We start from the raw sequence: 56227 nt of genomic DNA, 5'->3' as shown, positions 1-56227 counted from the left end.
TAGACGGCCAGCTTGCGGCGGATGAAACCGGAGGCCTGGTCGACCACGATGATCAGGATCAGCACGATGATGATGTGGGTCAGCATGGTGTCGAACTGGAAGGACTTGATGGCCTGGTTGATCAGCAGGCCGATGCCGCCGGCGCCGACGAGGCCCAGGACCAGCGAGGAGCGGACGTTGACGTCAAAGCGGTAGAGCAGCAGGCCGACGAACTGCGGGATGACCAGCGGCAGCGAGCCGTGGGTGATCTGCTGCAGGCGCGAGGCGCCCGCGGTGGCCAGCGCGTCCTGCGGGCCCTGGTCGGTTTCCTCCATGGACTCCGCCCAGAGCTTGCCCATCACGCCGGTGTTGTGGCAGATCAGCGCCAGCACGCCGGCGAACGGGCCCAGGCCCACGGCGGTCACGAAGATCAGCGCGAACACGATGTCCGGCACCGCGCGGAAGAAGGAGAGGATGGCGCGGGAGATCTGGTAGGCCACCGGGTGCGGGGAGGTGGTGCGCGAAGCCAGCACCGCCAGCAGCAGCGCGCTCGGGATGGACAGCGTGGTGCCCAGCAGGCCGATCCACAGGGTCACCAGCGTGGCGTCCAGGCCGGGCTTGATGACTTCTTCCCAGTCGAGGTTCGGCGGGAAGGCGTCGGAGACGAAGCGGGCCATGCCCTGCCAGCCGTCGACCAGCAGCGTCGGGTCGAAGTCGGTGCCGGCCACCGCGAGCAGGTGCAGCACCACGATCACGGCGGTGGCCGTGCCCCACAGCATGGCCTTGCGCCCGCGGTGCGGGTCGGCGGGAACTGGCAGCTTGGCCGGGGCCGGCGTGCGGACGGAAGCGGACTCCAAGGCGGTGTCCAGCGGGCGGGGAGGAGTCTGGATGCTCATGCCGCGTTCCTTTCGGGGGAGTAGAGGGTGTCGAGCACATTCTGGTTCAGGGAGGCGACCGGGCCGTCGAAGGTGATGCGCCCGTGCATCAGGCCGATCGCGCGGTCAGCGTGGCGCAGCGCCAAATCCGGCTGGTGCAGCACCGCGGCCACCGCCAGGTTCTCGTTGTGGGCCAGCTCGGCGAGCAGCTCCATGACGTGCTCGGCGGCGTTCGGATCCAGCGCGGAGACCGGCTCGTCGGCCAGCAGCACGCTGGCGCGCTGGCACAGGGCCCGGGCCACTGCAACGCGCTGCTGCTGTCCGCCGGAGAGGCGTCCCACGCGGTCCAGCGCACGGTCTGCCATGCCTACGCGTTCCAGGCAGCCCATGGCTTCCTCACGCAGTTCGCGGGAGAAGAACAGCGGGGAGACCGAGGCCAGCGAGTTGACGCGCGCCAGCGCTCCGGCGCAGACGTTGTCCAGCGCGGTGCGGCGCGGGACCAGATGGATCTTCTGGAAGACCATGGCGGCCTTGCTGCGGGCCAGCTGCAGCTGGCGTCCGCTGAACTCGGAGAGCTGGGCGCCCTCCAGCTCTATGCGCCCGGCATCCGGTTCGGCCAGCCCTGCCACGCATTTGAGCGTGGTTGACTTGCCCGAGCCGTTGGCGCCGAGGAAGGCAACCAGCTCGCCGCGCTTGACCTCGAAGTCCACGTCGTCCAGGACGCGGCGCCCGTTGTAGGACTTGGCCAGCGAGCTGACCTTCAGTGCTGCCTGTTCCATTTAGATGTCCTTCTCGGTCAGGCCCATTTCGGAGGCCAGGTCGAACAACGGCTTGTAGGTTTCCCTGGTGACTTCCAGCAGCGGTCCGGCCGGGTCCACGTCCAGGAACTCGCCGACCTGCTCGATGTCTTCCTTCGGTAGGTTCAGCAGGGCGTCCTTGACTGCCTTCTTCAGTTCCGGATCGGCGTCCGGGCGCACGGTGATCGGGTCGTTCGGGATCGGCTCGGAGGTCCAGACCTGGCGGAAGTCCTCCGGGTTGAAAGTGCCCTCGGCCTTGGCGGTGGCCAGCGTCTGGGTGTTGATCTGGGCCGCATCCATGGTCCCGTTGACCAGGGCCAGCAGCGCCTCGGGGTGGCCGCCGGCGTAGTTGATGTTCAGCTCGTCTTCCGGAATGCCCGCGGTCTTCAGCGCGTAGCGCGGTAGCACGTCGCCGGAGGTGGAACCGACCCCGCCCAGGGCCAGGTCCTTGCCGCGCAGGTCGTCCACGGTCTTAATGTCGGAGTCCTTCGGGACCCAGATGCCCGCGGTGTAGGTGCTCAGCTTGCCGTCGGCGGTGCCGAAGGAGACCATCGGCTCGGCGCCTGCCTGCTCGCTGGCGAACACGTAGCCGACCGGGCCGAACTGGCCCAGGTCCACCTTGCCGTTGCGCATGGCCAGGACTTCTGCGGAGTAGTCCTCCACAACCTGGACCTCGACCTCGCAGCCGAGTTCGCGTTCCATGGCGTCGGCCAGCACGCCGTAGGCCGGTTCCAGCTTGGCCGGATCCTCGAACGGCTCGATGCCGAACTTGATCGGGCCGTCGGCGCAGTAGGCCGGGGCGCCGGAGGCCTCGGTATTGGTGCTGCCGTTGGCCTCGGAGGCGCCGCAGGCGGTGGTGGCCAGCAGGCCGACGGCGACAACTGCCAGGGGAAGTGCGCGGGAAAGCTTCATGGGGATGCTCCTGTATAAGAAAAGTCTGTTGCGAGTGGGGTGGTGCTTAGCGGGCCGCGGCAGCCAGCGGCTGTCGGGCGGTGAGACGGTCGGTGACATTGCGGTCCGCCAGGCCGAAGGACAGGGTCATGCCCACGCCTGCGGTCACCGAGACCACGGTGACGCCGGGGACGACGTCCGCGATCAGCAGCGGGCCGACTTCGCTGGAGGCGTAGACGCCCTGCCAGCGCTCTTCGATTTCCAGTGGGGTGTTCAGGATCTTCTCGATGCTCTGCAGCAGTGAGGTCGAAGTGGTCTCCTTCAGGAACGGGGGTTGGGTCAGGTCGTAGGTGTGCGAGTCGCCCAGCAGCAGCGAGCCGTCCGGCCGCTGGGTGAACATGACGTTGGCTTCCACCTCCAGCAGGTGGGGCTGGTTCTCGCGGACTTCCGCGCGCAGCTTGGCGGCGGAGGGGACCTCGGTGAACGCCTCGTAGCGCAGCATCGAGGTGGCGGTCAGCACCGACGGGCCGAGGTCCAGCGGCTGGTCCGGGGTCGAACGTGCCATTTGCAGGGCGCAGCGGCGGACCTTGTGGTCTTCGGCCAGCTGCGGGAAGAGGTAGTCGACGTCATGGCCGACGCAGACGAACACCTGGTCCGCCTCGATGGGGCCGCGGCTGGTCTCGATGCGGGCGCGGCGGGCGGAGCCGGCGCCGAAGCCCAGTGCCGCGGTGTTCCACAGCACCGATCCGCGCTCCTGAGCATCCAGCCAGGCGGCCAGCTTCGCCACGGTGGTGCGCGGGTCGACGCGCAGGTCGTCGCGCAGCCGGGCGCCGCCGGCGATTCCCTCGGTGGTGTCTCGGCCGAGCACGCCGGCGACCTCGTCGGCGGAGAGCAGGGTGATCTGCCCGGACTCGCGCACCGCGGCCAGCTCGCTGAGCACCTGCAGCTCGGTGTAGGTCGCGGCCACCACGACGGCCCCGGCCTCGGCGGCCCAGAAGCCTGCGCGCCGGGAGTAGTCGAGCCACAGCGGACGGCCCGCCTGCGCGATGTCGTAGAGGTCGCCGGACTGCGCGGTGATGCAGGCGTGCCCGAAGTTGCGCACCGAAGCGCCGACGGAGCGGTGGTCGCGGTCGATGACGGTGACGGTGTAGCCGGCGTCCAGTGCGCGGGCTGCGTGGGCCAGGCCGATGATGCCTGCGCCGACCACCAGGACGTCGGTCTGGATCGGCTGGGAAGCGGTGGGGAGGGAAGTGTTTTCGTTCATCACGGAATTGATCATCCGTGGCCTGGCCGGGCGATTTCAAGCCAGATTGGCACTTGTTCAGACAAGTTTCCCGAGTGTTCAACTTGGTTAATTTACGTTAACCTAAGCTTCACCCCGAAGCCGGAAAAACCACTGATTTCACGCCGGATCCACTTGTATGATCAAGTGGTGATCCAGAAAAAGAACCAACCCAAGCACCAGGTGCTGGCCGCGGATCTGCGTGAGCGGATCGCCTGCGGGCAATGGCTGGAAGGGGACCCGATTCCCAGCGAGACGGAGCTGTGCGCCCTGGCGAACGCTTCACGGGGCACCGTGCGCCACGCCCTGGCTACGCTGCGTTCCGAAGGCTTGATCGCAGGCGGCCAGGGCAAGCCCCCGGTCGTTGCCCATGCGGTGCGCTCGCAGTCCTTCAGCACCTTCATGTCCTTCACCGAATGGGCGCATTCGGTGGGACGCGTTCCCGGCCAGCGCACGCTGGAACTGGCGCGCCGCCCCGCCGGGGACGAAGCGGCCGGGCAGCTGGGGCTCGCCCCGGGCACGATGATCGTCCAGGTGCTGCGCCTGCGCCTGCTGGACGGCACCCCGGCAATGATCGAACGCACCAGCTTCGCCCCCGACGCCGGACGGCTGCTTTTCGACTTCGACACGGATTCCGGGTCGATCTTCAACTACCTGCGCGGGCAGGGTGTGGACCTGAGCCGCGGCAAGCACATCATCGATGCGGTGGCCGCGGACGGCGAGGACAGCAGGCTGTTGGAAGTGCCTGCCGGTACGCCGCTGCTGCGCGAACGGCGCATCACCTCATCCGGGTCAGGCGAGGTCAAGGAATATTCCGATGACCGCTACCTGCCCCACCTTGCAAATTTCACCATAGAAAACACCAGCGAGGAACGCGCGGCATTCACCCGCGCGCCAAGCATGGCTTTCCAGAGCTTCTAACCCAACCCAAGGAGAAACACCGTGATTGAACTGATCGTTTGCGACATGGCCGGAACCACCATCGATGAGCACGCCGATGTCTACCGTGCGCTGGAGAACAGCGTGCGCGAAACCGGGGCGGAGGTCACTGCGCAGAACCTGCAGACCTGGATGGGCGCCGAGAAGCGCGAAGCCATCACCGCGTTGATCACCCTGGGCGGCGGCGTGCCCGAGAAGCAGCTGGTCGACGCCACCTTCGAGCGTTTCCGCGAGCTGCTGTTCTCCTACTACGAGCAGAATCCGCCGGTCGCGCTGCCGGGTGTTGTCGAAGCCTTCCGGAAGCTCTCCGCCCAGGGCGTCAAGATCGCCTTGACTACCGGGTTCTCCCGCGACGTCGCATCGGTGATCCTGCCGCAGCTGGGCTGGGACGCAGGCGAGGGCGAACTGCTGGACGCAGTGGTCACCGCGGACGAAGTGGCCGCCGGCCGTCCGGCACCGTACATGATCCACCGCGTGATGGAACTGACTGGAATCCGCGACGTGCGCAAGGTAATCGCCGCCGGCGACACCGTCAACGACCTGCAGGCAGCCAAGAACGCCGGCGTCATCGCCGTGGGCGTGCTGACCGGCGAGCTGGGGCGCGAGGACCTCGAGGTCCACGAGCACGATGTGATCCTGGACGGCGTGGCCCAGCTTCCGCAGTTCATCGCCCAGCTGGAGGTCAAGGCCTAGACTTCGCCAGCCGGAGCGCGGCGGCCGGGGAACCATCTGCGGTTCCCCGGCCGCCGCTCCGCTAAGCTCGACCGATCACCGAGACCCAGACGGCGCTGGTGGCCCGCTGGCCCAGGCGCAGCGGGGCCCCGGTCTTGGGGGAGGCCACCTCGACGGTGTCGGAGAAGGCGTCTCCCGGCTGGATGGACAGCCGTGCGCCAACGGTGATCCCGTGGTCGGAGAAGTACTGCAGCAGCTGGGAATCGTCATCCGAGATCCGCTCGACCTGCACCTGCGAACCATCGGTGATTTCCGTGAGCGAGACCGCCTTCGGGATGCTGATCTGCCCTTCCGCGGTGGGGATGGGATCCCCGTGGGGGTCGCGGGATGGATGGCCGAGCAGCTCGTCGATCCGCGCGATCATGAAGTCGGAGACCGCGTGCTCCAGCTGTTCTGCCTCGTCGTGGACCTGGTCCCAGCGGTAGCCGAGCATCTGCACCAGGAAGGTCTCGATCAGGCGGTGCCTGCGCACCATGGTCACCGCGTAGTCGCGCCCCAGATCGGTGAGGTTCACCGCGCCGTAGGGGGCGTGGTCCAGCAGCCCCTGCTGGCGCAGCTTGGACAGGGCCCCGGAGACCGTCGAGAGCTTCATGCCCGCCTTGCCGGCGATGACGCTGGCGGTCACCGGCTCCTGGGACCACTCGGCCAGGCCGTAGATGATTTTGAGATAGTTCTGCGCGCTGTCCGAAAGCTGATTTACCGACACGCTTCCCATGATAGTCAACGCTCGGCCGTCACGGCCAAGATCCTAGGGCAGCCATTCGCGCGGTCCGGTTCGACACCGCCGCGGACCGGTCATAGGCTTGAGTGTCACATGCTGCATCCTGGCGGCGAATTTTTCTGGTGGCGGGGCCCACGACGGCCCCCGGGAACGGCTGAAAGAGCAAGGCAACCATGCAACATCCACAGGTCACGATCGTCGGTTCAAGCAATGTGGACATCACCGCGCTGATGGCTCGACTGCCCGGGCCGGGGGAAACGGTACTGGCGGATTCCTACCAGCTCACCCCCGGCGGCAAGGGAGCCAACCAGGCGCTCGCCGCCCGGCTGGCCGGCGCGACCACGGAATTCATCGGTGCCGTCGGCCGTGATGCCCATGCCGAGGTGGCGCTGAGCCAACTGGCAGAGGCCGGTGTGCTGCTGGACCGCGTGGCCCGCACGACCCACCCGACCGGGGTGGCCATCATCCAGGTCGACGCTGCCGCGGAGAACTCCATCGCTGTGGTGCCAGGGGCCAATGCCCAGGTCACCGGCGATGCCGTATCCTCCCTCGGCGAGCTGCGCGGAATCCTCGTGCTCCAGGGTGAAATCCCTGCCAGCGGCATCACCGCGGCCATGGATGCCGCCAGCGACCGCGTGGTGCTGAACCTTGCACCGGTCATCGAGCTGCCGCGCGAGTACCTGCTGGCCGCGGACCCGCTGGTAGTCAACGAGCACGAGGCGGCGCTGGTGCTGGCACTGCTTGACGGCACCAGCGAAGTAAGCACCGAGAGCGAACCGGTGATTGCCCGGAAACTGATCGACCACGGGGTCTCCTCCGTGGTGGTGACCCTCGGCGCCCAGGGGTGCCTGGTTGCGCAGGGACAAGGGATTGAGCAGCTTGCCGCAGTCAAGGCGGATGCGGTCGACACCACCGGAGCCGGAGATGCCTTCACCGGTGCGCTCGCCGCCAGGATTTCCCAAGGCGACGACCTGGTGAAAGCGGCCGAATTCGCTGGCAAGTTCGCCGCGCTGACGGTGCAAGCCCATGGCGCGCAGTCCTCATACCCGCGCAGCCTGGAGAACCTCTAGGCTTGGCACCGACGTGAAGCGGAGGGTGTTATCAGGACGCTGACAGGTGAGCCCCGTAGGCTCGAAGGGTGAATCCCCAACCCGAGCCGCAGCCGCTTCCTCGCGACCAGCTGGCCAAGGCCGCCCCCGAATCCGCGCTGCTGCTGGGCGCCGGCCGGGCGATCCTGCTGCAGCTGGCGCATCCGCAGATCGGCCGGGCCATCGCGGAGCATTCGGACTTCGCCTCCAACCCGCTCTCCCGGCTGCTGCACACCCTGGGCTACATCTACGCGCTGAGCAACGGTACCGCCGAGCAGCAGCGCACCATCATCGACTATGTGGATGAGGCGCACCGTCCCGTGCACGGGACGCGGGACAAAACCACCGGCGCGCCCGCCTACTCGGCGCTGGATCCGCGGCTGCAGCTGTGGGTTGCCGCCACGCTGTTCGACTCGGCTCGGGTGATCGGCGCGCAGGTCCTTCCCGCGTGGGATAAGAACGCGAGCGCGGAGTTGTACCTGCAGTACGCCCGGCTGGGTGATGCGCTGCAGATGCCCACCGACTTCTGGCCGCGCAGCGAAGCCCGGTTCAACGACTATTTCGCCGGGATCACGGCGGACCTCCAGGTGACGGAGCAGATCCGCACGCTGGCCGATGAGCTGTTTGCCGGTTCCCGCGCACCGTGGTGGATCAGGGTGGCGCTGCCGCTGATGCGCGACGTGACCATCGCGCAGCTGCCGCCCCCGGTGCGCGAGCAGTTCGGATACGAGCTGACCCGCAAGGTCGAGCTGCGCAACCGGATGATGGTGCGAGCCGCCTGGGCGGCCTCCCGCGTCCTCCCCAAGGCCATTCGGCACCTGCCCATGAAGCTCATGCTGCGCCATGTGGACCGCATGGCGGCCAGCATGAAGACTCGGTCTCAGCCCTCGTCGTAGGATTCCGGCATGCTGCCGCGGGGAGTGAGCAGCCGTGGCAGCAGTACCAGCAGGAACAATGTTGCGAGCATCAGGCCGCCCCCGACATACACCGAGACCGGCCATCCGACCAGCACCTGGATAACGAACCAGACGCTGCCCGCCACGAGCAGTCCGGCACTGATACCCACGACCTTGACCACGCGGTGGCCCAGCAGCACGGTCGTCGCTTTCAGGCGCTGGCCGAAGAGGTAGCGGTGGACCAGCACCGGCACCAGCATCAGCACGATCAGCAAGGCTGAGAACACGAGCAGTATGACGTAGAGGATTTCCTCCACATCGGTGAGCATGGTGAATCGCGCCTGGAACGGCAGGATCACCAGGAACGCGGCCAGAATCTGGACCCCGGTCTGCATGACGCGGGTTTCTTGGAGGATTTCGTTCCATTGGCGATGCGGAGCCTCGGGGGAGTCATCCGGATGGACGTTATTGGACATTGCTTCTCCTTCTCTCGCACCCGAGCATTTTGAGATCGGCCACCTAGCGTTTGATTCTACTCAGCGACTGTTGGCCGCGGCGGGATCCGCACCGCAGGCTTCGGAATTAAGATCGTTGCCTGCGGCAGGAAGTTCCAAAGAATAGAACATATGTACTAATAAATAGAGTACAGTCTAGATATGTTCGAATTGCTTCGCGGAGTGCTGGGGAAGGGATTCGGCGCGGACGGGCTGGCGGAAAGCCCGGCAGGCTGCGGAATCCACCGGGCCTGGATCTGAGCAGAGCCGAAGGGAGCTGGGAGCCTCATGAGCGCAGCAGGCAATGAGACCGGATTCAACGATGTGGGCGGCGGCCCGCCCGGAGATTCCTCGTGGGTGTGGGCCATGCCGGCCACCGGCATGAGCTGGTGCGAGTGCGGCGAGGGGCACGAGCTGAACCGGGAAATCATCTGGAGCATCTCGCGCCAGCTGGGCTTGGAGCGCCGCCGCGAGCTGAGCTACGCGGAGCTCTTCGAGCTGGCCATGGAAGTCTGGCGCTACGACGAGGTGTGCAGCTTCTTCAGGATGGCCGTCGATGATGCCATCGACCGCGTGTACGGCCGGCATGCCAGGAGGTATCCGATGGTCAGCGCCCTGGACATCATCGGCTACTTCTCCAAGCGCTGGCAGGGTTGCCCCGAATTCGACTGCGACGGTTCGTAGGCTCCCTGAATGCGCAGCAGGCCGCCGGCTGATGCCGGCGGCCTGCTTGGTGCCTGAAGCGATCCCCGGGGGTCAGCGCCCGGTGACCAGCGCGAACGGCGGAGTCTGGACGTCATCGCCCAAGGCCACCGCCGGGTCGTCGCCCAGGTGGATGATCTTGTTGTCCGCGTCGACGTGCACCACGCTAGGTACGTAGCTGCGGGCTTCTGCGTCTTCCATCTGCGCGTAGCTGATCAAGATGACCAGATCGCCCGGGTGGACTAGATGCGCCGCCGCGCCGTTGATGCCGATGACGCCGCTGCCCGGCTCGCCGGCAATGGTGTAGGTTTCCAGCCGAGCGCCGTTGGTGATGTCCACGATGCTGACCAGTTCGCCCGGGAGGATGTCCGAGGCCGCAAGCAGCTCGGAATCAACCGTGACCGACCCGACATAGTGCAGGTCCGCCTGGGTGACCGTGGCCCGGTGGATCTTGGATTTGAACATGGTCCGTTGCATACGATGTTTCTTTCGTGGTTTGGATGCCGTTTCCCGACAATCAAGTTTACGCTCGATCCGGGCCGTTCGGGCGGAAATGTCGGGAAACCAACAGCTTCGGCTATCCTCGCGAAAGATAAGGCTGCAGCGCCTCGTGCACGGCACCGGATTCCAGCAGCTCGCACGCGGCCTCCAATTCAGCCGACAGGAAGCGGTCTTCGCCGGGGCCGGCGACCTTGGTGCGCAGCAGTTCCAAGACGGCACCGGTGGCCGGGCCAGGCTGCAGCGGCGCGCGCAGATCCAGCGCGCGGCCGGCGATGAGCATCTCCACGGCCAGGATGCGGCGCAGGTTCGCGACCGCGGTGCGCAGCTTGCGTGCCGCGTGCCACCCCAGGGACACGTGGTCTTCCTGCATGGCCGAGGAAGGAATCGAGTCTACGCTGGCCGGCACGGCCAGCCGCTTGTTCTCGGCAACCAACCCGGCCTGCGTGTACTGGGCGATCATCATGCCCGAATCCACTCCCGGGTCATCGGCCAGGAACGCCGGCAGCTCCCGCGAGCGGGCTGGATCCAGCATCCGGTCGGTGCGGCGCTCGGCAATCGAGCCCAAGTCAGCGACTGCGATGGCCAGGAAGTCCAGCACGTAGGCCACCGGGGCGCCGTGGAAGTTGCCGTTGGAGGTCACCTCGCCGCTGGGCAGCACCACCGGGTTGTCGATGGCCGCGGCCAGTTCTCGGGTTGCGACCATGCGGGCATGCGCGATCGTGTCGCGCACCGCGCCGGTGACCTGAGGGGAGCAGCGCAGCGAGTAGGCATCCTGCACCCGCCCGTCGCCTTCCTTGTGCGAGGCGACCACGGGGGAGTCGGAGAGGAAAGCGAACATGTTTGCAGCGCTGCGGGCCTGTCCCGGATGCGGGCGCAGCGGCTCGTGCAGCTCGGGGCGGAAGACCTGGTCGGTGCCCATCTGGGCCTCGACGCTCATGGCCGCGGTGGCATCGGCGATGTCCGCCAGCTCGGCCAGGTCCGCCAGCGCCATGAGCAGCTGACCGAGCATGCCATCGGTGCCGTTGACCAGCGCCAGGCCTTCCTTCTCAGCCAGCTGGACCGGGGGGATGCCGGCTTCGGCGAGCAACTCGGGGACCGGGCGCAGGTTGCCCTGGGCATCGGTGGCCTCGCCCTCGCCCATGAGCACCAGGGCGCAGTGGGACAGCGGAGCGAGGTCGCCCGAGCAGCCCAGCGAGCCGTATTCGCGCACGAGAGGGGTGATGCCGGCGTTGAGCAGGTCGATCATGGTCTGCAGCACGACCGGGCGCACGCCGGTGCGTCCCGAAGCCAGGGTCTTGGCGCGCAGGAACATCAGTGCGCGCACGACCTCGCGCTCCACCGGAGCGCCCATTCCGGCGGCGTGCGAGCGGATCAGCGAACGCTGCAGCTTGGCGCGGTCCTCGGGCGCGATATGGCGGGTGGCCAGGGCGCCGAAGCCGGTGGAAATTCCGTAGACGGGGGTATCCGAAGAAGCCAGGGCATCAATGTGGGCGCGGACGTTGGCCAGCTCGTCGAGGACCTCGGGGGAGATCTCGATGCGGGCGTCGTGGCGGGCCACGGCGATGACATCGGCGGCGGTGGCGCCGAAGCGCTGCAGGGTGACAGTGGTCGAAAGGTTCACGGTCATGGGAATCCAATCGGTGGGAGGAGTGTTCTTGTTTCCCATTGTTCGCCAGTTTCAGCGGCGCAAGGCCGCGAATCCACCCGTACTGTCTGAAATGCCGGACAAGCCGTCTAGAAGGCCAGCTCCACGCCGTCCAGCGCGTTGCGGCCCAGCGAGTTGCTCTGGCCGCTGTCGGTGACGTGGGTGTCGCCGCTGCGCCATGCCACCACGTTGCCGACGCCGCTGACCTCCACCTGGCGCAGGCTCTTGATCGCAACAATGTTCCCCGCCCCGCTGATGGCAACGGAACGGGCGTTGTTGGCCACGATCATATTGCCAGTGCCGGTGATCGCAACATCCTTGCAGTCTCCGACGAGCAGCAGAATCTGGCCGTCCTCGGAAATATCGGTATCCTGCGAGCATTTCTTCTTCTGCGCGTGTTCCAGGATCTTGTCGAATCCCGCTTGGAAGCTGTCGCCGGCGGTTTCCTTGGGCACGGTGCCCAGGCTGCCTTCGGTGCTGGTGGGATCCTTGGGCAGCGGGGTCGCGGTGCCCTGGATGGAGGCTGTCGCGGTGGGAACGGCCGAGGCGGTCGGCGCGGGGCTTTCCTCCTGCGGCTGGATGCTCACACAGCCGGCCAGCGGGATCGCCAGCATGAGCGCGGCGAGGGTCGAAACGGTGCGTTTGGTACGTGGCGCTGGCATGCTGTTCCTTGTTCGGTTGAATGGTCGTTTCTTCCATCTTGGCCGATTCGCTGGCTCATGTCCTGTTCCACTGCACGGAAGCTTCCAGCCCGTGGCTTGGGGCAGCGGTCTTGCCTACGGGAACCGATAGGATCAATGGCTCCTGTTTCCTAGGTGAGGCCCCGGGGTTTACGGTGCATCCGGGACAATTCGGAGGCAAGGGACTATGCTGTTTGCACCATGGGGAAGCCCGTGACCGAACGCAGCAATGCAGGGGAGGACATTTGGACAGGTACCCAATCACCGCTCACTGAATCTGCCCACGTACGGCGGGCAGCACCAACGAAGGAGAAGCCATGCCGCACAAGAAGCACTTGGGAATCGGGCTGGTCGTCGGCGGAGCGCTGGTGGCAGCACTATTCCTCTCGTTTATCTATGTGGTGCCCCACGGATCTTCCGCGGATGTTGCACCCCTTTGGCTCGGAGCGATCTGGGCAATGCTGACCATGCTCTGGGGAATCTTCCGGCTGGCCGCCGGACCCAGCAAGCTGGACCATCTTCACGGCGGAACCGATGCCGGCTCCTAGACGCGGAGCACGAAGCGCGGCGCGTCCGACCCGGACGCCCCATACAACTGAATGAAGGGTGGCGGAGTTTTCCGTCACCCTTTCTTCATGAATCCTGAATGTCTCCCGTGTGCTTCCAGGCCGGGCTTCAGTGCTGAAGGCAATGAGGGTAGCGTGCGGAATGTAAGCTGGGGAAACCCGGCAGGATTGACCCTTGAGTCTGCAAAGGAGATCATGTATGTCGAGCAAGAAGAGTACGCCTGCAAGCAAGACTTCGCTGGAGAATGCGGAACATGGATTTGTGGCAACGGAGGTGCTGCGTGATTCGCTGCAGCTTGTTCTGGTGAACATGCTGGACCTGCAGTTGGTCGGCAAGCAGATCCACTGGAACGTCGTGGGACCGAATTTCCGCGACCTGCACCTGAACATCGATGAAGTGGTGGCCATTGCCCGCCGAGGTTCGGACGAAATCGCCGAACGTATGCGCGCCTTGCACGCCACTCCCGACGGCCTCGCGTCCACCATTGCCAAGTACACGCGCATCGAGCAGCCGGTCAACACCGAGGTGCTGACCACTGACGGCGTGGACATCATGGTCAAGGCTGTCCAAGCCACCGTGGATGTCATGCGCGAAGTCCATGACCCGGTGGATGAGGATGACCCGACCACCGCAGACATCCTGCACCAGTACATCGCAGAGCTGGAGCAGCAGGCGTGGTTCCTGAGTGCTGAAACGCGCCGCCCCTAGCGCGCAGCGACCCGGAGGAATATGCCGGGAAACCAGGCCAGCGGGCCGGTCGAATCGTGTGGTATTCGGCCGGCCCGCTGCTGTCTACGGGGGAGCATGGACCGGACCGCTACTGCTTGCGGTGCCCATGCAGCCGGGCAGTCAGCTGGGCCGCGGTGGCGCGGATGGGCTCTAGCAGTTTTTCCCACTGGTCTTCCGGTATCCGGTCGCCCAGGAACGTCACCGCGACGGCAGCCACCGGCCATCCGCTCGCGTCGCGGATCTCCACCGCGAGCGAATTGAAATCGGCGGTGAGGTCCCCGCGTTCAATCGCGTAACCGCGTTGCGCGCTCTGGTCCAATTCGCGCCTCAGCTGTGCATAGCTTGAAATCGTGCTCTGCGTCTCGCGGCCTGAGAAACTCGCAGGGGTCGGATACAACGCCCGCACCTGGGACTTGGGCAGGGCGGCTAGGATGGCGCGTCCGGAGGCGACCAGGTGCGAGGGCAAGCGCACGCCGACATCGGTCACCAGCGAGGGCCGGCCCTTGGCTCGTTCCTCCACGATATACAGCACGTCCGAGCCGTGCAGCACCGCCAGATGGGCACTTTCGCCGACCTTGTCCACCAGCTGGGCCACCAGTGGCGCGCCCAGCCGGGCCAGCGGCTCTTGCCGTGTGTAGGCGCTGGAGAGCTCGAAAGCCGCAACCCCCAGTCCGTAGGACTTGTCCTCCGGATAGTGCGCGATGAAGCCGTGTTCGTGCATGACCGTCAGCAGCTGGTAGACGCTGGAACGCGGCAAGTCCAACAACCTGGCGATCATCGCCGCGGGCGTCGGGGCCTTGCGGGACGCCAGCAAACCCAGGATCCTCAAGGTGTTGTCCGCTGCCGGGACCTTGCTGCCCACTACTGCCTCCATGGTCGAATGATGCGAAATGCCTGCATCCGAACTCTAGCAACCTATGCCGGGCTCAACCCACCGGGCGAAGGCGCAATGCCTGCATTCCGCCGTCAACCGCCAGGGCAACGCCATTGGTCGAGGAGGACAGCGGGCTGCACAGGTAGGCCACCGAGGCGGCGGCTTTCTTCGCGGAGACCAGTCGTCCGTGCGGCTGCCGGGCGTTGAGCGCCTGGCGTTCGGCCTGGGATTTGGCCGCCGAATCCAGCAGCCGGCCCACCCGGGGGGGTGTCGACGGTACCCGGGTTGACCGCATTGACGCGGATGCCTTCGCGGATGTGGTCCGCGGCCATATCCGCTGGGCGTGTGGAGCATCAACCGGTCGTTAGAACTCGACCGACGACAGGCAGCTCTCGAGCTCGACGAGAGTCGGGGGATTGGCTCCGATTTTCTGGACCGTCAGCGCCGCGGACAGCGAAGCGGTGCGCAGCGCTGACTCCAATGCGTCTTCGTCCAGATTCTCGTTGGACACCAGCGCCTGCAGTAGCGGGCCGTTGCCGATTGCATGGAGCAGCCCGGACATGAAGGCGTCTCCGGCGCCCACGGTGTCTGAGACGCTGACCTGCAAAGACGGCATGGAGACTTCAAGCTGGTCGGTGCGTGCTTCGCAGCCGCGCACCCCGAAGGTCATGACCGCGAGCTTGGCGCCGCGCGCCAGCAGGTGCCCGAGCACCCGTGCGGTATCCCAACCTGGGTAGAGCCACAGGGCATCTTCGTCGCTGAGCTTGACCACATGGCTCAAGGCGCACAGCTTCTCGATGCGGGAAATCACGGCACGGCGCTTGTCCACCAAGGCGGGACGGAGATTGGGGTCATAGCTGCGCAGCTGATGCGCCGGAGAGGCCGCGAAGACTTCATGGATCCGCGAGCAGCCCGGCTCGGCAAAGGCGGCGATGGAACCGGTGTGGAGGATCTGCGCATCGGTGGGGACCACAGATTCTAAGTTCCAATCGAGCTGGAAGTCGTAGGTGGCCTGGCCGGTGGAATCCAGGGACACGGTGGCGGTGCTGGTGGCCGATTCCGTGACCGAATCAGGGCCGAGCAGGACATCCGACGCATTTAGGTGCTCGATGATGGCGCGGCCGTGCTCATCGCCGCCGATTCCGGTCTGGAGTGTCACTTCATGCCCCAGACGTCCCAGTCCCACGGCCACGTTCAGTGGGGATCCGCCTGGATATGCGAGCCCATTGACGATGTCGACCAATGCCTCGCCTGCAACCTGTATTGATGCCATGCCAATGATCCTACGTACGGATGCTTCGAAAGTCCTCTTAACTCCGCCTTGGCGTGGGAGAAGGTTGTCCAGAGCACATATAAACCGTGTTCGTCCGGCTTGCCGGGGCCGGATGCTACAGTCGGTGGCGGCACGACAGCCGCCGCGGGACGGATAATTCGCAGACTAGAGGCAGGGAACCCATGGACTTTCTCTTCGATGACAGCGCGCTGCCGCGCGAGCCGAGGCTACTGCGTCCCGGCGCCTGGCATGTGCCCGGCTGGCTTTCGCCTGAAATGCAGTCCTGGATCATCAACCGGTTCTTCGAATGGGGAAACGGGCCGGTTCCGCCGCATCAGACATTGGTCAACGGGCACCCGATGAGCGTGCAGAGCCTGTGTCTGGGCTGGCATTGGAGCCCCCACAGCTATTCGCGCACGGCCGACGACATCAATGGGGAGCCGGTGGCGCCCATGGAACCTTGGCTGGTGGAGCTCGGGCGCCGTGCGGTCAACGACGCGACGGGGGACCAGGCCAAGGCGCAGTCTTATCTACCGGACGCGGCCATCGTGAACTACTACAACGTCAATGCCACGATGGGTATGCACCAGGATGCCGAAGAACGGATCAATGCGCCGGTGGTCTCGCTGTCCCTGGGCGATTCCGCGACCTTTCGACTGGGTAACACGGAGCATCGCAACAAGCCTTGGCAGGAGGTGCGCCTCGCCTCGGGAGACCTGTTCGTCTTCGACGGGCCGGCGCGCTTCGCCTATCACGCGGTAACGAAGATCCATCCGGGGACGGCACCGCAAGAATGCGAGCTGGGCGGCGGACGCATCAATATCACCCTGCGCCAGACCGGCCTGTCCTAGCCGCCGGCCAGGTCCACGGACGCCCGCAGGGCGTAGTGGTCGGAATCGCCGGCAGGAATGCGGTCGAGAGAGGTGCCGGTGACGCCGCGGACCATGACGTGGTCGATGCCGAGCATGGCGAATGGCGTGCGCGGCCAGGTCATCGCCAGACCCCAGGCGCTATAGTGCACATCGTCCAGCTGGTCAGCGACCGGGGCGAAGTGGCGGTCCGTCGAGGTGGCGTTGAAGTCGCCGGCGGCAATGACCTTGGACGAAGGATCCTTGGCCACGTAGTCCGCCAGGGACGCGAGCATGGTGTCGCGCTCATCATGGCCCGTCGGGCGCGCCGAAGCGGCGTGGACCGCGTACACGCGGACCGGCCCGGATTCGGTGTCGACGTCGGCGCGCAGTGCGCGGTCCCAGCCCAGACCCAAGTCCAGCGGTTCGGGGTTGGACAGCGGGTAGCTGCTCCATAGGCCCACGGTGCTCACTGAGTAGTAGTACGGATGGCTCCGCTTCAGGGCGTCCGTCACCAGATCAATCTGGCCCTCGCCCAGTTCCTGGAGCGTGATGACTTCGGCTCCCGATTCGGCCAGGGAGCGGGCCGAGGTCACCGCATCCTGGTGGACGTTCTGCGAAGCGACTACCAAGGGATCCTGGCTATCGACGGGCGCGGAGGGCAAGGCCGCAGACCCGAAAAGAACACCCCAGACAACAGTTGGCACCAGCAGCGCAACGTAGGTTGCGCGGCCGCCGAGGACGATGGTCAAGAGCAGCAGCAGTGGTATGCCCAGGCCGAGCCAAGGGGTTAAATTGTCAAGTATGAGCCCCAGTCCCGCGACGTCGGGAATCTGCTGGTGGAAAGCCATGAGCACGGCAAGGCCAAGGCACAAGAGGATGACCGTGATTCGTGCCAGGATTCGTGATGCCGACAACCGGCGAGGTGATGCTTTGGACATTGGACTTCCACAGTGCCACAGAAAACTGTGGGAATCGTAATTTTCCTCAGCCGTGCCTGCAACTACGATGGAAGTCAGGCGTCGATGAAGCCGTGCCATCTCCAAACTCCCGAGGATCCAAACGTGACTACTTCTGCGCCCAGCAAATACTTGTCCGGCGGCCGGCTGCTGTTGGCGATTCTCGCCCTGTCCATGGGCGGATTCGGCATCGGTGTCACCGAATTCACCCTGATGGGGCTGCTCCAGGAGGGCGCCGCCGACCTTTCGGTGAGCAATTCCCAGATGGGCCTGATGATCAGCGCCTATGCCATCGGCGTCGTGGTTGGCGCCCCGGTGCTGACCGCACTTGCCGCCAAGATTCCGCGCAAGCGCGCGGTCTTGCTGCTGATGCTGTTCTTCACTGTCGCAAACTTGTCATCGGCCTTTGCCCCGGATTACGGAACAATGCTGGCTACCCGATTCCTCGCCGGCCTGCCGCATGGCGCCTACTTCGGCTTGGCCGGAGTCCTGGCTGGTTCGCTGGTGCCCGGAAGCATGCGCGGGCGCGCCATCGCATGGGTGATGCTCGGGCTCTCGGTGGCCAACGTCGCCGGTGTTCCGCTGGTCACCCGTTTGGGGCAGCTGACTGGATGGCGAGCGATGTTCGTTGTTGTCGCTGTGGTTGGCCTGATCACGATGCTGATGATCAGCTTGTTCGTTCCGTGGCACAAGGCTGAACCCGGAGCGAGCATGCGCCGCGAACTCTCGGCGCTGAAGAATATCCAGGTCTGGATGGCCATGGGGACGGGCATCGTGGGGTTTGGCGGCTTCTTCGCCGTGTACTCGTACATTTCACCGACCTTGACCGAAGAAGCAGGGCTCGACATCAATCTTGTTCCCTGGGCTCTGGCGCTCTATGGCTTGGGCATGGTCGTCGGTTCGCTGGCCGGCGGACGCTTGGCCGACTGGTCGATTTTCGGTTCCATCAAGCTGACCAACCTGATCATGGTGGCGGCCATGCTGATTTTCGCCGCCGTGACCAGCTGGATTATCCCCACGCTCGTCATGGTCTTCGTGCTGGGCGCGGTGGGCTCGCTATTGATCCCGAGCTTGCAAACCTTGCTGATGGATTCGGCACCCCATGCCCAGTCGCTGGCCGCCTCCTTGAACCATTCCGCGCTCAACGTGGCCAACGCGTTGGGGGCCGCCCTGGGTGCTGCGGTGATTTCCGCGGGCTTCGGCTACCGTGCGCCGTCCATCGTCGGAGCGGGGCTCGCGGTACTCGGCTTCCTGCTGGCTTGGGCAACCCAAATCCGGGCAAAGAAGATCGGCCTGCTCGTGGGCAGCGAAGCGGTCGCTTCCCGCGAACAGGCCGAGCTGAAATAGCTACGAGCGCACCGCAGAGATATTGAACATCCAGGTGACGCCGAACTTATCGGTGAGCTGACCGAAAGAGTCTCCCCAAGGAGCTGTTGCCAACGGAACATCGATGCGCGCGCCTGCAGATAGTCCATCCCACCACTTCTGCAGCGGCACCGAGTCCGAATCGTCCGTGCCGTCGCTGCTGAAGGACACGGTGCCATTGGGCATGAGATTCATTTCGGGCGGGGTGTCCGAGGCCATCAGGTGCACGCCGCGACTCACGAACAGCGATGAATGCATGATTTGGTCGGTGGTTGCCGGGCGATCGTCATTCATTCCTTCTTTGAAGGTCATCATCGACAGTTCTCCGCCAAATACGGAGTTGTAGAACTCCATGGCCGCGCGGGCATCGCCGGCGAAACGCAGGTACGGGGTCAGTCCAATGCTCATGGGAGTGCGCCTTTCGACTATGTTCTCGGGACCGATCGATCCACGTGGAAGATTCTTCCACCCGCAACCGACAAAGTGAATAGCACCCTGTGACCAGCGTCTCCGAACGCCGATTTGGTGTTTTCTAAACACCTCCGGTAGAGTTTTATCTCGGTTCAGAGGTCGAAAAAACCGAAGAAACCGCATCCTTTTGGGGGTATGGCGCAGTTGGTAGCGCGTCTGCATGGCATGCAGAAGGTCAGGGGTTCGAATCCCCTTACCTCCACAAGATAAATGATCTCGGGTGACTTATGTCGCCCGAGATTTTTTCTTTCCGGTTGCACTTCTGACGCCAACCCACGACTGAACGTGCAAAACATCCAGGATGTTCTCTGACCCGCGCCGTTGTAAACGACGCCAGCCCCAAAAATTCTTGATCCTTAGAAGGTTCTTGCGGTATCAAGCACGCGTGGAGCCGTGATGCCGCCTCTGCCGCATTGAGTCCAGGAATACGCCACCTGGACGGCCGGCGTCAGCGTTAATCGCGCCGTGAAGGCATTCGTGCGCTACCTGCTCGGAGTAGACTCTGCGCTTTCTATGCAGGTGCCTCAGCTTTCCGATGGGGCTTTAGCGGAACAGCAGGTCGAGATTCCGGATCTCGACCCGCTGTTCCGCGTGGTTATCAGTCGTGAGGCTGCTTACGCGGTTTGCTCCGGCAACTAGGTGTATTACAACTAGGCCGGGCTGGCGGAGCTGTCCTTGCCGCGGACCATACGCTCCAGCTCGTCCTCTTCTGGCTGGGACAGGTAGCGCTCCAATGAATCATCCAGCTCGCGAAGCCACGGGGTGTGGTGCTCGCAGGCCATGGTGCCGGTCATGACCGAACGATAGACCTGGTCGCGGTAGTTCAAGATGTTGTGCTGTTTGTCGTTCTTCCACGCCAAGAAGATGCGGGTTACCTCGTCCAGATCGAACATCGGGTAGTCGGTCTGCTCTATGAGGTCTCGAATGTAGTCGGCCTGGAAACGGACTTCATCTGCTGCGCTGCCCAGAGTCTCCAAGCGCAGTGTCCATTGCGCCATGTCAAGTTTCTGCTCGGCCTCGGAAGGAAGCTTCGCATCGCCGAGGATGACATCGCGGACGTACCAGGCCTGGGCATCGAACATGTTGAAGGTGAACCACTGGTCCTGGGCGCCCAGGTAGAACAAGTTGTTGTTCGCTTCGCTGACAACGCCGCGGTACAGGGACTTGGGGTACAAGTTGTTAGGAGAGGACAGCGCCAAATCCGATGGCAGGAACGGGTAGTGGTGCAGGTATCCGGTGCACAGGATGACTGCGTCGAACTGTCGCTCGGTTCCGTCCGCGAAGTGGGCTGTGCTCCCTTCGAACCGCTCGACCAGCGGGCGTTCCTGGATGCCCTCGGGCCAGTCGTAGCCCATCGGGGCAGTACGGTAGCTCATGGTCACCGAGCTGGCGCCCATCTTGAATGCCTGGATGCCGATGTCCTCGGCGGAGTAGCTGGCGCCGATCAACAGGACGTTGCGGCCGGCCAGCCGTTCCGCACCGCGGAAATCGTGGGCGTGGATCAGCGTTCCCGGGAAGGTTTCGATTCCGGCGAAGTCCGGAACATTCGGGAAGCTGAAGTGGCCGGACCCGACGACGACCTTATCGAATTCGCTACTTTCCGTTTGACCGGTTTTCAGGTTTTCAATCGTGACGGTGAACTTCTGGGTACCTTCATCGAACTGGACCCAGCGCACGACGGTCGAGAATTGGACGTACTTCTTGACATTCGACTTCTCGGCGCGGCCGTTGATGTAGTCCCACAGCACCGCACGAGGTGGATATGAGGAAATCGGACGGCCGAAGTGCTCATCAAAAGTGTATTCGGCGAACTCCAAGGCCTCCTTGGGACCATTGGACCATAAATTGCGGTACATGCTCGAATGGACTGTCTCGCCATACTTGTCGATGCCCGTGCGCCAGCTGAAATTCCATTGGCCACCTCAGTCATCCTGTTTTTCGTAGCAGACGATTTCCGGGACCGAACGACCGGCTGTGCGCGCCGACTCGAAGGCTCGCAGTTGAGCCATTCCGCTGGGTCCTGCTCCGATGATTGCAACGCGTTGTGACAAGCGTACCTCTCCGGCATTTCAGCCTAATAAGTTACTCCTTGCGCGGCGAAAAAATGTTCAAAATCGACTGGGCTGCGCCACGCTGAACCCCAAATAAGCACCAGCCGAAACCCGGCGGGTCACGCTGAAAAAGCTCCCACGCGCCGGGTGTAAATCTCGTCAGGAATCGAGTGCGATGGATCAAGTATAGCAGATCGTCGATGCACTGGATCGTAAAGTCCCAAATCAACGAGTATTTTGCTGCGAATAAACCTTATGGAGTGAATTAAGATGACAAGCTCAGGGTGGCATCCGCTGTCCAACTGGCACCCTTGTGCACCGGGTCGAATTGCGGTCTATTCAAGCCTGAAAAGCCCCTTGTTTTGTGGATCAATTCGCATTTTTCCCGACGTGATATTCCGTTGAAATACAACTGGATTCACCTCGCGCGCGGAGGGGCGCGCGCCTTGCTGGTTGCACCTTTCGTGCACCGTTGCTTCTGGAGGGTTGCCCCCGGGCGGGTGCAATGTCGCACAGATGGCGAGATCGGATCTTTAAAAACATATTTATTATCGCGTTTAGCTTGTTAAGTCTGTTATATTGGGCGTGGCGACGAGGCCCTCTGTGACGTAGCTGCTTGCTGGTCGGCGGGAGCGTCCGCCGACGACATCTGACAAGTGATGGCAGCATGCTGCCGTCAGAAGAGGGAAGCTGGCAAGCATGAGCAATCTATTCGACCTCACGGGCAAACTGGCCTTGGTCACCGGATCATCACGGGGCATCGGCAGGGAACTGGCTCGGGGCTTGGCAGACGCGGGTGCCGACATCGTCCTGCATGGCCGCGACGCCGACCGGCTGGCAACCACGGTCGCCGAATTCACCGAGCTCTATGGGCGAGAGCGTATCCACTCCGCTTGCTTCGACGTGACGGATGACGAGTCGGTCAGTGCCAATATCGAGGACATTGAGAAAGGCATCGGCACCCCGGACATCCTGGTGAACAACGCCGGAATCCAGCACCGCGTCCCCTTGCTTGAGCTCGAGGTCGCGGACTGGCAACGAGTCATCGACACCAACCTCACCAGCGCCTTCCTGGTCGGCCGGGCCGTTGCCCGCGGCATGGTGCAGCGAGGCGCCGGGAAAATCATCAATATCTGCTCCGTCCAGACCGATTTGGCGCGACCGACGATTGCCGCCTACACCGCGGCCAAGGGCGGACTGCGCAACCTCACCCGCGCTATGACCGCTGAATGGGCCGGCTCCGGGCTGCAGATCAACGGCATCGCCCCGGGCTACATCCATACCGAAATGACGCAGAACCTGGTGGACGACGAGCAATTCAACTCCTGGATCCTGGGCCGCACCCCCGCCGGGCGCTGGGGCACGGTCGCTGACTTGGCCGGGCCGGCGGTCTGGTTGGCGTCCGAGGGATCCAACTACGTCAACGGGCAAACTATTTTCATCGATGGAGGTATGAGCGTTGTCGTCTAACCTGAACGAACAGACCTTAGCAGTAGTGGCCCACGCCGCCGGCGACCTCCGGGTTGAGCAGATCCACCTGCCCGCTCCCACCCCGGACGAGGCGCGCGTCGCCATTGCCTACGGCGGCATCTGCGGCTCGGACCTGCACTACTGGAGCCACGGCGCCGCCGGCGAATCCATCCTGAAGGCGCCCATGGTGCTCGGGCACGAAATCGTCGGCACCGTGGTGCAGGCCGCCGCCCACGGCACCGGCCCGCAGGCCGGTGCCCAGGTAGCAGTCCATCCAGCGACCCCTGCGGGCACCGGGGAACCCTATCCGGAGGGCCGCCCTAACCTGTCCCCGGGGTGCACCTACCTGGGTTCGGCCGCCCGCTTCCCGCACACCGAGGGAGCCTTCGCCGCCGAAGTGAACCTGCCCGCGCGCATGCTGCGCGAACTTCCCGCCGGGCTGTCCCTGCGCGACGCTGCACTGGCCGAGCCGGCCGCTGTAGCCTGGCATGCCGTCTCCCGGGCGGGGGAAGTGGCCGGCAAACGCGTCCTGGTGATCGGGGCAGGTCCCATCGGCGCGCTGGCCGTAGCCGTGCTCAGGCGCGCCGGCGCAGGGGAAATTATCGCGGTGGACATGTTCGACGCGCCGCTGCAGGTTGCCTCCGAGCTGGGCGCGACCCGCACCCTGCGTGCCCCGGAGACCGGGGACATCGCCGGCATCCACGCGGACGTGGTCATCGAAGCCACCGGGAATTACCGCGGGCTGGCCTCGGCCGTGCGCGGCGCGGTCCGCGGCGGGCGAGTGGTCATGGTGGGGCTGCTGCCTTCCGGCGAGCAGCCGGCGCTCATTTCGCTGGCCATCACCCGGGAACTGGAATTGGTCGGATCCTTCCGTTTCAACGATGAAATCGACGAGGTGCTGCAGGCGCTGGCCGATGGATCGCTGCAGATCGGCGCCGCGGTCACCCATGAGTTCCCCGCGTCCGAGGCCTTGGCCGCCTTCGAAACTGCCAAGGATGCTTCCGTCTCCGGCAAGGTGCTGCTGGACTTCCGGTAGACATCGCAACGCAACGGTCCGCGACATGATCCTGCCGCGGGCCATCGCGTATCCCAGTCAGCCTGCCAGCGCCAGCGGTTGCTTCGCCGCCGGCCCTGCCCCGTGCCTAGAGCGCCTTGTACTGCTGTTCGGAATCAACCGATTGCACGCAGTCGAGGCCCTTGAGCTCCTTGACCCGTTCATCCGGCGCCTGGCCGATCACCTGCCCCAACATGCCCAGCACCTGCTGGACTTGCAGCCCATGGGACTCCAGCTGGGTCACCGCGGCGGACATGTCGCTGGTGTAGGTTTCGGAAATCGTCACGATAAACGTGCGCTGGGAAGCCATGACGCTACGCCTGCTCCTGCACTGGCTCCGGCGACCTGGTCAGGCCCGCTCCGACGTCAACGGAGAACTGCTCCAAACGCCGGGCCTGCTGCACCAGCTCGGCCCACAGCTCGCGGGCGCGGTACCCGGTCGCCTCGGCCAGCAGCGCGGCCACGCCGGCCACGTGCGGGGTGGCCATGGACGTGCCGCTGATCGTGTTGTAGCGCTGCGCGCCCGGCCACGAGGAATAGACCTTGACGCCGGGACCGGAAATGTCCACCTGTCCGCCGCGGCCCGGAAGTGTCCTCGCGGAGAACGGCGCGATCTGCAGGCCGGAGTCCAGCGCGCCGACCGCCATGATGTACGGGCTGTTCGCCGGCGCACCCACGAATCCGGGATCGTTGGAAGCGCGTTTCGCGTTGTTGCCCGCCGCGGCGATGATCAGGGTTCCCTGTTCCAGCGCGCGGCGCCCGGCGGTGACATAAGGCGGATGCACCTCGCGCACGTCCGCGCCGAGGGACATGGAAATGACGTGGCATTCATTCTGCAACGCCCAGTCGATGCCGGCCAGGATCATCGAGTCGGTGCCGGACCCATTGGAACCCAGCACCTTGCCAGCGAAGATTTCCGCGCCGGAGGCGACCCCGTAGCCGCGGCCGCCTTCGACTGCGCGCGGCCCGCAAGCGGTGCCGATGCAGTGGGTACCATGGCCGTGGCCGTCCGCGGCGTCCTCGCCGGCCGCGAAGGACTTGGTGGTGACGCTGCGCCCGGCGAAATCGGGGTGCTGGGTGTCGAAGCCGGTATCCAGCACCGCAACCTTGATGCCGGCGCCGGTGTACTGCGAATTCGCGGCCTGGACCGCTTGCAGCCCCCAGGTGAACTCGTCGTTGTCCGCATAACTCGTGGGTTCGTCATCGGCTTCAGCGAGGATCCGGTAGATCCGCTCCGGGACCACGCGGGCAGGCATGTGCTCGCCTGCCACTCGGGCTGAAAAATCATCCAATTGCTCCGGGGGAGAATCCACCACGGCGATGCCCAGGCGCGGGAAATACTCGGTAGTCCCATAGCCGGCGGCCGACAGCAGATTGGGAACCTTGTCTTCAAGGGCGGCAACGCCAAGGGTGGAAGGATGGGCGGACGTCGGTGAATCGAAAATCAGGACGTAGCGGCCGGGAACTTCTGCGGTGGTTTGGCTTTCCGGGGTAATCATGACGCACTCCTCGCTCGGGTACTTAGCACTGTAGCCCCAGTGCACCGACAGATAAAGGGGTTGGCCCACGCTCGCTGGTCCAGCCGATCAAGGCCATCGGATAACCATCGGCATGGTCTGGCGCGGAAACAACGAAAGCTCCAGAACCGGGAATACTTGATCCCATGACCGCCGCAGAAAACCTGAGCTTCCAGACGCTCGCACGCCGAGGCCACCACGGTTACCGCCAGTACCGCATTCCAGCTTTGGCGGTCACGACCGCCGGCACCGTATTGGCCGCCTATGACGGCCGCCCCAACCTGGACGACCTGCCCAACACCATCGACCTGCTGCTGCGACGCAGCACCGATCACGGACAAACCTGGGAAAACCAGCAGGTGATCCGCACCGGTTCCGGCCTTGAAGGCTTCGGTGATCCCAGCCTGCTGGTTGACGCCGACACCTCGCGGATTTTCTGCTTCCACGCCGCCGGCACCCGCGCGGGATTCTTCGAATCCGCCGAAGGGGCGCAGCCCGTGGACGAGGTGCAGCACGTGGACCTCTCCTACTCGGACGACGACGGGAGGACCTGGTCGCATCGCCGACTGACCGCGCAGCTGAAGCGGCCGGGCATCACCGGCATCTTCGCCGCCGCCGGCGCGGGGATCCAGCTGCGCACCGGCCGGCACGCCGGACGCCTGCTGCAACAGATGGTGGTGCTGTACCACGGGCGGATCCGCGCCGCCTCGGCCTACTCCGACGACCACGGCGAGAGCTGGCGGCTCGGCGAGCTTACAAGCGCCGAAGCGAACGAGAACAAAGCGGTCCAGCTGCCCGACGGGCGGGTGCTGATGAATTCCCGGGCTCCGGACCAGCGGCTCCAAGCGGTGTCCACCGACGGCGGGCACCGCTACGGCGAGCTTGCGCCCGTGACTGACCTGCCGGATCCCGGGGACAACGGAAGCATCTGCGCCCTTCCCTCCGACGGAGGGCAGCTGCTGCTGCTGACGAACAACCGCGACGCGGCCCTGCGCCGTAACACGGTGTTGAGTGTGTCCTTCGACAACGGAGACCACTGGAGCCCGGTCCAGTCGATCTGCCCCGGCAGCAGCGCCTACTCCACCGCCGCGCTGCTGGCCGACGGCTCGCTGGGGGTGCTGTTCGAACGCGACGGCTACCAGGACATCGTCTTCACCAAGCTCGGACCCGGGAGTCTTGCCCCGACCGCGCTCGCCGAGGCCGCCGCGCGGTACCGGGAGGATCCGGGCAGCGAGTTCACCATGGTGCTGCGCTCCATCACCCCGGCACGGCCCGAGCGCTGGACCAGCATCGGCGAGGAGCACGTCATCAGCGCCACGGCGGGGGACTGGGCAGGGCACATCTGGAAGGAAATCGGCCAGGGGTACCAGGACGGAGTGCAGGTCCTGGGATCCCGCGAAGCGCAACTGGCCAACTATGGCCCGGTGCTGCCGGGGTTGCGCGCCGGGGACATGCTGGCATTCACCGGGCGGTTCGTCAATTCCTCCGAGCGGGCTCTGGAGGTGGAACTGCTCGGGAACTACGACCGTGCCCCCGGCACAGGATTCGGGCCCGCCAGCGTACCGGCCGGCGGCCAGCGGCTGTTCTTCACCCCCACTTACACCGTGACCGCCGAGGACCTGCGCGCCGGCCGCGCCAGAGTGGGCTTCGAGGTCCGCGGCGGCTCAGGAAGCTGGAGCCAGGAGTTCGAGGTGGACACCGCCGCCGGCACCATCCGGTCGCTTCCGGCGCGCTGAGCACCGGAGCTTCGCTGGGAGCCGGCCGCAGTGATTGCCAGCGGTGCGCCGACATGTGAGGATCGAAGGACACCTACGCGTGAAAGGCGATCGATGAATCCGGAAACGATTGTTGTCATTGGCGCGGGGCTGGCCGCGGCCACCCTGGTCTCCGAGCTGCGCTCCCGCGGGTACGACGGGGTGCTGCGGCTGATCGGGGACGAAGCCTCGCTGCCCTACGAACGCCCGCCGCTGTCCAAGGGCTACCTGCAGGGCAGTGACACGGTGGAGGACTTCACCGTGAATACCGCCGCCTGGTACGCGGAAAACCATGTGGATCTGCGCCTTGACACGCACGCCATCAGCATCGACCGCAAGCACCAGCACGTGGTGCTGGCTGACGGCACCACCATGGACTACGACGCGCTGGTGCTGGCCACCGGCGCGCGCTCGCGGCTGGGCGGGGAGGAGCCAATGGCCGGGCACGACCTGCCCGGGGTGCATACGCTGCGCAGCCTGGCGGACGCGGACGCGCTGAAAACCGAGATCACCCAGGGCAAGCAGGTCGCGGTGGTCGGCTCGGGCTGGATCGGTATGGAAGTCGCCGCCAGCGCCCGCTCGCTCGGGGCGCGGGTGACCGTCTACTCCCCGGACGAGGTGCCGCTGGCCAAGGTCTTCGGCGAACGCTTCGGCCACCACCTGCTGGAGCTGCACCAGGGCCACGGCGTGGATGTGCGCACCGGCACCCGGGTGCAAGGCATCGAGCTGGCCGACGGGCACCTGCAGGTCATCTCCGACATCGGCAGCAGCCGCGCCGACGTGGTGCTGCTGGCCATCGGCGCGGTGCCCAACGTGGAGCTGGCCGAAACCGCGGGGCTGGACGTCGACCGCGGCGTGGTGGTGGACGCCTCGCTGCGCAGCAGCGACTCAAAGATCCTGGCCATCGGGGACGTCGCCCAGGCGTTCAATACCCGGCTGCGCCGCCAGCTGCAGGTGGAGCACTGGGACAACGCGATCCGCCAAGGCAAGCTCGCGGCCGCCACGCTCACCGGGGCCGACCAGGCCTACGACTGGCTGCCCTACTTCTTCACCGACCAGTACGACCTGGGCATGGAGTACGTCGGGGACGCCGCGCCGGGGGACGAGACCGTGCTGCGCGGCTCCGAGAACGAGTTCATCATCTTCTGGCTGCGCGAAGGCCGGATCACCGCCGCCGCGAACGTGAACATCTGGGACGTGAACGACACGCTGCGCGGGCTGGTGGGCCGGCAGATCGATTCGGCGCGGCTGGAAGACACGGCCATCGAGCTGGGGGACCTGTAGGCGTGCCGGCCCCAGGCGAACTGGAGGTCACCGTCCCCGGGGTGTCGATCGGGCACTGGAGCACCGAGGGCACCGGGTGCACGGTCGTGTTGTTCGACCAGGGCACCGTCGCCTCCGTGGAGGTGCGCGGCGGGGCCCCTGCCTCCCGCGAGCTGGATGTGCTGGGCCCGCTGATGACCGTGCAGCAGGTCGACGCGGCGCTGCTCACCGGCGGGTCGGCCTTCGGGCTGGCCAGCGCGGACGGGGTCATGCGCTTCCTGCAGGAACAGGGGCGCGGGGTGCAGACCCCCGCCGGGCGGGTGCCCATTGTGCCCACCTTGGGCCTGTTCGACCTGGCCGAGGGCACCGCGCGGCCGGATGCCGAGTCCGGGTACCTGGCCGCCGCGGCCGCCGCCGCGCCCGAATCCGCCGGGAGGGTCGCCGTCGGGGCGCTGGGCGCCGGCACCGGGGCCCGCGCCGGACGCTGGCGCCGGGAGGATTCCTACCCGGGCGGGCTGGTCTACGCGGAGCAGCGCCTCGGCGAGCTGGTCGTCGGCGCGCTGTGCGCGGTCAACGCCTTCGGCGACGTGCTGGCTCCGGGCGAGGAGCCGTCCCTGGACTCCGTAGCGGTGTTCGAGGCGCTGGCCGCGGCGGCCCGCAGCGGCGGGACGCAGCCCCCGCGCACCAACACCACCATCGGGGTGGTGTTCACCAATGCGAAGCTGGACAAAACCGGCTGCCACCTGATCGCCCAGGGCGCCCATGACGGCCTGGCCCGCGCCCTGCAACCGCCGCACACCAGGCTGGACGGGGACGCGTTCATCGCCGCCGCCACCGGACGGGTGGACGCGGACGTGGACACGGTGCGCTTGCTGGCCCTTTCTGCCACCGCCCGCGCCATCGCCTGCGCGGCGCGCAAAGATGCCTGATGGCGGGGAACAGGGTAATTTGGTAGTCAGAACGAAGGAGCGCCAATGAGCACTGTTGTAGTCGGCATCGAACCCGGCCAAGCCCCATCCGTCCTGGCCACCGCCGCGTCGATCGCCGCGGACCTGAGGGCCAAGGTCCAGGTGATCTACGCGGATTCCGGCCGGTACGTCACCGAACGCCTTCCGGAAAGCAACGTGCTGGGCACCGCAGAAGCCGACTTCCCGGCCGAGCTGGCCGAACTGGTCGCCGAGCACCTGGCCGGCGTGGACTACGAGCTGCACAACGTGCCAGGCGATCCCGCCAAGGTGCTGATGGCAGTGGCCGAGGAGGTCGACGCACGCATGATCGTGATCGGCACCCGCCGCCCGGGCATCCGCAACAAGCTGGCCCAGTTCATCGACGGCTCGATCGCGGTGGCGCTGGCGCAGAAGCAGACCCGCCCGGTGCTGGTCGTCCCGCAGCAGATCATCAACCTGCCGGAGGCCTAGGCCGTGGATTTGGCGATCGTGGGCTCCGGCTCGGGCAACTCGTTGCTCACCCCCTTCTGGGACGGCAAGCAGGTCGCGATCGCCGAATCCGGCGTCTTCGGCGGCACCTGCCTGAACGTGGGATGCATCCCCACCAAGATGTTCGTCAGGCCCGCCCAGCTGGCGCGCACCTGGCAGGAAGCCGAGAAGCTCGGGATCCAGCTGCCCCCGGGACGTGCCGACTTCGCCGCCATCCGCGACCGCATCTTCGCGCGCATCGACCCGATCTCCGCCGGCGGGCTGGACTACCGCCAGCAGGCGGACAACGTCCGGCTGCTGGGCCGCGTGCAGCTGCTCGACGAGCACACCCTGCTCACCGAGGAGGGCGAGAAAATCCACGCGGAGCAGATCGTGCTGGCTGCCGGATCCTCCCCGGTGCTGCCGGACATCGAGGGCATCGACCTTCCCGGGGTGCACACCTCGGACACCATCATGCGCATCGAGCAGCCCCGGCGGTTGCTGGTGATCGGCGCCGGATTCATCGCCTGCGAATTCGCGTCGATCTTCGCCGGGCTGGGCACCGAGGTGACCCAGCTGGTGCGCGGGGACAAGCTGCTCAAATACCTGGACGAGGAAATCTGCGAGGCTTTTAATACCCAGGTCGACTGGGACGTGAAGCTGCATGCGGAGCCGCAGTCAATTGCCGCCGGGCCGCAGGGGCTGAGCGTGCGCACCGAGGCCGGGACCTTCACCGCGGACGCCGTGCTGGTCGCCACCGGACGCCGCCCGAACACCGAGTTCACCGCGCCGGCGGGCCTTGACTTGCACCCGGACGGCCGGCTGCAGGTGGACCAGTTCCAGCGGGTGATGCGCAGTGGGGAACCGGTCCCCGGCCTCTACGCGCTGGGAGATATCAGCAGCGAGCAGCAGCTGAAGCACGCGGCCAACCACCAGGCGCGCGTGGTCGCCCACAACCTGGAGCACCCCGGGGACCTGCGCGAAGTCTCGGAAGCCGACATCCCCGCCGCGGTCTTCACCCACCCGGAAATCGCGCATATCGGGCTGACCGAGGCCCAGGCCCGCGCCGAAATCGGCGAGCATGCCACGGCCAAGACCCAGAAGTACGCGGACACCGCCTACGGCTGGGCCATGGAGGACGAGCAGGGCTTGTTCAAGGTCGTCGCGGACAAGCGCGACGGACGCATCCTGGGCGCCCACGTGCTCGGCTACGAGGCGGCGAACCTGATCCAACCGCTGGTCACCGCCATGAACCTGGGCATCGACGCGCACACCCTGGCACGCGGGCAGTACTGGATCCACCCGGCGCTCATGGAAGTCGCGGAGAACGCGTTGCTGGGGCTGGAGGTCCCGGAGTCAGGAAGGCTCTAGGGCCGCAGCGGCGGCTCGAAGTACAGCGGGGCGTGCGCCTTGCACCCGGGGTTGAACAACGCCTGGCAGGCCGGGCAGGACCCGGTGCCCAGGTATTCGGCCGCGGTCATCTCGTGCCCGCACACCCCGCAGAGCACCGCCGGTTCGGTCCCGCGCGCCGCCGGCCATGGCACCGCCGGGTGGTCGGCCAGCTCCCGGTGGCACAGGTGGCAGGGGTACCAGGCATCGCAGCAGGCATGGCGCAGCGCGATGACGTCGATGAGCTGGCGGTAGTGCGCGCAGCGGGTCTGCGAATCCATGTCCACCCCGCGCACCTGCCGGGATCCGCTAGCCACGCAGCATGACCTTCAGGCAGGTGCGCGCCTCCATGGCCGCATAGCCCTCGGCCACCCGGGCCAGCGGCAGCACGCTGTCGAAGACGCGGCCGGGGTTGGCCCGCCCTTCCAGCACCCCGGGCAGCAGGTCGCCGATGTAGCTGCGCACTGGGGCCACCCCGCCGGTCAGGGTCACGTTGGGGCCGAAGAACTCGCGGCCCACCGGCCCGGTGGCGTACTGCGGCACACCCACCCGGGAGATCGTCCCGCCCGGGCGCACGATGCCGATGGCCTGCTCGAAGGCCGGCAGCAGCCCCACGGCTTCCAGCACCTTGCCCGCGCCGTGGCCGGTCATCTCGCGCACCGTGGCGATGCCTTCCTCGCCGCGCTCGGAGACCACGTCGGTGGCCCCGAACTCGCGGCCCAGATCCGTGCGGTCCGCGTGCCGGCCCATGAGGATGATGCGCTCGGCGCCCAGCTGGCTGGCAGCGAGCACCGCCAGCAGCCCCACCGCGCCGTCGCCGATGACCGCCACGGTGTCGCCGGGGGACACCCCGGCGCTGCGCGCGGCGTGGTAGCCGGTGCCGTAGACATCGGACAACGCCAGCAGGCTGGGAAGCAGCGCGTCGTCGACGGCGGCGTCGACCTTGAACAGCGTGCCGTCGGCCAGCGGGACGCGGATGGCCTCGGCCTGGCAGGCGGAGTCCCGGGAGTTGGTGCGGCCCCAGGAGCCGGCGCGCAGGCAGGAAGTGGTCAGGCCCTGCAGGCAGAATTCGCAGTTGCCGCAGTTGATGGTGAAGGGGGCGATCACGAAGTCGCCGGGCTTGAGAGTGGACACTGCGGAGCCTACCTCGGCGACCCGGCCGACGAATTCGTGGCCGATCGGGCGGGCGGCGACCGCCGGGCCGTGGTAGTGGTGCAGGTCCGAGCCGCAGATGCAGCTTGCGGTGATGTCGACCAGGGCGTCGGTCGGTTCCAGCAGCACCGGATCCGGCACCTCGCGCAGTTCAACCGCGCAGTCTCCGAGCAGATAGGTGGCGCGCATGATGCTCCTTGCGTTGGCATGGGTTGCTGGTTCAAGCCTAGGATGTGAGCATGTTCCTTTCCAACCTCCGTGAAGCAGGGGGAATGCCCGCAGCGGGCGGGCGCATCGCCTCCGGGGTGCTCTTCCGCTCCGCCGCCCCGCACCTGGTCGACCAGCCGCTGGCCGACTGGGTGGCGCAGCAGCGCATCGAGCGCATCTACGACCTGCGCAGCACCCAGGAGACCGCGTACCTGCCCGGTTTCCCTGCCAGCTTCGCCGGCACCATCCGCACCCACCTGCCGCTGCTGGAAGGCGCGGTGGGCCACCTGTCCACGCTGGATGAGATCTACGAGCCGCTGGTCGAGCTGCACGGCCCCACCTGGGCCACGCTGGCCGCGGGCATCGCCGAATCCGGCGCCACCCTGGTGCACTGCACCGCCGGCAAGGACCGCACCGGCGTGGGCGTGGCCATGGTGCTGATGGCGGTGGGCGCGGACAAAGACGCGGTCATGGAAGACTACGCCGCCTCCACCGCGGCGCTGTCCGGGGACTGGCTGGCGGCCATGACCCGGCGCATGGGCGAGCACGGGGTGGCGATGACCGAGCAGATGCGCACGCTGCTGGTCGGCACCTCCGTGGCCGGACTGGACAAGGCGCTGGACGCGGCCCGCCGCACCGGGTCGATCGCCGACTACCTGCTCTTGCACGGGCTTGGCCGCGCGCAGCTCGAAACCCTGGGCGAGAAGCTGGTGGTGGCCAGTTGAGCGCTGAGAACGCGGGTCCACGGGCCTTGGCGGCGCTGACCGACGAACGGGTGTTCGGGCTGCTGGCCCAGGCCCCTGCCACGCGCACCGAGATCTCCGCGCGGCTTGGCATCTCCAAGCCCACCGCGTCGCAGTCGATCCTGCGCCTGCAGGAGTTCGGGCTGGTGTCCGAGGGGCGTTCCAGCGCCGAGGGCAAGCGCGGGCGCATTCCCGAACGCTACGCCCTGCGCACCGCCTACGGGCACGTGCTGGGGGTGGATCTGAGCGCCGAGCGGCTGGCGCTGCGTGCGAGCGACGTGACCGGCACCGTGCTGGCCGAGCGCATCAGCCCGGTGCAGACCTCCACCGGCGCCGAGCAGCTGCTGGACACCGCCCGGGCGCTGCGCGACGAGCTGCAGGCCGAGCTCGGCTCGCCGCGGCTGGCCGCGGGCATCAGCCAGGCCGCCCCGGTGCTGCACGGCGAGGACGGCACCACGCGGGTGGTGCCCACCCCGATCTTCGCGGCGTCCGGCGCCGATCTGGCCGGGCTGTTCGATTCGCCTGCCACGCTGCTGGACAACGACGTGAACTGGATGGCGGTGGCCGAATACTCCCGGCGCACCGGCTCCATGCTGCTGCTCTACCTGGGCGCGGGCCTCGGCTCCGCGCTGGTGATCGAGGGCCGGGTGTACCGCGGGCGCCATGGCCTGGTCGGCGAGCTGGAAACCCAGCGGCTGCAGGGACGCACCCTGCTGGAGCACCTGGACTCCGGGGGACTGGTGGGAACCAGGGTCCTGTTCGAGAAGCTGAGCGACCCGCAGATGTGGCCGGCGCTGCTTGAGCCGCTGGGGCAGGTGCTGGGCAACCTGCTCGGCTACCTGGATCCCGACGCGCTGGTGGTCACCGGCCCCGGGGCCAGCGCCGCGCTGACCGAGAAGCTGGCGGAGCGGCTGCGCGGCATCGTGCCGCTGGCAGGTCCCGACATCGAGTATTCGCCGCAGGGCGGGACCGGGGCGTTGGACGGGGCCCTGGCCGCCGCGCGCCGCCGCGCGCTGGCCGAGCTGTGGAGCGCCTACCGCCACGCGTGAGCCGCCACGTCGCACCATTGACCGCAGGCTGGGCGCTAGATATTGTAAAGAGTCCTAAATATTTTGAATGGAGTTCTCATGCCAGCTTCCGCCTCGCCCTATGCAGCCATCGGCCTGGATATGGGCGGCTCGTCCATCAAGTACGGCATGGTGGACTCCGAAGGAAAACTCGTCGAGAGCACCTTCAGCCACGCGCCCACCCCTGCCGGCGCGCATCCGGACGCCGTCGCCCAGGCGATGGCGGACATCGTGACCGGCCTGCAGGAGCAGGCAGGCAGCGACCTGGCCGGCGTGCCGGTGGGCGTCACGGTGCCGGGCATCGTGATCGGCGGGGTGGTGCACTCCGCAGCGAACATCGACAGCGCATGGATCGGGCTGGATGCGGTCGCCCTGATCGGCGGCGTGCTGGGCCGCGAGGTGAGCGTGCTGAACGACGCGGACGCCGCCGGCATGGCCGAGGTCTTCGCCGGCGCAGGCAGCCTCGACGGGAGGCCGCGCGCCGGCAGCACCCTGGTGCTGACCCTGGGCACCGGCATCGGCTCGGCGTTCTTCCGCGACGGGCTGCTGTTCCCCAACGTCGAATTCGGCCACCTGGAAATCGACGGGGCGGATGCCGAATCCCGCGCCGCGGCCCGGGTGATCCGCGACGAGAACCTGAGTTGGGAGCAGTACGTCCAACGCCTGCAGCGCTACCTGGCCCACGTGGAATTCCTGTGCAGCCCCGACCTGATCGTGATCGGCGGGGCGGTCTCGGCGGACCACGAGAAATTCATGCCGCAGCTGAAACTGCGCGCACGCATCGTGCCGGCGCAGTACAACAACGCCGCCGGAGTGCTTGGAGCCGCGCACCGGGCGATGAACCACTAGCGGCCACCCGCCACCGAAATAGGAACCGATGCATACCATTGACCCCGCCGCCCGCCTCAAGCTCGTCGCCGTCGACATGGACGGCACCTTCCTGGACGGGGCAGGGATGATCCCCGACGAGGCCTGGCAGGTCATTGCCGACCTGCAGGAGCGCGGAGTGCATTTCGTACCCGCCTCGGGCCGCCAGTACGCGACCCTCAGCGAGCAGTTCGCCCGGCTGGGCGCGATCCCGATCATCGCGGAGAACGGCACCGTGGTGATGCGCGGGCAGACCGAGGTGTATTCGAACATCATCGACCCGCAGCCGGTGGCGGCGGTCGTCGACGCGGTGCGCGGCCAGCGGGAGCTGGATGCGGGACTGGTGCTGTGCGGACGGCGCACCGCCTACGTGGAGCGCGGCGATGCGGCCTTCGCCCGGGCCATCGCCCCCTACTACCGCGCGGTGGAAGTGGTCCAGGACCTGCACCTGGTGCAGGATGACATCATCAAGATGGCGGTGAACGTGGGCACCGGCAAGGTCGCGCAGATGGCCGCGGCGCTGGATGTCCCGCTTCAGGTCGTGGTTTCCGGAAGCCATTGGGTGGATGCCATGAACCAGGGCGTGCACAAGGGCCTGGCCCTGGGCCGGCTGCAGGAGTCGCTGCAGATCAGCGCCGAGCAGACCGCGGTGTTCGGGGACTACCCGAACGACCTGGAGATGATGGGCCGGGCGCGCTATTCCTTCGCCATGGCCAATGCGCACCCGCAGGTGGCGCAGGCGGCGAACTTCACCGCCCCGGCCAACACCGAACACGGGGTGCTGCAGGTGCTGCGCGCCTACCTGGAGGGGCGCAGCAGCCTGTAGCCGCCCTTAGCAGCCCACGTAGTGCCCGATGCCCGCCAGCGCCGCGCGTACGCCGGTGTCCAAGGCGCCGCGGTACTCGGGCAGGAAGAATGGCGAATGGTTGCCAGCCGGCGCCGGGTCCGACGGATCCGCGCCGCCGAACATCCAGAACACGTTCGGCACCCCGATGGCGTCTCCCAGCGCGCCGAAGTCCTCGGAGCCCATCAGCGGGGCCACCAGCTTGACCCGGTCCTCGCCGAACTCGCTGGCCAGCGCGGTGGCGACATTGCCGGTCTGCTCCGGGTCGTTGAACAGGCGCGGGAAGCGGTACAGCGTGGTGATCTCGGGCTGTGGCGCGGCGGAGGCGGCCGCCTCCGCGGTGACGATGCGGGTCACCGCCGCCAGCACCTTCTCGCGCACCGCCTCGGTGAGCGTGCGGATGTTCAGCGTGAACACCGCCCGGTCAGGAATGATGTTCTCCTTCAGGCCCGCGTGGAAGGAGCCGCAGGTGACCACCGCGGCGTCCCGCGGATCCAGCTCGCGCGAGGTAATGGTCTGCAGCCGGGTGATGATGTGCGCACCGAGCACGATCGGGTCGATCGAGTCCTGCGGTTGGGAGCCGTGGGCCTGGGTGCCGTGCAGCGTGATCTCCAGCGAATCGGCCAGCGCCATGGCGGATTCAGGGGTTAAGTGGATGGTGCCTGCGGCGAAGGGGAAAACGTGCTGTCCCAGCACCACCTCGGGCACCGGGGCCTTGTCCCACAGCCCGTCGGCCAGCATGGCCGCCGCCCCGGCGCCGGTCTCCTCGCCGGGCTGGAACACCAAGACCACGGTGCCCGACCAGCCTTCGGTGCCCTGCGCCAGCACCGCCGCGGCGCCCAGCGCGCTGGCCACGTGGGTGTCGTGCCCGCAGCCGTGCATCAGCGGCACCTCGGTGCCATCAGCCAGCTGGCCTACCGCGGTGGAGGCATACTCCGCGCCGGTGGCTTCCTTGATCGGCAGCCCGTCGGAGTCGGCGCGGAAGGCGATGACCGGGCCTGGCCCGTTGCGCAGCACGCCGACCACCCCGGTGCCGCCGCAGCGGAAGTGCTCGATGCCCAGCGCGGCCAGCCTCGATTCGATGTAGGCGGCGGTCTGGTGCTCCTGCATGGACAACTCGGGGTTTGCGTGCAGGTGAAGGTAGTCAGCGTGGACGGCGGCCTGGATGTCGGCGGTCGGTTTGAGGGAGTGGCTCATGGCGGGGTCCTGGTTCCTTGTAGTGGCTGGTTCGCGGAAGGCAGCTAGTGCTCGGAGGAAGCCTGGGTGGTGCGCTTGCGCAGCACCCAGGAGAAGACAATGGAGGCGATGACGACCAAAGCGGTGGCGAAGGCGCCGGTGGCCGGGGCCAGCGGGACCACCACGAAGTTCACCAGCAGGGCTGCGACGACCGCGACGATGGTCGGGCGCAGCGCCTTCATGGAGACGATGCACTGCACCAGCACCGCGCCCATCAGCGAAGGCAGGATGTACAGGCGGGCGACCTCGATGACCTCGGCGGGGATGTTGTGCACCAGCCAGGTGCCCAGCACGCCCACGAACAGCAGCAGGCTGGTCAGGTGCACGGTGGCGGCGCCGCAGATGGCCATCACCGCGGCAAGGTCGCCGCGCTTGGTGCCCGGCTTCGCGTCAATGGCAGACTGGGCCACGATGGCCGCCGGCAGCAGCTTGTTGGAAATGTTGCCGATCATGAACGCCTGGTACATGGCGGCGGAACCGAGGATCGGGAAGTAGGTCAGCGGCTCGACCACCCACAGCACCCCGAAGGTGGCGGCCACTGCCAGCAGCGCCACCCAGACCATGCTGGCGGTCACTTCCATGCCGCTGAAGAACGCGATGTAGATCGGGCCGGCCAGCGAGAGGATCAACCCCAGAGCCATGGTGATGGAGCCGTAGCGGCTGGTCTGCCGGTCGAAGCGCTCCATGGAGGCTGCGGCATTGGCGGAAAGCGAGGTTGCGCTCATGGTCAATCCTTAGGCGGTGTGCAGGAAGTAGGCGGATACGAGGGCGATGACGATAGAGATTCCCAGCGCCCATTCCTTGAGCCATTTCTGGTGCAGGGCCTTGGCCAGGTACAGGCACAGGCCCATAGCGGCGGCTGAAATCCCGACCAGGAACAGGTGCACGTTGGATTTCGGCAGTTCGGCGATGGTCAGCGCGGAGAACGCGCCGAGCAGCGCGGCGGTGGGAATCAGGGCCATGACCGCCGGGTTGCGCTTGGCCAGCGACTTGCCGCCCTTCTTCAGCAGCGGGGTCATGATCAGCGTGCAAAGCATCCACATCGCGCCGGATAGGCTCATGGTCATGAACGCGACGGCGAAGACCTGCTGGGTGTAGCTGTCCCCGCCCAGCGAGGCGCCCATGGTTCCGGCGGCGATGCTGGCCGAGGCGGTTTCGGCGGCGGCCGAGCCGATCAGGCCGATGCGCACCAGCACCGCCGGGGTGCCGAACAGCGCCAGCAGCGCGATGGCGACCAGCACCACTGCCAGCGACGGGCCGATGGAGGCCACCGCGCCAGCGCGGAACGCCTCCTTCAACTCGCGGACCGGCATCTCGATGTGCGGTGCGGCGGCCGTGGCGGCCTTGGCGTAGAGCACTGTCTGGACGAAGATGACGGCGAAGACGCCCAGGATACAGATCCAGAGGAACGGCGTGTTGGCGATGGCCCAGATGTTCGTCGAGCTCGGGTCGGCGGCTGCCACTGCTAAAGGCGTTTGCATGGTGGTTCCTTGCGGGGGAGGTCGAGGTGCGGTGTGAGGTGGATCTCGTAGCTTTAACGGTGACCGAGCATGCCCATCGATGGCAAGAAATGGGGATTCTTGCCAAGTTTCTGACGATTTCCCGCATTTCGAGGGTCCAGATGGCGTTCAATAGGGCAATTGGCAACTGAATTCGTCATCTGCCGGTCAGCCGACGGACGAATGTTGCGCCCCGGTCGCATTAGCCCGAAAGTTGAAGTCATGGTTGATTTTCAGGAGTTGGGCGAACTCGAGCAACGCATAGTCATGGCCCTCCAGGTCGACGGCCGGGCCACCTGGCGCAAGATCGCCAAGGTCCTGGACGAGCCAGAACGCACGGTGGCGCGGCACGGGGCCGCGTTGCTGGAGGACGGCAAGGTGAACATCGCCGCCATCCGCCATCGTGCCGGAGCGGTGATCGCGGCCTTGAACTGCGTTCCGGGCACGGTTCCGGTGGCCAGCGAGGCACTGTCGGCCCGAGCTGACACGAGCTTCACCTATATGGTGACGGGGCAGAGCGACGTGGTCAGCGAACTGCACTACGACGGGGGACTGGAAGACATCCTGACCCTCCAGCTGCCGGCGACCCCGGGGCTGAGCCAGATCCAGGTGTATCCGATCCTGAAATTCTTCAAGACCATCAGGGGCTGGAGGGCCGGGAACCTGAGCACCGCGCAGTTGCGGATGCTGGAGCCGGAGGTCGGGGGCGAACGCACCGAATGGCATCCGACCGAGGCGCTGGACGCAACGGACCTGACGATCATCGATGCGCTGCGCCGCGACGGCAGGGCGAGCATCGAGGCGATCTCCCGCCAGGTGAAACTCGGGGAATCGTCGGTATCGCGCCGGGTGGAGGCGCTGCTGCGCGGGGAGCACATCAGCATCCGCACGCTGGTGGAGCCTGCCTTGCTGGGACTTCCGGTCGAAGCGCTGCTGTGGGTGCAGGTCTCCCCGGAGCGCATCGACGAGTTGGGCCAGCGCCTGAGCCAGCTGCCGCAGGTGCGCTATCTGGCGGCCATCGCCGGGGACGCGCAATTGCTGGTCGACGTGACGGTGCCTTCCCAGCAGGACTTGTACCGCTTCATCGCGCAGACCGACTGGGGGCAGATGGTACAGCTGCGCACCTCGGTGGTGCTCGGTGCCCGCAAGCGCGGAGGACGGCTCGTCTCCACGGCCAGCGGACGGTAGCCGGACGCACCCGGCAGCCGACAGGACCCGATAGGTCCCGTTGGCGAGGCCAGCGCAGTAGCCCGGCTGCGGCGAACGCGAAGCCGGTTAACGGCAGGAGAATTCTTGGCTGATAGCCGATCATAATCCGTCATATGCGCTTCTGCGCCTCAAAAGGGCGCAAGATTTCGCCTATTGTCTCGATTAGAAGGCAGCGCAGGACGCTTCCGTCACCGATCGAGCATCGGTTCGTGCTGCAGAGCTGAGAGGACAACGGCAACCGTGACGATGAGGTTAGCCAAGAGCAACAAGCAGGCAATCGCGACGCCGGAGAGCGCGTGGAGAAAACGCAAAGACGCGTGGGAACACCTGGGCTACGTACTCAGCGAGATCGCCTCCATCCCGGTCGACGAAGCCGGACGACGGGAGAACGAGCAGGAAGCCGGGCGGCTGCTCGGGCTGCTGTCCGCGATCGAACCCTATTGGGCCAATCCGGGGCTTGAATACTTCAACCGCGTGGCCGCCCTGATGTCCGACGGGCACTACGAGGACGCCATGCATCTGGTCTACCAGGCCAACCAGACTTTCCGGACCCAGACCCAGTACTTCGATGCCGATGGCCATGACAGCGCCGCGCCCGAGCCTGCTGAACGAGGCGCCTCCCATGGCAGCCCCCAGCAGCACGGCGCGCGCACGGTTCCGCAGGTCGAGATCCTGCTGGTGGACAATGGCCCGGCGGAGGAAATCGAACGCTTCAAGGAGGAAATCCTCGAGCAGCGCCAGCGCACCGATCCGTTCCACTACAACTTCGTGGTGGTTCCCAGCGTCGAGGACGCGCTGGCGGCGATCGTCATCAACCCCTCGATCCAGTCGGTGGTGCTTTCGGCCAGGTATTCGCTGGAATCCAGCCGCCGGCTCAGTTCCACGCTGCAGAACTTCATCGCCGGGCGGATGGCGGGATACTTCACCTCCCGGCGCCAGATCCAGGGGCTGCTGGACCTGGAACAGATCCTGGAGAAGCTGCGCCCTGAGCTGCCGGTGTACCTGATCGCCGGGGTTGCGCTTGAATCCATCGCCCATGAGATCACCGGGCGCTTCCGCCGCATTTTCTCGCGCAATGACCGCATGGATTTGCATCTGTCGATCCTCGCCGAGATCACCGACCGCTACGACACCCCGTTCTTCGCCGCGCTGCAGAAGTACGCCAAGCGCCCGGGCGGGGTCTTCCACGCGCTGCCGATCTCCCGGGCCGCCTCGGTGAAGAATTCGCCGTGGGCGCGCGACCTGGTGGACTTCTACGGCAAGAACCTGCTGCTGGCCGAGACCTCGGCGACTTCCGGCGGGCTGGACTCGCTGCTGGACCCGCAGAGCTCCATCAAGAAGGCCCACGAACTGGCGGCCCGGGCCTTCCTGAGCCACCGAACCTACTTCGTCACCAACGGGACCTCGACCGCGAACAAGATCGTGCACCAGTCGGTCCTCGCCCCGGGGGACATCGTGCTGGTGGACCGCAACTGCCACAAGTCGCACCACTATTCGCTGGTGCTGGCCGGGGCGAACGTGAGCTATCTGGAGGCCTACCCGCTCAACGAGCACTCCATGTACGGCGCGGTGCCGCTTCAGGAAATCAAGGGCCGGCTGCTGCAGCTGCGCCGCGAGGGGCTGCTGCACAAGGTCAAGATGCTGACGCTGACCAACTGCACCTTCGACGGCATCATCTACGATCCGCGCCGGGTCATGGAGGAATGCCTCGCCATCAAGCCCGACCTCGTGTTCCTCTGGGACGAGGCCTGGTTCGCCTTCGCCGGCTTCCATCCGGTCTACCGCCGGCGCACCGGCATGACCGCCGCGGCCCGTATGGAAGCGCAAATGGAGACCGTAGAGTACCAGGAGCGCTACGCGGCCCAGGCCGCCGCGCTGCCCGAGCCCGGTACCGCGCAGGATCCAGCCAACGACGAAGCCTGGTTGCGCACCCGGCTGATTCCGGATCCCGAGGCCGTCCGCCTGCGGGTGTATTCAACCCAATCGACGCACAAGACCCTGACCTCCCTGCGCCAGGGATCCATGATCCACATCTACGACCAGGATTTCGCGGCCAGGAACCTGAATACGTTCCGCGAAGCCTACATGACCCACACCTCGACCTCGCCGAACTACCAGATCCTCGCTTCGCTGGATATTGGACGCCGGCAGGCGGAACTTGAAGGCTACGCGCTGGTCCAGCGGCAGGTGGACCTCGCCCAGTCGATCGCCAGGGCAGTCAGCCGGAACAAGCTGCTGAGCAAGTACTTCCGCATCCTGAACACCGCGGACCTGATCCCGGAGGAATACCGCTGCACGCGGACGGCGAATCCGGTGCGGGACGGGCTGGCGGTCTGGGACGAATCCTGGCAGCAGGACGAGCTGGTGGTCGACCCGTCGCGGTTGACCTTGGACATCAGCCGGACCGGAGTGGACGGGGACACGTTCAAGCACACCTACCTGATGGACGGGCATTCGATCCAGGTCAACAAGACCAGCCGCAGCTCGGTGCTGCTGATGACCAATATCGGCACGACCCGTTCGGCCGCGGCGCACCTGATCGAGGTGCTGGTGAAGATCGCCGAGGGCCTGGAACGCCAGAGCCGGATCGACGGCCGCGTGCTGGCCATGGGCACCGTGGAGGGGCCGGGACAGATCCCGCTTCCCGATTTCAGTTCGTTTGCCCCGCAGTTCGCCGGTGGTGGCGGCAGCGGCAACATGCGCGCCGCCTACTACCTGACGTATCAGGACCCGGCCACCCAGTTCCTCTCCTCGGCCCAGATCAAGGAGCGCATCGGCGCCGGGCAACGGGTGGTTTCCGCGGTGTTCGTCACGCCGTACCCGCCGGGCTTCCCGGTGCTGGTGCCGGGGCAGGTCGTCACCATGGAGATCATGCGCTACATGGACGTGCTCGATACCCGGGAGATCCACGGATACCATCCGGACCTGGGCTACCAGGTCTTTACGAACCGCGCGCTGCGCGAATTCGCCGCCGACAGCTAGCGGCGCAGCCCGCCGCACGCCCCGGACGCTGCCAGAGAGCGGCCGGGGCGTTGCTTTGCGGCCTACGGGTTCAGGCCGGGCATCCCAAGTGCCGTGCCACGGCCTCGAACGCCCGCAGGGTGGGGAAGAGCTTGGAAGCATCCTGCGGCAAGGGCCAGCTGGAGAGCTTGACCGCCACCAGCTTCACCGCGGGATCCATGTAGATCATCTGCCCGTGGATGCCCAGCGCCACCGCCGCATTCGTGGCGGGATTGGGGAACCAGATCTGGTTGCGGTACCGGCCACCGGGCATCAGGTTCTCTCCCGGCGACTGGGCGAACGCCTGGAACAGCTCATCGCTTTGCCGGAAGGTATCCTCAATCCACGCCGGAGAAAGCACCGCTTTCCCGGTCAGTGCGCGGCCGCCGTTGACGTAGAGGTGCCCGAAGCGGGCCAGATCCCGCAGCGTGGTGTTGAAGCCGCCGTCGAACATTCCGGTCCCGAATTGGTCCACACCCATCAGCAGATCTTGCTGGGCGCCGAGCTTCGACCACACGTATTCGGAGAGCAGCTGCTGCATCGGAGCTCCGCCAGCAGCCTCGCAGACCCAGCCCAGCACGTCGGTTTCACAGGACCGGTACTCGAACGGTCCGCCATGGGGTTTCTTGGCCTTGAGCGTCAGCAGGAAGTCGTACATCCCGACCGGGCCGATTGATCCGCGCTCCGGCGCCCAGCCGATGGCCTCTTCCAGCAGACGCACCTCGGCGTTGGGATCCAGATACTCCTCCGAAAACTGGATGCCCGAGCGCATATCGAGGATGTCGCGCACGCTGGCCCCGGCATAACCGGTGCGCGCCAGCGACGGAACGTAGCTGCACACCTGCCGGGACACATCCAGCAGCCCGGCATCGGCGAGTGCGCCGGCCAAGGTGCCCACCAGCGTCTTGCTCACCGACATCAGCAGATGGTCGCTCTGCGCGGTCATCGTGTTGTAGTACTTCTCCCATAGGATCCGTCCGTTGTGGATGACGAGCACCGCGTCGGTATTCGTCGCGTGGATGACTCCTCGCACCGTCAGGGCTGGATCGGTGAAGCTGGATTTGGCGACCTCGAGCTTGCCGAGCTTCTCCTCGGCCAGCGGCAGCTTGACGATCGGCCCATCGCCGCGGGAGACCCGTACGGTCGGGTGGATGCGTGCGATGTTCTGGAACGAGCGCTTGACGTTCTGCGGGGCCTGCCAGTTGGCGATGGACAGGGCGCCTGCGGGTTCAGGCCGGGCGGGAAGGACGCCATCGCCGGGAGGGCCCGCCGAATCAATGTCCATTGTCATTGGGAGGAACGTCGATGCCCTTGTACTGGGAGCGGATGGAGGAAATGAAATGCTTGGCATCGATGGTGAGTTTGGTTTTCTTTTTGCCTTCGTACTGAAGCTTGGCCTTGGTGACCAGGACCCCAAGATCGGCTCCCTTCCAACGGTAGTCGTGCTCGCCGTAGATGCGCAGGAAAAACGCTTCCTTGTGGTTCTGAAGCTGGTGCCAGTCCAGGGCCGAGCGGGAGAATTGCAGTTTGCCGCGGGAATCGAGGTGGTAGTTGCCCGTGCGCGGCGCGTGGGTCAGGTACTGGAGGATGTCGTCGGTTTCCTTGATGATCATGTGGCTCCATACGTCAGCCCCGGACATCTCCTGCCAGCGTTCGTTGATCTCGTCCACGTCCAGCTTGAAGTCCACGTCGAGGTACTCCAGCAGGTGGAAGAGGAACAGCGGAACGTCCGCGTAGGCGCCGGCGGTGACATTGGTGATTGCGCTGGCCCCTGAGATGCGCGGATTCAATTCGCCCAGGTACACCTCATCGGTGTCGGTGTCCACCAGCACGTCGACTTCGAAGAAGCCGCGGTACCCGGTATTCTGCAGGCCGCTGCCGACGTTTCGCACCAGCTCAATGGCCCGCGCTCGCTGCGAGTCCGTGAGGATATCTGGGTGCATTTCATTGCCGCACCACCCTCCCTTGTAGGGAGTGAGCTCCTTGTAACCGGCCAGTTCGGTGAGGATCGGTCCCACCACGGTGCCGCAGCGGGTCAGGACCGCCTCGACGGCCACCGGCTGGTTGTTGATGCGCTTCATGACCTTGAGGTCTTCGCCGAGAATGTACTTCGAATACTGGTTCCAGTTCTCTTCGTGGGCGATGAAGAATGTTGTCTTGCCCGAATCGCCGTAGGGGGTTTGCACCACCAGGTCGTTTCCGAGCTTGCCCTTGCGCGCCAAGGCCATCAGCTCGTGGTAGCTGGAAGCGGTGCCCAGCACATTGGGCACCGAGGGAGCTCCGGCGGCGTTGCCCAGCTTGGTAGTGACGATTTTTGAATCAAGTTCGGTGCGCAGCGCAGCCGGGGGAAGGATCAGGTCGTAGCCTAGCTCTTCGCAGATGGATTCGGTCTCTTCGTTGAAAAACACCATGGCGACCTTGGGCTTCGGCCCGCCGACGGTGCGCTGGGAGTCGATGAATTCGCGGACCTCCGAGTTCTCCAGCAGCCAGTTGTTGATCTCCTCGGCGCTGTCGAATTCGACATAGGGTTTCTCACTGGGGGTGAAGACGCGCGGATGTTGTCCGTCCCACCCGTCGTAATAGGTGATGTAGCTGAACTTTCGAACCCAGCGGTCCAGCCCCAGCAGGTTCACCGGGGTCGCGCCAATGAAATAGATCGGCGTCTGATTGGTCCGGAAGAAATGGCGCACCTCGCTCATGTTCTTCAGCTGCCGTCCGAAAGGCAGCACCTGCGGGGCCGCTTCGGGATGGGGCTCGTCGTTGTAGGCGGCGTCGGTAGCGACATTCGCGTTCAAGCCTTCGGTGGCCTGGACCTGATGGCGCAGCTTGGACAGCTCGCTGGGCTTCGGGATTCGTGGACGTGTGATGTGGGATGAAGCTTCGAGAACATTGGCCATGTCGGAGTCGGTCCTTCTCAAACGGTCAAGAGGCAGGTCACTGCGCGCACGGGGTGTGACAGTTTCATGCTCAGCGCTTGCGGTGAGCGCCGGAACACCGGACGGTGAACGGCCGATGAACATTGGCCGGTGTCGCCCGCTGCCGCCCGGTGACATGGCGCGAAGCTGCGGGCAGCGCCTCGGCCTGAGCTTTTGTGACCCGAAATGACATGGCGAAGGCCGGAGGATCTACGAAAGATCCACCGACCTATCCCGGATCCGGCTAGCGACCAACGGTCGCCGCGAAATCCAGCTCCTTGAATTCGAAACCTGCGTCGCGAAGGACAGTGCTGGTCGCCTTGCGTCCTGTCAGGATGACCCGGGCATTGGTGCCCATGACCGCCGCGCCCACCGTGGGAATCAGGCTCCCGGTCGGCACACCGGGCATCCCGGCCAGCGAGCGCAGGGCTGTCATCACTTCCTCGTTGCGCAGCGGATTCGGGGCCGTGGCGTGCACGATTCCGTCGGGGATTTCAGGTGCTTCAAGGCGCAGCAGGCAACGGATGACGTGCAGCCAATCATCCATGCCGATCCAGCTGAACCACTGCTTGCCGTGGCCCAGCTTTCCGCCCAGCCCGGTGTTCGCCAGCAGATTCAGCGGGCCGAGCAACGGGGCGTCCGGATGCATGACCAGGGAGGTGCGCAGGATGTAGCGGTGCTCGGCATTGACCTGAGCCTGGGTGAACGCCTTCTCCCACGCGGCGGCAACACCGGTCATCTCGGGCAGCGCCTGCTCGCCGGTGGGGATGGGGCTGGACTCGGTGAGTTCCGTTTCGCCGGCATCGGAGAAGATCGCGGTGGTGCTGGACTGGATCCAGGTGGCCAGCTTCGAGCCCTTGGCGGTGGCCTCGGCCAGCGTACGGGTGGTGCGCACCCTCGAATCTGTCAGTTCGGCGATATTCTGGGCGGTGTTGCGCTTGTCCACGCGCTCGCCGGCCAGGTTGACCAGGTGCACCGGTCGGTCGCTGGCGAAGGCACCGGTCCACGGGCCCTGGTGCTGCCCATCCCAGATGTACTGTTCGGTGGGGAAATCAGCCTCGCGGGTGCGCGAAAGCACCGCCACCGAGGCACCTCGGCAGACCAGGTCCGCGGCGAGGTTGCGGCCCAGGAACCCGCGCCCGCCGGCAATGACCACATGGGCGTTGAGCTTGATGTGCGCGGTGTGGGCGATCAGCCGGTAGAGCCGGGCTGCGGACACGGCGAAGTCCTCGCACAGGTCCTTGCCCACGGTGAACTTGAAGGCGGTGGTGCCCGGTCCGTGCAGCTCGACGGTGAAGTGCAGCATGCAGCCGCCTTCGTGCTCGTCGACGCGCCAGCGCAGCACCATGGAACCGCCGGGCTGAGGCTGGGTGAACTCGACCATGCGTGCGGCCTGGTTGCGGCGGGTGATGGAGCCGGACGGCGCGGTGGCCCGGTGCAACGGGCCGAAGACCTTGCCCGGAGGCAGCAGGTCCACCTTGGTGCCGACTCCGCGCTGGTCGTCATGCACCGTGAAGCCCAGCTGCTTCATCCAGTGCCCGGTCTGCGAGAGGTTTCCGACGATCGAATACACGGCGTCGGCGCCCGCCGCCAGGAACTGCGACTCAGTGCGCTGCCAGTGCGTGAACTTCTTGGTGCTACTCATCGAGATTCCCCCTGCGTCGTGGAGCTTGCGGCTTATCCCAAGGCTACTTGGTGGAAGGCTGTTCGGTGGGCAGGAACCGGACGTGTGCTCGGACTGTTACGCGATCTGCTGTTCGGGGAAAACAACGGCTCCCGCCGTCCCCTGGGTCCGGGGATGGCGGGAGCCATATGCAGGTTGGCGCGGGCGGCGCTTAGGCGGTGACCTTGACGCCGAGCTCGTTCTCCATTTCGGTGAATTCTTCCTGCACCTGCTCGTTGTGGCGGTAGGTGCCCAGGGACACCAGCCAGGCAACCAGCAGGTTGATGGCGAAGCCAGGAACGATTTCATACATTGCATTCGAAAGATCTGGGATGTTGCCCCAGACGAAGACGACCACGGCGCCGGAGACCATGCCGGCGAAGGCGCCTATGGCGGTCAGCTTGCGCCAGTACAGGCTCAGCAGCACAATCGGGCCGAAGGCGCCGCCGAAGCCAGCCCAGGCAAACGATACGAGCTTGAGGATCGATGAATTCGGGTCCAGCGCCAGCAGCACGGCGATGACCGCGATAACCAGCACGCCGGCGCGGCCCAGATTCACCAGGGCCTTCGGGGAGGCCTTGCGGCCGGCGATGTTGTACAGGTCCTCCACCAGCGCGGAGGAGCAGACGATCAGCTGCGAGGACATGGTGGACATGATCGCCGCCAGCACCGCCGCCAGCACCAGGCCGGCGATCAGCGGGTGGAAGAAGACCTGGCTGAGCAGCAGGAAGACGGTCTCGCTGCTGGACTTGTCCAGCGGGGCGTCGGCGAAGTAGGCGATGCCGATCAGTGCGGTGCACACCGCGCCCAGGGTGGTCAGGAACATCCAGCCGATGCCGATGCGGCGTGCGCTCTTGGCCTCGGCCGGGGTGCGCAGCGCCATGAAGCGCACCAGGATGTGCGGCTGGCCGAAGTAGCCGAAGCCCCAGGCTGCGGTGGAGAAGATCGCGACGATGGCCAGGAAGGTGCCGTTGCCGTCGAAGGAGGAGAACAGGTTGAAGGCCACCGGGTTGGCGTCGGTGATGCGCTGGCCCAGGGTATTGATGTCTCCGACCTGCAGGACTGCCACGATCGGCACCGCGACCAGGGCCGCGAACATCAGCAGGCCCTGGACCATGTCGGTCAGCGAGGCGCCCAGGAAGCCGCCGAACAGCGTGTACAGCAGGGTGATGCCGGCGACGAACAGCAGGCCGGTCATGTACGGCCAGTTGAAGGTGGAGTCGAAGAACTTGCCGGCGGCCACCATGCCCGAGGAGACATAGAAGGTGAAGAAGCCCAGGATGATGATCGAGGAGGCAATGCGCAGCATGTGCGTGCCGTCCTTCAGGCGCTTCTCGAAGTAGCTCGGGATGGTGATCGCGTTCTGCGCGATGGCGGTGTAGGAGCGCAGGCGCGGGGCCACGAACTTCCAGTTCAGCCAGGCGCCGATGAGCAGGCCGATGGCGATCCAGGCTTCGTGCATGCCGCCCAGGTAGATGGCACCGGGCAGGCCCATGAGCAGCCAGCCGGACATGTCCGAGGCGCCAGCCGACAGCGCAGCCACCCAGGGCTTCAGGCCGCGGTCGGCCAGCATGTAGTCATCGATGTTGTTGGTGCGGCGATACGCGATATAGCCGATGCCAAGCATGGCGGCCATGTAGATCGCGATCGCGATCATCTGAAAAGTCTGGTCGGACATGTTTCCTCATAACCTGTTCTGCCCGCCGCGATGATGTACCGGGGCGGGACGCGGGTCTTGTGGTGCGAGTCACCACTATGGCACCAATTGGAGGGTTTGTCGCGTTCCGCCCGGAGCGTTGTTACCGAAATGTGACCCAACTCATCGAAGGAGCCGTTTGGTCGGCGGCGGGTCGGCCGAACCCTGCTCGTCGATCATTCCGGGCTGCCGGTGCAGCAGCGAGCGCACCGCCTGCATGGCCGGGGACTGGGTCGAGGAATGCCGCATGGCGGTGAAGATGGTGCGCATCGGCGCGCCCGGCAGCTCGACCGCGCGCAGCGTCCCGGAATCGGTGCGCAGCACCAGTGCGGGCAGCAGCGCCACCGCGTTGCCGGACGCCACCAGCTGCAGATGGGCCTGCAGGTCCGCGGTTTCGTAGCGCACGTCCGGCTCGAAGCCGGCCAGCCGGCAGGACTGCTCGGCCCAGTGGCGGCTGGCCGCACCCTCCGGCTCCATCACCCAGGGCAGGTGCGCGGCGTGCTCCAAGGTGGCGACCCGGTCGAATTCGGCATTGCCCGCCGCACCCCGGGCCGGCAGCGCCAACCGGATGGCGTCGTGCGTCAGCACTCGTCGGTCGAGGTTTTCATAGTGCGGGGCGGCGTGCCCGGGGTACTGCTCGGCGACCACCAGGTCGAAGTTGCGGCTGCTGGTTTCGTGCAGTGCCTCGGCCGGCTCCTGCTGGCTCATCTCCACCCGCAGGCGCGGGTAGGTGGTGCGCAGCTCGCGCAGTACCGGCGGCATCAGGGCCAGCATGGCGGTTTGGAACACGGCCAGGCGCACGGTACCGGTGACCGTGGACAAGGTGGCGGCCAGCGCCGCTTCGGCCCGCTCCATGGAGCCAAGCAGTTCCTCGGTGTGGGCCACCAGGACCTGGGCCTGCGGGGTCAGCTGCAGCGTGCGTCCGGTGCGGCGCAGCAGCTCCACGCCCGCTTCCGCCTCCAGCTGGGTGAGCTGCTGCGAAACCGAGGAAGGGGAGTAGCTGAGCACGTCGGCGACCTCCGCGATGGTGCCGCGGATGCTCAATTCCCGAAGCAGCCGCAATCGGCGCAGTTCAAGCATGGTTTACCCCCGCGTTTTCCGGTGAATTTCAGACCCTGTGGAAACATTAGCAAACCCGAATGAAATCCTTCGGTTTTGTTCACTTTTGCTTAACCCGCAAAAGGGTCATACTCAATCTTGCACACAGCTTCGCGTGGCGCGTGGTTCCTGACCGGAGCAGGCGGCCAGCACAGCCCAAAAACGACCTGAGCGTTCGGTGCCGAACCCCCATGTACGAACCGCATCGAAGGGACCACAAGTGTCTTCCACCAACACCCAGCACCTCGTGCCGCCGGCCGTCGACGCCGCCGGCAACACCATGACCACCCCGGCCGAACTGGCCGACGACGCCATCAAGCTGGTCCGCCGCTGGCTCACCGAAGCCGCGCAGTTCCCGACCGACGCCTCCGCCGCCCGCCTGGCCGGAGTGCTCAAGGACCCCAACGGCCTGGACTTCACCGTCGGCTTCGTCGACGGCGTGATCCGTCCCGAGGACCTGAACGTCGCCGCCGCCAACCTCAAGGCCCTGGCCCCGAAGGTGCCGGCCTTCCTGCCGTGGTACATGCGCAAGGCAGTTGGCCTGGGCGGCGTCATGGCGCCGATCGTGCCGCAGATCGTGGTTCCGGCGGCCCGCAAGGTGCTGCGCGAGATGGTCGGCCACCTGATCATCGACGCCTCCGACGCCAAGCTGGGCGGCGCGATCTCCAAGATCAAGCGCGAAGGCGTCAACCTGAACGTCAACCTGCTGGGCGAGGCCATCCTGGGCGAGGGCGAAGCAGCCCGCCGCCTGGAGGGCACCACCAAGCTGCTGGCCCGCGACGACGTGGACTACGTGTCCATCAAGGTCTCCGCCACCGTGGCCCCGCACAACCACTGGGCCTTCGACGAGGCGGTGGAGCACATCATCGAGAAGCTCAAGCCGCTCTACGAGCTGGCCAACCGCGGCTCCAAGAAGAAATTCATCAACCTGGACATGGAAGAGTACAAGGACCTGGAGCTGACCATCGCGGTCTTCACCAGGATCCTGTCCATGGACGAGTTCAAGAACCTGGAAGCCGGCATCGTGCTGCAGGCCTACCTGCCGGATGCCCTGGGCGCCATGATCCAGCTGCAGGACTTCGCCTCGGCCCGCGTGGCCGATGGCGGCGCACCGATCAAGGTGCGTGTGGTCAAGGGCGCGAACCTGCCGATGGAAACCATGGAAGCCGACATCCACGGCTGGCCGCTGGCCACCTGGCACACCAAACAGGACTCCGACACCAGCTACAAGATGGTCATCGACTACGCGCTGCGCCCGGAGCACGTGAAGAACGTGCGCATCGGCGTGGCCGGCCACAACCTGTTCGACGTGGCCCTGGCCTGGCTGCTGGCCAAGTCCCGCGGCGTCACCAAGGGCATCGAGTTCGAGATGCTGCTGGGCATGGCCACCGGCCAGGCCGAGGCGGTGCGCCGCGAGGTCGGCGAGTTGCTGCTCTACACCCCGGTGGTGCACCCGGAAGAATTCGACGTGGCGATCGCCTACCTGATCCGCCGCCTCGAAGAGGGCGCCAGCCAGGAGAACTTCATGTCCGCGGTCTTCGAGCTGGAGAAGAACGAGGCGCTGTTCCAGCGCGAGAAGGACCGCTTCCTGGCTTCCCTGGAGGCCATGAGCGAGCAGGTCCCGGCTCCGCACCGCGTGCAGAACCGCCAGATCCAGGACGAGGCGCTGGCCGGGAAGGTCCAGGGCCTGATCGAGGGCACCACCGGGTTCTTCAACACCCCGGACACCGATCCGGACCTGGCCCAGAACCGCGCCTGGGGCCGCGAGATCCTGGCCAAGATGCAGGACTCGTCGCTGGGCAAGGACCTGGTCTCCTCGCACACCATCCACTCCTCCTCGGAACTGGATGAGGCCATCGCCATGGGCGTGGACGCCGCCGCCGGCTGGCAGGCACTGGGCTCGGCCAAGCGCGCCGAGATCCTGCACCGCGCCGGCCAGCTCTTCGAAGAGCGCCGCGCCACCATGCTCGAGGTGCTCGGCTCCGAGTGCGGGAAGACCATCGACCAGGGCGACGTGGAAGTCTCCGAGGCGATCGACTTCGCCCACTACTACGCCCAGCGCGGCCGCGACCTGGACTCCGTCGACGGTGCGACCTTTGTGCCGTCCAAGCTGACCGTGGTCACCCCGCCGTGGAACTTCCCGATGGCGATCCCTGCCGGCTCCACCCTGTCGGCCCTGGCCGCGGGTTCCGCCGTCATCATCAAGCCTGCCAGCCAGGCCGCGCGCATCGGCGCCGTCATGGTCAAGGCCCTGTGGGACGCCGGCGTGCCGAAGGACGTGCTGCAGCTGGTCTTCGTCGGTGAGCGCGAGCTGGGCACCCAGCTGGTCTCCGACGCCCGCGTCGACCGCCTGATCCTGACCGGCGGCTACGAGACCGCCGAGCTGTTCCGCTCCTTCCGCAAGGACCTGCCGCTGCTTGCGGAGACCTCGGGCAAGAACGCCATCATCGTCACCCCGCATGCGGACCTCGACCTGGCGGCCAAGGATGTGGTGCAGTCGGCCTTCGGCCACGCAGGCCAGAAGTGCTCGGCCTCCTCGCTGGTCGTGCTGGTCGGCTCGGTGGCCACCTCGCGCCGCTTCAACAGCCAGCTGATCGACGCGGTCAAGTCGCTGAAGGTCGGCTACCCGTGGAACCCCGAGTCGCAGATGGGCCCGCTGATCGGCGAGCCGGGCGAGAAGCTCAAGCGCGGCCTGACCACCCTGGGCGCCGGAGAGCGCTGGGAACTGAAGCCCGAGCAGCTCGACGACTCGGGCAAGCTGTACTCCCCGGGCGTGCGCTACGGCGTGAAGCGCGGCAGCGAGTACCACCTGACCGAGTACTTCGGCCCGATCCTCGGCGTGATGACTGCCGAGACCCTGGAAGAAGCAGTGGCCATGGTCAATGAGATCGACTACGGCCTGACCTCGGGCCTGCACTCGCTGGACCAGGACGAACTGGCCTACTGGCTGGAGAACATCCAGGCCGGCAACATCTACGTGAACCGCGGCATCACTGGCGCCATCGTGCAGCGCCAGCCGTTCGGCGGATGGAAGAAGTCGGCCATCGGCGCCGGCACTAAGGCTGGCGGCCCGAACTACCTGGTCGGCATGGGTTCGTGGACCGATGCGCCGGTCACCGAGACCGCCGCGCTGTCCACCTTCGATGAGCGCCTGCTGATCACCGCGGGTCTGGGCGAGGCCGACACCCAGTGGCTGTCCGCAGCCCTGGGCAGCGACAAGCTGTGGTGGAACACCGAGTTCAACCAGGCCAAGGACCGTTCAGGTCTGCAGGCCGAGCGCAACGTGTTCCGCTACCGCCCGGTGGACGTGACCGTGCGCTACGAGAACGAGACCAGCGGCCACGGCATTGCCGAGGCGCTGCGCGTGCTGGCCGCCGGCGTGACCGCGGGATCGCGCGTGGTGTTCTCCGCTGACGTCGAGCTGCCGCGCGGCGTGCGCAACCTGCTGGCCGAGCACTCGGTCACCGTGGTGCGCGAAGACGCAGCGGGCTTCGCGGCCCGCGCCGCCAAGCTGGCAGCCAAGACCGGTCCGCAGTCCTCGGCCCGCATCCGCCTGATCGGCGGGTCGCTCTCCGAAGTTGCAGAGGCCACCAACGGCAAGCCTGACGTGGCGATCTACGCCTCGAACGTCACCGGCGCCGGTCGTGTGGAGCTGCTCCCGTTCCTGCACGAGCAGGCAGTGTCCATCACCGCCCACCGCTTCGGCACTCCGAACCACCTGAGCGACTCGTTGATCTAGGCGCCGTCAGCACCAGGTCGAAGACAGGCCGCGGTGAGTTCCCCGACAAGGGGAGCTCGCCGCGGCCTGCGGGTTTAATCGAGGTCCACTGACCAGTGGGCATGAACGCGCGATGCGCTGCCAAGGCCACGGCGATGCCTGGCCGAGCATTGCTGGTTTGGCCGGCAAGCATGGGGCCTCGGAGCAGGGCACGTCGTGTTGTCCCATATCCTCGATGCCGATCTTCCCGTGCCGCCTCTGGGAGGCCACGCGGAAGGAGCGGAACGCTCGAAGCTAGGTACCAGAAGTGCCCAAGGGGATATGTTCGAGTGGGCGCGTGTGCTTCCGGGAGGAATGGATCATCTGTTCGCGGCTGCACGTTAGGCGGTCACTGCGGGCAAACAGCGGAATTTCTCGAACGCGGACATCATGGTTCCATCCCTTGGGCCGGAAGCGCACTGCGGGGCTCTGCATCGCTTTCTGACACATTTCCCGGAAGGTGTACGCTTCATTGCGCTTGAGTTCAACGCCGTCTTCGGGATGCTCGGTGGATTCCGGCCCGGAAACTTGCCACAGGGTGAGCTCGTCCGAATACGGGTCATAACATCCGATAAGGACCGCCGAGTTGTAGGTGGATACCAGCCCCATCGCGGTGTCCAGCGTTTCGTAGGGTGCAGTGATGACTATGGGCATCGCAGGCTGCCAACCATAGCGGCGAAGGTGCTCCTGCGCATGGGGTGACGTCAACAGATTCCTAAGTTCTTCGGCCGTGTGGGTCCGCAATTCTTGGTGAAACATCGCATGTGCTCCTGTCGTTCATGTCCGCAGCAAGTCCTTGCAATCTCAGGTATTCGCCAAGTGCGAGAGCTAATCTGTGTTCTATGTCGGTAGCTGAGTCACCACGAATCATAGGCCCTGCGTATTCTTGTCGCGGCGATTCCGCCTGATTCACAGCTTCCAACCATTTAGCGGGCGGCGGGCGGGGTCGGGACATCCGCTCGCCGGCAGCAAATCGATTGCTTCTCCGGTACCGCTCAAGGTGGGCTGGAGCCGCCAGCGGGGCACTGTGCCGGCCTAGGACGATGACTGCATGCCGCTGGGGATCGGCACTGCAATGCGCCCTGGTCGCGGTCGGCACCCGGAGCCGTCCTCCCGTACGATCAGTTCGTTCAACTCGGATCGGTCTTTGGGGTTGATCCAGTGTCCCCGGTGTGGATGCGTCCTTCTTGGCCATAGGCCAAGGAAGCCGGACGAGGCCGCTTCGCTTCTCGCGGTCCTGGGTCGGTTCAGGCATCCGCGCGCCGCTGAACGAATTCTGGCCAACGGGTCGTTCTTGGTGCGAACCGTTGCTGCTCGTTCCGAAGGGGTGCGCCCGGTCTTCGGTTCGGACGCACCCCTGTCGACCACTCTGTTCAGGTTCTTCGGCCAGGCTCACCGGCTACCGGTGGTGAACGCGAATAAACCCTTGCAGGTCCGATGGCGCGTACTGACCCTTCACTCACTCGGGTATCGTTCTCTGCTTCCGGACACCGCTGACTGGGCCGCGGAACACCGTCGAGCGCGGTTCGTGGGCGCGCTCGCGGCGGCGGGTCCTGACGCGGTGCCGTGGATAGCTCGAGCTCGTATATGGCCAGAAGCAACTCGTCATCAATGACCAACGGGTGGAACACCGGATCAATGAAGGCAGACATGACACATCATCTCCGCGCATGCCCCTCAAGGGCATCCTTGACTAGCTGGTTAATTCCTTGGGGTCTTTCCCGCCGCGGTTGACCGCAACCTGGATACGGCGGGGCTTGGCACTTTCGGCCACAGCAATATCCAGCCTCAGCACGCCATCGACATAGGAGGCTTGGATGCTCTCGGTATCCAAATGATCCCCCAGCACCAGTTCGCGGGTGAAGTGGCCCCACAGTCTTTCCGAACCGGTCACGTACTGACGGCCTTCCGGCTTGGTGCGTTCGGCGCGGATGGTCAAGATGTTCTTTTCCACGGCCATGTCGATCTGCTCGGCATCGATGCCTGGCAGATCGAATTCAGCATGGAATCCGTCTTCGTCCCGCCATGCCTCCATTGGCATCGGGTGGACGGG

At 66.0% G+C, this 56227-nt stretch carries 52 protein-coding genes, 1 tRNA gene and 1 pseudogene (1 of these 54 cut by a window edge); 25 read left to right on the top strand and 29 right to left on the bottom strand.

Annotated features, from left to right (window positions below):
* The 4 genes in view from phnE to DFO58_RS11405 are tightly spaced (at most 46 nt apart) and all read right to left on the bottom strand, a layout consistent with a single transcriptional unit that may run on beyond the window.
* On the bottom strand, positions 1 to 875 hold the 5' portion of the coding sequence (phnE, locus tag DFO58_RS11420) for a phosphonate ABC transporter, permease protein PhnE (protein WP_082344831.1). The gene continues 1 nt to the left of window position 1, outside the view; 875 of the gene's 876 nt are visible here — the first part of the coding sequence; the start codon lies at positions 873 to 875; only part of the stop codon is in view: it crosses the left edge, with 2 bases visible at positions 1 to 2.
* Positions 872 to 1633, bottom strand: coding sequence for a phosphonate ABC transporter ATP-binding protein (locus tag DFO58_RS11415; protein WP_047120057.1), 762 nt, complete (start codon positions 1631 to 1633; stop codon positions 872 to 874). The genes phnE and DFO58_RS11415 overlap by 4 nt, the downstream gene beginning before the upstream one ends.
* Positions 1634 to 2563, bottom strand: coding sequence for a phosphate/phosphite/phosphonate ABC transporter substrate-binding protein (locus tag DFO58_RS11410; protein WP_120990914.1), 930 nt, complete (start codon positions 2561 to 2563; stop codon positions 1634 to 1636). It lies immediately after the preceding gene.
* 46 nt (positions 2564 to 2609) lie between these two features.
* Positions 2610 to 3806, bottom strand: coding sequence for a TIGR03364 family FAD-dependent oxidoreductase (locus DFO58_RS11405; protein ID WP_120991394.1), 1197 nt, complete (start codon positions 3804 to 3806; stop codon positions 2610 to 2612).
* Positions 3807 to 3974: 168 nt separating this feature from the next.
* On the opposite strand from DFO58_RS11405, the gene DFO58_RS11400 reads away from it, so the two are divergent.
* Positions 3975 to 4745 carry a GntR family transcriptional regulator gene (locus DFO58_RS11400; protein WP_047120906.1) on the top strand — a complete coding sequence of 257 codons (771 nt, stop codon included), beginning with the start codon at positions 3975 to 3977 and terminating at the stop codon, positions 4743 to 4745.
* A 21-nt stretch (positions 4746 to 4766) separates the two neighbouring features.
* A complete protein-coding gene (locus DFO58_RS11395) occupies positions 4767 to 5456 on the top strand; it encodes a phosphonatase-like hydrolase (RefSeq protein ID WP_120990911.1) in 690 nt (229 codons plus the stop codon).
* Between the two features lie 61 nt (positions 5457 to 5517).
* Here the strand turns inward: DFO58_RS11395 and DFO58_RS11390 are convergent, their stop codons facing one another.
* The gene (locus DFO58_RS11390; RefSeq protein ID WP_047120905.1) at positions 5518 to 6201 is read right to left on the bottom strand and encodes a metal-dependent transcriptional regulator; all 684 of its coding nucleotides are present in this window, start codon (positions 6199 to 6201) and stop codon (positions 5518 to 5520) included.
* Between the two features lie 188 nt (positions 6202 to 6389).
* Here DFO58_RS11390 and DFO58_RS11385 point away from each other — a divergent pair, with 188 nt between their 5' ends.
* Positions 6390 to 7286, top strand: coding sequence for a ribokinase (locus DFO58_RS11385; RefSeq protein ID WP_047120054.1), 897 nt, complete (start codon positions 6390 to 6392; stop codon positions 7284 to 7286).
* 68 nt (positions 7287 to 7354) lie between these two features.
* On the top strand, positions 7355 to 8200 hold the full coding sequence (locus DFO58_RS11380; RefSeq protein WP_120990909.1) for an oxygenase MpaB family protein: 846 nt from the start codon (positions 7355 to 7357) through the stop codon (positions 8198 to 8200).
* Here DFO58_RS11380 and DFO58_RS11375 read toward each other — a convergent pair.
* Positions 8185 to 8676, bottom strand: coding sequence for a DUF6328 family protein (locus tag DFO58_RS11375; RefSeq protein WP_047120053.1), 492 nt, complete (start codon positions 8674 to 8676; stop codon positions 8185 to 8187). The genes DFO58_RS11380 and DFO58_RS11375 overlap by 16 nt on opposite strands.
* A gap of 306 nt (positions 8677 to 8982) precedes the next feature.
* Between DFO58_RS11375 and DFO58_RS11370 the strand changes: the two genes are divergently transcribed.
* Positions 8983 to 9378, top strand: coding sequence for a hypothetical protein (locus DFO58_RS11370; protein ID WP_120990907.1), 396 nt, complete (start codon positions 8983 to 8985; stop codon positions 9376 to 9378).
* 72 nt (positions 9379 to 9450) lie between these two features.
* On the opposite strand, the gene panD is transcribed toward DFO58_RS11370, so the two are convergent.
* From panD to DFO58_RS11355, 3 genes are all read right to left on the bottom strand, one after another.
* Positions 9451 to 9873, bottom strand: coding sequence for an aspartate 1-decarboxylase (gene panD / locus DFO58_RS11365; RefSeq protein WP_120990905.1), 423 nt, complete (start codon positions 9871 to 9873; stop codon positions 9451 to 9453).
* 100 nt (positions 9874 to 9973) lie between these two features.
* Positions 9974 to 11524 (bottom strand): histidine ammonia-lyase, encoded by a 1551-nt coding sequence (hutH, locus tag DFO58_RS11360; protein WP_120990903.1) that lies wholly within the window; start codon positions 11522 to 11524, stop codon positions 9974 to 9976.
* A 107-nt stretch (positions 11525 to 11631) separates the two neighbouring features.
* The gene (locus DFO58_RS11355) at positions 11632 to 12204 is read right to left on the bottom strand and encodes a DUF3060 domain-containing protein (protein ID WP_047120049.1); all 573 of its coding nucleotides are present in this window, start codon (positions 12202 to 12204) and stop codon (positions 11632 to 11634) included.
* Positions 12205 to 12539: 335 nt separating this feature from the next.
* On the opposite strand from DFO58_RS11355, the gene DFO58_RS11350 reads away from it, so the two are divergent.
* Together DFO58_RS11350 and DFO58_RS11345 are read left to right on the top strand one after the other, a co-directional pair.
* Positions 12540 to 12770, top strand: coding sequence for a hypothetical protein (locus DFO58_RS11350; RefSeq protein WP_047120048.1), 231 nt, complete (start codon positions 12540 to 12542; stop codon positions 12768 to 12770).
* A 217-nt stretch (positions 12771 to 12987) separates the two neighbouring features.
* On the top strand, positions 12988 to 13497 hold the full coding sequence (locus DFO58_RS11345) for a DNA starvation/stationary phase protection protein (RefSeq protein WP_047120047.1): 510 nt from the start codon (positions 12988 to 12990) through the stop codon (positions 13495 to 13497).
* Positions 13498 to 13606: 109 nt separating this feature from the next.
* Here DFO58_RS11345 and DFO58_RS11340 read toward each other — a convergent pair whose 3' ends face one another.
* The 3 genes and pseudogenes from DFO58_RS11340 to DFO58_RS11330 all read right to left on the bottom strand — a co-directional run bounded on the left by DFO58_RS11340 (position 13607) and on the right by DFO58_RS11330 (position 15665).
* Complete coding sequence (locus tag DFO58_RS11340; RefSeq protein WP_047120046.1) at positions 13607 to 14392, bottom strand: IclR family transcriptional regulator; 786 nt, start codon at positions 14390 to 14392, stop codon at positions 13607 to 13609.
* Positions 14393 to 14444: 52 nt separating this feature from the next.
* Positions 14445 to 14724: pseudogene (locus DFO58_RS11335) on the bottom strand (SDR family oxidoreductase); the annotation flags it as partial.
* Between the two features lie 32 nt (positions 14725 to 14756).
* On the bottom strand, positions 14757 to 15665 hold the full coding sequence (locus DFO58_RS11330; protein ID WP_120990901.1) for a carbohydrate kinase: 909 nt from the start codon (positions 15663 to 15665) through the stop codon (positions 14757 to 14759).
* A 182-nt stretch (positions 15666 to 15847) separates the two neighbouring features.
* On the opposite strand from DFO58_RS11330, the gene DFO58_RS11325 reads away from it, so the two are divergent.
* On the top strand, positions 15848 to 16516 hold the full coding sequence (locus DFO58_RS11325; RefSeq protein WP_047120036.1) for an alpha-ketoglutarate-dependent dioxygenase AlkB: 669 nt from the start codon (positions 15848 to 15850) through the stop codon (positions 16514 to 16516).
* Here the strand turns inward: DFO58_RS11325 and DFO58_RS11320 are convergent.
* Positions 16513 to 17454, bottom strand: a complete 942-nt coding sequence (locus DFO58_RS11320) for an endonuclease/exonuclease/phosphatase family protein (RefSeq protein WP_147407272.1) — start codon at positions 17452 to 17454, stop codon at positions 16513 to 16515. The genes DFO58_RS11325 and DFO58_RS11320 overlap by 4 nt on opposite strands.
* Positions 17455 to 17538: 84 nt before the next feature.
* Here DFO58_RS11320 and DFO58_RS11315 point away from each other — a divergent pair, with 84 nt between their 5' ends.
* Positions 17539 to 18819, top strand: a complete 1281-nt coding sequence (locus DFO58_RS11315) for an MFS transporter (protein ID WP_047120035.1) — start codon at positions 17539 to 17541, stop codon at positions 18817 to 18819.
* Here DFO58_RS11315 and DFO58_RS11310 read toward each other — a convergent pair whose 3' ends face one another.
* Entirely contained in the window at positions 18820 to 19245 is a 426-nt protein-coding gene (locus DFO58_RS11310; protein WP_120990899.1) for a VOC family protein, read from the bottom strand.
* Positions 19246 to 19437: 192 nt separating this feature from the next.
* On the opposite strand from DFO58_RS11310, the gene DFO58_RS11305 reads away from it, so the two are divergent.
* Positions 19438 to 19510, top strand: a tRNA-Ala gene (locus DFO58_RS11305).
* 263 nt (positions 19511 to 19773) lie between these two features.
* Positions 19774 to 19947, top strand: a complete 174-nt coding sequence (locus DFO58_RS18515; RefSeq protein ID WP_183043176.1) for a hypothetical protein — start codon at positions 19774 to 19776, stop codon at positions 19945 to 19947.
* An 11-nt stretch (positions 19948 to 19958) separates the two neighbouring features.
* Here DFO58_RS18515 and DFO58_RS11300 read toward each other — a convergent pair whose 3' ends face one another.
* Entirely contained in the window at positions 19959 to 21197 is a 1239-nt protein-coding gene (locus tag DFO58_RS11300; RefSeq protein WP_353616385.1) for an NAD(P)/FAD-dependent oxidoreductase, read from the bottom strand.
* Positions 21198 to 22058: 861 nt separating this feature from the next.
* Between DFO58_RS11300 and DFO58_RS11295 the strand changes: the two genes are divergently transcribed.
* Both DFO58_RS11295 and DFO58_RS11290 read left to right on the top strand, forming a co-directional pair.
* The gene (locus DFO58_RS11295) at positions 22059 to 22829 is read left to right on the top strand and encodes an SDR family oxidoreductase (protein ID WP_120990897.1); all 771 of its coding nucleotides are present in this window, start codon (positions 22059 to 22061) and stop codon (positions 22827 to 22829) included.
* Positions 22819 to 23865 (top strand): L-idonate 5-dehydrogenase, encoded by a 1047-nt coding sequence (locus DFO58_RS11290; protein ID WP_120990895.1) that lies wholly within the window; start codon positions 22819 to 22821, stop codon positions 23863 to 23865. Before DFO58_RS11295 ends, DFO58_RS11290 begins: the two co-directional genes overlap by 11 nt.
* Before the next feature lie 106 nt (positions 23866 to 23971).
* On the opposite strand, the gene DFO58_RS11285 is transcribed toward DFO58_RS11290, so the two are convergent.
* Together DFO58_RS11285 and DFO58_RS11280 are read right to left on the bottom strand one after the other, a co-directional pair.
* Positions 23972 to 24193, bottom strand: coding sequence for a hypothetical protein (locus DFO58_RS11285; RefSeq protein WP_113606954.1), 222 nt, complete (start codon positions 24191 to 24193; stop codon positions 23972 to 23974).
* 4 nt (positions 24194 to 24197) lie between these two features.
* Positions 24198 to 25382, bottom strand: coding sequence for a S8 family serine peptidase (locus tag DFO58_RS11280; RefSeq protein WP_113606953.1), 1185 nt, complete (start codon positions 25380 to 25382; stop codon positions 24198 to 24200).
* A gap of 164 nt (positions 25383 to 25546) precedes the next feature.
* Between DFO58_RS11280 and DFO58_RS11275 the strand changes: the two genes are divergently transcribed.
* The 5 genes from DFO58_RS11275 (at position 25547) to DFO58_RS11255 (ending at position 31203) form a co-directional block, all read left to right on the top strand.
* A complete protein-coding gene (locus DFO58_RS11275) occupies positions 25547 to 27136 on the top strand; it encodes a sialidase family protein (protein ID WP_053798738.1) in 1590 nt (529 codons plus the stop codon).
* 93 nt (positions 27137 to 27229) lie between these two features.
* Positions 27230 to 28438, top strand: coding sequence for an FAD-dependent oxidoreductase (locus DFO58_RS11270; RefSeq protein ID WP_053798737.1), 1209 nt, complete (start codon positions 27230 to 27232; stop codon positions 28436 to 28438).
* A 2-nt stretch (positions 28439 to 28440) separates the two neighbouring features.
* The gene (locus DFO58_RS11265) at positions 28441 to 29346 is read left to right on the top strand and encodes a P1 family peptidase (protein WP_220668547.1); all 906 of its coding nucleotides are present in this window, start codon (positions 28441 to 28443) and stop codon (positions 29344 to 29346) included.
* 45 nt (positions 29347 to 29391) lie between these two features.
* Positions 29392 to 29835 carry a universal stress protein gene (locus DFO58_RS11260; protein WP_047120026.1) on the top strand — a complete coding sequence of 148 codons (444 nt, stop codon included), beginning with the start codon at positions 29392 to 29394 and terminating at the stop codon, positions 29833 to 29835.
* 3 nt (positions 29836 to 29838) lie between these two features.
* Positions 29839 to 31203 carry a mycothione reductase gene (locus DFO58_RS11255; RefSeq protein WP_120990893.1) on the top strand — a complete coding sequence of 455 codons (1365 nt, stop codon included), beginning with the start codon at positions 29839 to 29841 and terminating at the stop codon, positions 31201 to 31203.
* Here the strand turns inward: DFO58_RS11255 and DFO58_RS11250 are convergent.
* Both DFO58_RS11250 and DFO58_RS11245 read right to left on the bottom strand, forming a co-directional pair.
* Positions 31200 to 31538, bottom strand: coding sequence for a CHY zinc finger protein (locus tag DFO58_RS11250; protein WP_342352849.1), 339 nt, complete (start codon positions 31536 to 31538; stop codon positions 31200 to 31202). The two genes, DFO58_RS11255 and DFO58_RS11250, sit on opposite strands and share 4 nt — an antisense overlap.
* Positions 31531 to 32562: an alcohol dehydrogenase catalytic domain-containing protein gene (locus DFO58_RS11245; protein WP_120990891.1), complete on the bottom strand. Its 1032-nt coding sequence runs from the start codon at positions 32560 to 32562 to the stop codon at positions 31531 to 31533. The genes DFO58_RS11250 and DFO58_RS11245 overlap by 8 nt, the downstream gene beginning before the upstream one ends.
* Positions 32563 to 32612: 50 nt before the next feature.
* Here DFO58_RS11245 and DFO58_RS11240 point away from each other — a divergent pair, with 50 nt between their 5' ends.
* From DFO58_RS11240 to DFO58_RS11225, 4 genes are all read left to right on the top strand, one after another.
* On the top strand, positions 32613 to 33305 hold the full coding sequence (locus DFO58_RS11240) for a tyrosine-protein phosphatase (protein WP_120990889.1): 693 nt from the start codon (positions 32613 to 32615) through the stop codon (positions 33303 to 33305).
* Positions 33302 to 34372: an ROK family transcriptional regulator gene (locus DFO58_RS11235; protein WP_120990887.1), complete on the top strand. Its 1071-nt coding sequence runs from the start codon at positions 33302 to 33304 to the stop codon at positions 34370 to 34372. The genes DFO58_RS11240 and DFO58_RS11235 overlap by 4 nt, the downstream gene beginning before the upstream one ends.
* A 78-nt stretch (positions 34373 to 34450) precedes the next feature.
* Positions 34451 to 35239: a polyphosphate--glucose phosphotransferase gene (ppgK, locus tag DFO58_RS11230; RefSeq protein ID WP_120990885.1), complete on the top strand. Its 789-nt coding sequence runs from the start codon at positions 34451 to 34453 to the stop codon at positions 35237 to 35239.
* A 28-nt stretch (positions 35240 to 35267) separates the two neighbouring features.
* Entirely contained in the window at positions 35268 to 36083 is an 816-nt protein-coding gene (locus DFO58_RS11225; protein WP_120990883.1) for an HAD family hydrolase, read from the top strand.
* A gap of 6 nt (positions 36084 to 36089) precedes the next feature.
* On the opposite strand, the gene DFO58_RS11220 is transcribed toward DFO58_RS11225, so the two are convergent.
* From DFO58_RS11220 to DFO58_RS11210, 3 genes are read right to left on the bottom strand one after another with little or no spacing between them, the layout of a single operon-like run.
* Positions 36090 to 37298 carry an amidohydrolase gene (locus tag DFO58_RS11220; RefSeq protein ID WP_047120019.1) on the bottom strand — a complete coding sequence of 403 codons (1209 nt, stop codon included), beginning with the start codon at positions 37296 to 37298 and terminating at the stop codon, positions 36090 to 36092.
* A 44-nt stretch (positions 37299 to 37342) separates the two neighbouring features.
* A complete protein-coding gene (locus DFO58_RS11215) occupies positions 37343 to 38062 on the bottom strand; it encodes a hypothetical protein (RefSeq protein WP_120990881.1) in 720 nt (239 codons plus the stop codon).
* A 9-nt stretch (positions 38063 to 38071) separates the two neighbouring features.
* Complete coding sequence (locus DFO58_RS11210) at positions 38072 to 38818, bottom strand: DUF5058 family protein (RefSeq protein ID WP_120990879.1); 747 nt, start codon at positions 38816 to 38818, stop codon at positions 38072 to 38074.
* Between the two features lie 240 nt (positions 38819 to 39058).
* Between DFO58_RS11210 and DFO58_RS11205 the strand changes: the two genes are divergently transcribed.
* Complete coding sequence (locus DFO58_RS11205; protein ID WP_047120016.1) at positions 39059 to 40024, top strand: AsnC family transcriptional regulator; 966 nt, start codon at positions 39059 to 39061, stop codon at positions 40022 to 40024.
* A gap of 267 nt (positions 40025 to 40291) precedes the next feature.
* Positions 40292 to 43027, top strand: coding sequence for an ornithine decarboxylase (locus DFO58_RS11200; RefSeq protein ID WP_120990877.1), 2736 nt, complete (start codon positions 40292 to 40294; stop codon positions 43025 to 43027).
* 70 nt (positions 43028 to 43097) lie between these two features.
* On the opposite strand, the gene DFO58_RS11195 is transcribed toward DFO58_RS11200, so the two are convergent.
* The 5 genes from DFO58_RS11195 to DFO58_RS11175 form a co-directional block, all read right to left on the bottom strand.
* A complete protein-coding gene (locus DFO58_RS11195; protein WP_286163569.1) occupies positions 43098 to 44336 on the bottom strand; it encodes a serine hydrolase in 1239 nt (412 codons plus the stop codon).
* Positions 44320 to 45942 carry a biotin carboxylase gene (locus DFO58_RS11190; protein ID WP_120990873.1) on the bottom strand — a complete coding sequence of 541 codons (1623 nt, stop codon included), beginning with the start codon at positions 45940 to 45942 and terminating at the stop codon, positions 44320 to 44322. The genes DFO58_RS11195 and DFO58_RS11190 overlap by 17 nt, the downstream gene beginning before the upstream one ends.
* Positions 45943 to 46204: 262 nt before the next feature.
* Positions 46205 to 47605, bottom strand: a complete 1401-nt coding sequence (locus DFO58_RS11185; RefSeq protein WP_244910836.1) for an NAD-dependent epimerase/dehydratase family protein — start codon at positions 47603 to 47605, stop codon at positions 46205 to 46207.
* 190 nt (positions 47606 to 47795) lie between these two features.
* Positions 47796 to 49301 carry a sodium/proline symporter PutP gene (gene putP / locus DFO58_RS11180; protein ID WP_047120013.1) on the bottom strand — a complete coding sequence of 502 codons (1506 nt, stop codon included), beginning with the start codon at positions 49299 to 49301 and terminating at the stop codon, positions 47796 to 47798.
* A 141-nt stretch (positions 49302 to 49442) separates the two neighbouring features.
* Positions 49443 to 50399: a LysR substrate-binding domain-containing protein gene (locus DFO58_RS11175; protein ID WP_047120012.1), complete on the bottom strand. Its 957-nt coding sequence runs from the start codon at positions 50397 to 50399 to the stop codon at positions 49443 to 49445.
* A gap of 298 nt (positions 50400 to 50697) precedes the next feature.
* Here DFO58_RS11175 and DFO58_RS11170 point away from each other — a divergent pair, with 298 nt between their 5' ends.
* Entirely contained in the window at positions 50698 to 54156 is a 3459-nt protein-coding gene (locus DFO58_RS11170; protein WP_120991391.1) for a proline dehydrogenase family protein, read from the top strand.
* A 273-nt stretch (positions 54157 to 54429) separates the two neighbouring features.
* Here DFO58_RS11170 and DFO58_RS11165 read toward each other — a convergent pair whose 3' ends face one another.
* Together DFO58_RS11165 and DFO58_RS11160 are read right to left on the bottom strand one after the other, a co-directional pair.
* Positions 54430 to 54933, bottom strand: coding sequence for a hypothetical protein (locus DFO58_RS11165; protein ID WP_120990871.1), 504 nt, complete (start codon positions 54931 to 54933; stop codon positions 54430 to 54432).
* 934 nt (positions 54934 to 55867) lie between these two features.
* The coding region (locus DFO58_RS11160; RefSeq protein WP_147407271.1) for an Hsp20/alpha crystallin family protein at positions 55868 to 56227 on the bottom strand (360 nt) is incomplete at its 5' end.

Origin of the sequence: Arthrobacter sp. AG1021 (assembly GCF_003633665.1) — a bacterium.
Classification (GTDB): Bacteria; Actinomycetota; Actinomycetes; order Actinomycetales; family Micrococcaceae; genus Glutamicibacter; species Glutamicibacter soli.
The sequence above is the reverse complement of the archived record's forward strand: the minus strand, read 5'-3'. Positions and strand labels throughout refer to the sequence as shown.

What these genes read in the sequence shown, in the direction of transcription:
- DFO58_RS11415 (WP_047120057.1), bottom strand. Translation starts at nt 1,633, where the DNA reads ATGGAACAGGCAGCACTGAAGGTCAGCTCGCTGGCCAAGTCCTACAAC.
- DFO58_RS11410 (WP_120990914.1), bottom strand. Translation starts at nt 2,563, where the DNA reads ATGAAGCTTTCCCGCGCACTTCCCCTGGCAGTTGTCGCCGTCGGCCTG.
- DFO58_RS11405 (WP_120991394.1), bottom strand. Translation starts at nt 3,806, where the DNA reads ATGAACGAAAACACTTCCCTCCCCACCGCTTCCCAGCCGATCCAGACC.
- DFO58_RS11385 (WP_047120054.1), top strand. Translation starts at nt 6,390, where the DNA reads ATGCAACATCCACAGGTCACGATCGTCGGTTCAAGCAATGTGGACATC.
- DFO58_RS11375 (WP_047120053.1), bottom strand. Translation starts at nt 8,676, where the DNA reads ATGTCCAATAACGTCCATCCGGATGACTCCCCCGAGGCTCCGCATCGC.
- DFO58_RS11370 (WP_120990907.1), top strand. Translation starts at nt 8,983, where the DNA reads ATGAGCGCAGCAGGCAATGAGACCGGATTCAACGATGTGGGCGGCGGC.
- panD (WP_120990905.1), bottom strand. Translation starts at nt 9,873, where the DNA reads ATGCAACGGACCATGTTCAAATCCAAGATCCACCGGGCCACGGTCACC.
- hutH (WP_120990903.1), bottom strand. Translation starts at nt 11,524, where the DNA reads ATGACCGTGAACCTTTCGACCACTGTCACCCTGCAGCGCTTCGGCGCC.
- DFO58_RS11355 (WP_047120049.1), bottom strand. Translation starts at nt 12,204, where the DNA reads ATGCCAGCGCCACGTACCAAACGCACCGTTTCGACCCTCGCCGCGCTC.
- DFO58_RS11350 (WP_047120048.1), top strand. Translation starts at nt 12,540, where the DNA reads ATGCCGCACAAGAAGCACTTGGGAATCGGGCTGGTCGTCGGCGGAGCG.
- DFO58_RS11345 (WP_047120047.1), top strand. Translation starts at nt 12,988, where the DNA reads ATGTCGAGCAAGAAGAGTACGCCTGCAAGCAAGACTTCGCTGGAGAAT.
- DFO58_RS11340 (WP_047120046.1), bottom strand. Translation starts at nt 14,392, where the DNA reads ATGGAGGCAGTAGTGGGCAGCAAGGTCCCGGCAGCGGACAACACCTTG.
- DFO58_RS11330 (WP_120990901.1), bottom strand. Translation starts at nt 15,665, where the DNA reads ATGGCATCAATACAGGTTGCAGGCGAGGCATTGGTCGACATCGTCAAT.
- DFO58_RS11325 (WP_047120036.1), top strand. Translation starts at nt 15,848, where the DNA reads ATGGACTTTCTCTTCGATGACAGCGCGCTGCCGCGCGAGCCGAGGCTA.
- DFO58_RS11320 (WP_147407272.1), bottom strand. Translation starts at nt 17,454, where the DNA reads ATGTCCAAAGCATCACCTCGCCGGTTGTCGGCATCACGAATCCTGGCA.
- DFO58_RS11315 (WP_047120035.1), top strand. Translation starts at nt 17,539, where the DNA reads ATGAAGCCGTGCCATCTCCAAACTCCCGAGGATCCAAACGTGACTACT.
- DFO58_RS11310 (WP_120990899.1), bottom strand. Translation starts at nt 19,245, where the DNA reads ATGAGCATTGGACTGACCCCGTACCTGCGTTTCGCCGGCGATGCCCGC.
- DFO58_RS11295 (WP_120990897.1), top strand. Translation starts at nt 22,059, where the DNA reads ATGAGCAATCTATTCGACCTCACGGGCAAACTGGCCTTGGTCACCGGA.
- DFO58_RS11285 (WP_113606954.1), bottom strand. Translation starts at nt 24,193, where the DNA reads ATGGCTTCCCAGCGCACGTTTATCGTGACGATTTCCGAAACCTACACC.
- DFO58_RS11280 (WP_113606953.1), bottom strand. Translation starts at nt 25,382, where the DNA reads ATGATTACCCCGGAAAGCCAAACCACCGCAGAAGTTCCCGGCCGCTAC.
- DFO58_RS11275 (WP_053798738.1), top strand. Translation starts at nt 25,547, where the DNA reads ATGACCGCCGCAGAAAACCTGAGCTTCCAGACGCTCGCACGCCGAGGC.
- DFO58_RS11270 (WP_053798737.1), top strand. Translation starts at nt 27,230, where the DNA reads ATGAATCCGGAAACGATTGTTGTCATTGGCGCGGGGCTGGCCGCGGCC.
- DFO58_RS11260 (WP_047120026.1), top strand. Translation starts at nt 29,392, where the DNA reads ATGAGCACTGTTGTAGTCGGCATCGAACCCGGCCAAGCCCCATCCGTC.
- DFO58_RS11245 (WP_120990891.1), bottom strand. Translation starts at nt 32,562, where the DNA reads ATGCGCGCCACCTATCTGCTCGGAGACTGCGCGGTTGAACTGCGCGAG.
- DFO58_RS11240 (WP_120990889.1), top strand. Translation starts at nt 32,613, where the DNA reads ATGTTCCTTTCCAACCTCCGTGAAGCAGGGGGAATGCCCGCAGCGGGC.
- ppgK (WP_120990885.1), top strand. Translation starts at nt 34,451, where the DNA reads ATGCCAGCTTCCGCCTCGCCCTATGCAGCCATCGGCCTGGATATGGGC.
- DFO58_RS11225 (WP_120990883.1), top strand. Translation starts at nt 35,268, where the DNA reads ATGCATACCATTGACCCCGCCGCCCGCCTCAAGCTCGTCGCCGTCGAC.
- DFO58_RS11220 (WP_047120019.1), bottom strand. Translation starts at nt 37,298, where the DNA reads ATGAGCCACTCCCTCAAACCGACCGCCGACATCCAGGCCGCCGTCCAC.
- DFO58_RS11215 (WP_120990881.1), bottom strand. Translation starts at nt 38,062, where the DNA reads ATGAGCGCAACCTCGCTTTCCGCCAATGCCGCAGCCTCCATGGAGCGC.
- DFO58_RS11210 (WP_120990879.1), bottom strand. Translation starts at nt 38,818, where the DNA reads ATGCAAACGCCTTTAGCAGTGGCAGCCGCCGACCCGAGCTCGACGAAC.
- DFO58_RS11205 (WP_047120016.1), top strand. Translation starts at nt 39,059, where the DNA reads ATGGTTGATTTTCAGGAGTTGGGCGAACTCGAGCAACGCATAGTCATG.
- DFO58_RS11200 (WP_120990877.1), top strand. Translation starts at nt 40,292, where the DNA reads ATGAGGTTAGCCAAGAGCAACAAGCAGGCAATCGCGACGCCGGAGAGC.
- DFO58_RS11195 (WP_286163569.1), bottom strand. Translation starts at nt 44,336, where the DNA reads ATGACAATGGACATTGATTCGGCGGGCCCTCCCGGCGATGGCGTCCTT.
- DFO58_RS11190 (WP_120990873.1), bottom strand. Translation starts at nt 45,942, where the DNA reads ATGGCCAATGTTCTCGAAGCTTCATCCCACATCACACGTCCACGAATC.
- DFO58_RS11185 (WP_244910836.1), bottom strand. Translation starts at nt 47,605, where the DNA reads ATGAGTAGCACCAAGAAGTTCACGCACTGGCAGCGCACTGAGTCGCAG.
- putP (WP_047120013.1), bottom strand. Translation starts at nt 49,301, where the DNA reads ATGTCCGACCAGACTTTTCAGATGATCGCGATCGCGATCTACATGGCC.
- DFO58_RS11175 (WP_047120012.1), bottom strand. Translation starts at nt 50,399, where the DNA reads ATGCTTGAACTGCGCCGATTGCGGCTGCTTCGGGAATTGAGCATCCGC.
- DFO58_RS11170 (WP_120991391.1), top strand. Translation starts at nt 50,698, where the DNA reads ATGACCACCCCGGCCGAACTGGCCGACGACGCCATCAAGCTGGTCCGC.
- DFO58_RS11165 (WP_120990871.1), bottom strand. Translation starts at nt 54,933, where the DNA reads ATGTTTCACCAAGAATTGCGGACCCACACGGCCGAAGAACTTAGGAAT.